This is a genomic window from Kitasatospora hibisci, assembly GCF_043950205.1.
GTDB lineage: Bacteria > Actinomycetota > Actinomycetes > Streptomycetales > Streptomycetaceae > Kitasatospora > Kitasatospora hibisci.
The window spans coordinates 3,609,913-3,665,440 of sequence record NZ_CP171642.1; the positions used below are offsets into that span (position 1 = coordinate 3,609,913).

Consider the following 55,528-nt stretch of genomic DNA (forward strand, 5'->3'; position numbering starts at 1 on the left):
CCAGGGTGCCGTGCTCCGGCCCGCCGAGGGCGTCGAGCAGCGCCTCGACCACCCCGGTGCCGCGGCCGTCGACCGGGCCGAGGGCGCGCAGGGAGGCGTGGACGAGCAGTACCTGCCCGGGCCGGACTCCGAGCTCGGCCAACCGGGTGGCCAGCTCGGCACGGCCGAGCGGAGCCGTGACCGACGGGGTGGGCGCGGCGGTGCACGGCGAGAGGTCGGTGAACATGGGGGGATCCCGGGGGGTAGCGGAGGGGGAGGAAGCAGGGTCAGCCGGAGACGACCGGGGTCGTCCGGCTGCGGATCCGTTCGGCGGCCGTCTCGGCGGCGCGCGGCAGCGGGACGGCCAGCCAGGGGGCAACAGTGTCCCGCATCCCGTCGACGAAGCGCAGACCGACCGGCGTCAACGAGCCCGAATCGGCCAGTCGCTCCACGGCCTCGGCGGTGTACCGGCGCCAGAGCGCGAACCGGGCCCGGGCGTGGTCGGCGGCCGCGCCGGGCAGGCCGTCGTAGGCGCGGGCCCGGCTGCCCCAGAACGCGGTCACCGCGAGGTGGGCGTAGGCGCCCTGGAGCAGGCCCTCGATCGGCCGCGGGTCGGGCCGCCAGGGTACGACGTAGCGCGCGGTGTCGGCCGGGTCGTAGAGGTCCAGCCCGTCGAGCACGGCACCCATCTTGACATGCTGGAACTCGTGCGCCAGCAGCAGTGCGAGGGTGGGCGCGGTGACCGGCCGGGCGATCCCGACCGCGCCGAAGGCCTGCCGGGCGGCGGCGCTGACCTCCCGGCCGGGCGGGCCGGGGCGCAGCGGGGTGACCGTGGTCAGACCCGCCCGCAGGCCGGCCGCGTACTCCGGCAGGTCGCGGTCGAGCAGTTCGGCGGCCTCGCGCAGTCCCCAGCTCCAGGAGGCGAGTTCGGAGTCCGTCAGGCGGTCGGCGACCGGCCGCTGGTGGCTGTCGCGCTGCGGGTCGACGTCCTCCAGCGCGAGCGTCCAGTCGCCGCCCAGCACGACACGCCGGACCCGGTGCCAGTGCGGGCCGTCGACCGGGACGGCGGTGCCGTCCTCGGTCCGCACGGTGAACCCGTCGGCCGTGCCGGTGACCAGCGCCTTTCGGGCCCCGCCGGCGAGATCGAGCCGGCCGAGCGTGGGCAGGTGCAGCACACCGCCCCGGAGCGGCACCGCGACCGTGTCGCCACGGCCGGCCCGGACCGCCGCGGCGGCGGCCAGCCCGGCCAGCGGACCGAGGCCTGCCGCCGGATCGCCCCCCAGCTGGCGGGCCGCCCAGGCGCGGGCGTACGGGTGGCCGAGCACGGCGTCCACGGCGGCGGGCGCGACTGCGTCGAGCTCGGCGAGCACGTCCCAGGCGGGCGAGCGGGTGAGCCCGGAGGTGGTCCGGACGGCGGCCAGCATGGCACGGGTGAGGGCGAGTTGGGCGCGGGCCAGGGCTCGGACGGTGTCGGCGCCGCCGTGACCGGAGGCGAGCTCGTCGAGCTGCCGTTCGGTGAGGCCGGCCGGGACGGGAGGCGCGGCGGGCTGCGCCGGGACGGCGGACGCGGCGGGCGGGACGGTGGACTGCTTACCGGACCGGTCGGCGATGCCGTTGATGAGGTTCATGAGGTCCCCGCAGTACACGGAGGGGTGGTCGAAGCCGCCGTCCCGGTACCGGTGGGCGTACAGCCCGCCTCCGCAGGAACGGACCACCGGGCAGCTCCGGCAGTCGGCGCTGAGCCCGGCCAGGCCGCTCTGCCGCGCGGCCATACCGGGGTGGCGGGCCACGTCGTCGAGGCTGTGCGTGAAGACGTCCAGGCCGGTGGCGGGGGCGCCGTCGTACGCGGTCTTCAGGCTGTCGGCCTGCTCGAAGCTGCCGTCGGTCTCCAGCACCACCAGCGAGGCGGGCTCCAGGCCGAGCGACTCGGTGAGGCTGGAGAGGCCGTGCCGGGTGCGGTGGACCGAGTCGAAGGTGCGGACCGCGAACGGGCGGCCGTCCGCCTCCCAGAGGTCGTAGACCGTGAGCAGCCAGTCCGCGTACGGGTGCGGGCCCTGCCCGGCGGGACGCTTCGGCGGCTGTTCCCAGGTCGCGTGCGGGAGGAGGAAGTCGACCGCGGGGGGTTCGAGTTCGGCGAGCGCCCGGTAGACCGCCACCGGGTCGTTCTCGACGTCGATCGTGCAGAGCAGGCCTGCGAAGAGGTGGCAGTACTCGGGCCGGCGGAGCAGGTCGACCGCGCGGAGCACCTGGGGGTGGCTGGAGCGGCCGTCGGCGTACCGGCGGTGGCGGTCGTTCGCGGCGCGGTCGCCGTCCAGCGAGACGCCGACCCGGACGTCCAACTCGGCGAAGAGGTCGAGGAAGGCGGGGCCGAGCAGCACGCCGTTGGTGTGGATCCGCAGGTCGAGTGCGCAGCCGGGCGGGAGGGCGGCGCGGAACGCCTCGGCGGCGCGGCGCAGCCGTTCCGGGCCGGCCAGCAGGGGTTCGCCCCCGTGCAGGACGACCCGGACGCCGGTCAGGCCGTGGGCGGCGGCGTGCTCGCCGATCCGCTCGGCGGCCCTGGTCAGGACGGTGTCGACGATCGTCTTCGGCCTGGACTGCCAGCTGGTGTCGGCGTGTTCGTAGACATAGCAGTGGTCGCAGGCGAGATCGCACCGGCTGTGCACCTTCACCACGAACTGCGTGAAGGGCAGCAGATTACGCGTCATGGCCATTCGGTCTCAGCTCGGTTCGGCTCGGGCTCGCTCGGGTGCGGTCGGATTCGGCCTGGCCGGCACGTGGCCGGGCCCGGACCGGCCGGTCAGATGGAGGAGTTGAAGGCGGCGACCGGCACCGGGCCGGAGTCGGCCGCGGGCAGCACGCGAGAAAGCCGCTTGGTCAGCTCCTCCGCACCGAGCTCGGCGAGATCAGCCAGGCCGGGCCGGCGCGAAACTGTCTGATTGTCCATCAGTTCCTCGACGGGACGGGTGTCCAGTGCGGATGTCATGTTCGATTCTCTTCCGTGAAGGGGATTAGAGAGTGCTGAGGCCGGGTACAGAACTCGGCTTCACCGCCCAATGTAGTGCTCCGGCCGCGGCAACGCCGTACAGTCCCGCCCACCGCCGGTGCCACCACCCCGCGGGGCTGCGGCGTCCGGTCCAAAGTTCACCCGCTCGGCGGTCGCGTCGCGGCACCTGCCCGGCTCACGACGGCCCGGTCAGGCGGGCGGCGGCTCGACCTCCCGGCCGATCCGCCGCCCGGCCCGGATGGCCGCGGTGACCGGATGATCCTGACCGAGCGTCTCCCGGGCCAGGGACAGGGCGCGTTCGGAGAGGTCGGCGGCCCGCTCCCGGTCCCCGACCGCGGCCAGGCCGAGCGCGGTGCTCGCCTCTGCCACGAGCGTGTCCGGATGGTCGGGGCCGACGGCTTCGGCCAGCAGCGCGGCGGCGGACTCGGAGAGGGCGAGCGCGGCCCGCTCCTCCCCCGTCTCGGCCAGGTCGTCGGCGTGGTTCAGCATCGCCAGGCCGAGGTGCGGGTGGCCCGGCCGGAGCACCGCGCGCAGGCCGGTCAGCGCCTCCTCGGAGAGCCGCCGGGCCTCCCCGGTCCGGCCGGCCCGGCGGAGGAGTACGGCGAGGTTGCCGGCCGTGAGGAGTGTGGCGGGGTGGGCCTCGCCGAGGCCGTCGCGGTGGCAGCGGTGGGCCTCCTCGGCGAGCGGGACGGCCCGGTCGAGGTCGCCGATCGCACCGAGCACCGCCGCCAGGTTGCCCGCGGCGACCGCCGTGTCCGGGTGGTCGGCGCCGTGTCGGTCGAGCAGCCGGCGGTGCACGTCCTCGGCGTTGGTGAGCGCCTCCCGGTACCGGCCGACCTGGCGGAGGGTGACGCCGAGGTTGCGGCTGGCGCGCAGGGTGGTGTCGTGGTTCTCGCCGAGGGCCTCCCCGCTCTCCCGGACGACCGTCTCCAGCAGGGTCAGCGCCTCGGTGAACCGGCCGGCTTCGCGCAGCATCCGCGCGTACAGGTCGGCCCCACCGAGCGTGTACTGGCTGCGCGGGCCGAATTCCTCGTACTGCCGCCGGTAGGCCTCCTCCTGGTGCCGGAGCGCCTCGGCGAGATCGCCGTCGAGGAAGGTGGCGAGGGCCAGGTTGTGGGCGGCCAACAGGGTGCGCGGGTGGTCCGGGCCGAGTGCCCGCAGGGCGGTGGCCAGGGTCTCCCGGTCCAGCTCGCGGGCCTCGGAGTACCGGCCGAGGTGCCGCAGGTCGCCGCCGAGGCTGCTGGCGGCGGCGACGGTGCGCGCATCGTCGCCGCCCAGGACGGTGCGCAACCGTTCCAGCACCGCCCGGTCCGTCGCGTACGCCTCCCGGACGTCGCCGAGCGAGCGCTGGAGGTTGCCGAGCTGGACCCGCAGCAGCAGGGTGGCCGGGTCGTTCTCGGCGGCCGGGCCGTCCACCTCCAGCCATCGGGCCAGCACCCGCTCGGCGAGGTCGCGGCCGGCCGTGTGCAGGCTGCGGTGCCAGAGGTAGCGGACGGTGTGGACGATCCACTGCCGGACCGCCGGGTCGGTCGAGTCCGGCGCGCCGGACGGCCACAGATGGGGCAGGAGTTCGGCGTACCGGGACCAGTGCTCCCGGGCGTCCGGGTCGCCCGGGTCGGCGAGGGCCAGCGCGGCGCGCGCGGCGGTCCGGACCCGGTCCCGATCGGCCTCGGCGACCTGGTCGCGCAGCAGCGCCTGGGTGATCCGGTGCACGCTCAGCGTGCCGCCGGCCTGGTCGTACCGGGCGAGGTTGAACTGGTTGACGGTGCGCAGGATCTCGCCCATCGCGAGCCGGCCGTCCGGGGTGCCCGGGGGCAGCCCGACGGCCTCGATCACCGGCGCGCTGTAGAGCAGCCGGATCGGGATCGCGTCCGGGCCCAGGAAGCCGCAGACCTCCAGCAGCCGGGCGGCCGGGGCGTTGATCCGGCGCAGGTCGGCCCCGGCGATCCGCCAGGTGGCCGCGGTGACGGTGGAGTACTCGGCGTCCGCCCGGACCGACCGGTCGAGGATGTCGGTCAGCGTCTCGTCGAGCAGCTCGGCGTAGGTGGCGGCCGGCATCGGGGTCTCGTGCAGCCAGGCGGCGGCCTGGCCGACGGCGAGCGGCAGGTCCCCCAGGAGCTCGGCGATCCGGTCGGCTTCGGCGGCCGGGACGCCGGCGTTGAAGCGGCGGACCAGCTCGACGCTCTCCGCCCGGTCGAAGACCTCGACCTCGGTCCGGCCGCGGTGCCGGGCCCAGCGCCGGTCGCGCGAGGTGACCAGCACGTGGCCGTCGACGGATCCGGCCGGGAGCCAGGGGGCGAGGTGCTCCGGGTCCTCCGCGTTGTCGAGGACCAGGAGCCAGCGCAGGTACGGCCGGCCCCGGCCGAGCGCGTCCAGCACGGCCCGGGCGGTACGGGCCACGTCACCGCCGTTCTCCAGGCCGAGTTCGGCGGCGAGTTCGGCGAGCCGCTGCGGCACGCCGGCCGGATCCTCGGCTGGGACCCACCAGAGCACGTCGTAGGAGGGCGCGAAGCGGTGGGCGTACTCGACCGCCGCCTGCGACTTGCCGACCCCGCCCATGCCGTACAGGACCTGCACGGGTTCGGCCGCCGGGCCGAGGGTGAAACCGTCCCGCAGGGTCTCCAGCAGTCGGCCCCGGCCGGTGAAGGAGGGCAGCCGGGGCGGGAGACCCTGCACGGCGGGCCGGCCGGCCGGGAACCGGGCGGGCGGCGGCGCGGCTTCCTCCTCCGCCTCCAGCCACCGCCCGGCGCCGGGCGGCGGGCCGAGCAGTTCGAACAACTGTGTCTCGGCCTGCTCGGCCGAGCCGCGGGCGAGGGCGCGCACCGGGTGGCCGGCGAACGGCTCGGGCAGCGGTCCGTCGCCGGGGTCCGCGGTCGAGAGCGCCAACAGGCCCGCCGCGCCGCCGTCCTGCTCGGCCGAGGTGAGCCGGCGCCAGATCTCCCGGCCGCGGGGCAGCGCCGCGTACTCGGGCGAGAGCAGCACCAGCACCCGGCCGTCGCCGTCCAGCGGGCCGGCAGCCTCCGGCAGCGCGCTGTCGCCGGGCGGGCCCGGGTCCAGCGGCGCGGCGGCGCCGTGCAGCGAGGTGAGGTAGCCGAAGCCGGCCATGGCGGCGGCGGCCCACTCGGCCCAGACCCGGTCCCCCGGCGCGTAGCTGATGTGCACCTGGCGGGAGCGCGTACGGCCGGTGCGCAGGTACGCCGCGTACAGCCGGCGGCGGGCCCGGTCCGGGACCGGGCGCAGCGTCCGCACCCGGCCGTCGGTCAGCCAGTCCGCCAGCCGCTCGAACGCGCCGAGCAGGCTGCGGCCCTGCTGCGGCCGGTCGACGATGGTGGCCGGCACCTCCTCGTAGGCGTAGAAGGGCTTGTAGGGCACCTCGACGTCACGCCAGTAGTCGGCCCGGCGGTCGGCGCTGAGCCAGCGGTCCAGGTAGGGCGCGAAGGCGTCGTGGGCGAGGTCGCGCCCGGCCGCCAGCCCGGCCCGCTCGGCGTCCTCGACGCGCATCGGGACGGGCAGCACCCGGATCTCGCGCTCGTCGGCGTCCACGATGGCCCGGGCCGCGTCGACGCCGCCGCGGATGCTCTGGGCGCCGAGGGTGAAGCAGTCCACCACGGTGTCGGGCATCAGCACGGTGCAGATGCCGGAGGTGTCGCTGACGCCGGTGCGGCTGTCGATCAGCACGTAGTCGTAGCTGCCGGTCCACCGCTCGCGCAGGGCGAGCAGGAACTCGGCGCCCCGGACGTCGGCGCGGGTGTAGAAGCTGCGCCAGTTGAAGCTGGTGACGGCGGCCGAGTAGGCGGCGTTCTGCCGGCCCGCCGGCATCAGGTCGAGCCGGCCGCCGGCCGGCAGGTCGAGGGCGAGGCCGCACAGGTAGCGGTCCATCCGGCCGGGCTCGGCCAGCCACTGCGCGGGGGCGGTGGCGGCGGCGTCACCGGGGCCGGGCAGGGCCTGGTCGACGTAGGCCCGGAGCAGGTCGATCAGGCCGTCGGTGGCGTGGAGTTCGGGGTCGATCAGCAGCGGATGGTAGTACCGGTGCAGGCCCGGGGCCTCCAGGTCCCAGTCCACGACCAGGACCTTGAGGCCCTGGCTGGCCAGGATCCAGCCGAGGTTGGCCAGGGCCATGGTGCGGCCGGTCCCGCCCTTGTAGGAGTAGAAGGTGACGACGGAACCGGTCCCGGGAGCCGACAGGGCGGCGGACCCGTCCGCGAGGGCGACCTGGTCGGCGGTCATCGTTCGGCTTCTCCTTCACGGGGCTCCCGGGGCGCCGGGGGCGTGGGCGCTGGCGGCCACGAGGGGATCGTGAGACCGGGCATCGTCCCGACCCCCGGTGCGAGCCCGAACCGGGCCCGCACCGAAGCCGGGTCGGGGTCGTCCGCCTCGTCCAACAGTCGGTTCTGCGCGACGGTCACGGTGCTGAGGAGTTCCGCCTCGAAGCGTTCCCGGGCGACCCGCACCCGGAACAGCGGTTCCGGCCCGGAGCGGTGCAGCCAGTTGCGCGGGAAGACCTCGCGCACCCCGCCCCAGAGCCGGGCGCGCGCCGGGCCGTCCGCCGGGTCGTCGGTCCCGGCCGGTACCAGCACGGCGGTCACCGGGTGGTTTCCGTCGTCGAACTCGCGCAGCGCCGCCCGGTACGGCTCCGTGCCGGCCGTCCACGGGTCCACCAGCAGGACGCTGACCTGGTTGCCCTCCCGGGCCCGGTCCAGGCTGGCGGACAGGCCGGGGCCGATCTCGTCCAGCGTGGTGCTGTGCCCGGCCCGGGTGATCACCTGCTGGGCCTGCACCACCAGCGAGGGCAGCCGCGGCGGGTGGTAGGGCGCCCAGTCCCAGGGCTGCGCCCCGTACCAGCCGCCCCGGTGGCCGCACCCGGCCGGCGTCCGCTGCTCCGGGCCGGTGCCGGCCTGCGCGGGCACGGCGGCGCCGGCCGGACGGCCCGCGTCGGGGCGGCGGGCCGCGGCGTGCCCGGCGGCGACGAAGATCCGGACCAGGCTGCTGCGGGTCTGCGGCGCCACCGCGGCCGGCACCGGGAAGCAGCCCTCCACCAGCCCGAGGTCGAGGCCGTCCAGCTCGGCCACCGACCGCAGGGCGGCCTCCCGCACCCGCTCGGCGATGGCCCGCACCACCCGCCGGTAGTCGGGGCCGTGCGGGTCGGCCCGCAGCAGGTCGCGCAGGCCGAGGGCGGCGTAGGCCGGCCCCAGGTGGTACTCCAGGTACTGGATCCGCCGGACCTCGGCCGGCAGCTCGGCCGGCGGCGGCTCCCAGACCACCGGGATCAGCGCCGGCACCGACTCCCCGGTCAGCTTCCGGTGCCGGCGGACCCTGTCGTCGAAGGCCGTCCACTCCTTGCCGCAGTACGAACTGGCGAAGTAGGCCGGGGAGTAGAGCGCCACCATGGTCCGGCTGACCGCGAGCATCCGGGAGAGCTGCTGCTCCCAGTCGTCGCCGACGCGCAGCCGTTCGGTGTCCCGGTAGGCGAGTTCGCCGGGGCCGGCCGCCGGCTCGATCCGGGCGAGCTCGTCCCGCAGGTCGCTGAAGAACTGGTCGACGAAGGCCCCGCCGGCCACGTGGTCCTGCCGCGCGTAGCTGAAGAAGAAGTACGGCCGCACTGCACCCCCCGGAGCCCGATCCGCCAACCCGGCCCAAGATACCGGGCAGTTGACGCGCAGAGAGCCGGGATCCGGGAAGATCCCGGCCCGCCCGGTCAGACCTCGCAGGAGGGACCCGGCCACCGGCGCGGCCCCGCCGCCCTCACGGGCAGAGGCGCTCCACCCGCCAGCCGCCCGGCACCGACGGGTCCGCGAGGTAGCGCAGCCGGTCGTGCAGCCGGTTCTCCCGCCCCTGCCAGAACTCCACGGTCTCCGGGACCACCCGGTAGCCGCCCCAGAACGGCGGCACCGGCACTCCCTCGCCCTCCGGGTACCGGCGCTCCAGCTCCGCGTACCGCTGCTCCAGCACCTCCCGGCCGTCCACCGGACTGGACTGCTCGCTGGCCCAGGCACCGAGCTGGGAGCCGTGCGGGCGGGTGCGGAAGTAGGCGGCGGTCTCGTCCCGGCCGACCTTCTCCACCCGGCCCTGCACGATCACCTGGCGGGCCAGGGCGATCCACGGGAACAGCAGCCCCGCGTACGGGTTGGCGGCCAGCTCGGCGCCCTTGCGCGAGCCGTAGTTGGTGAAGAAGACGAAGCCGCGGGTGTCGAAGCCCTTCAGCAGCACGGTGCGCGAGCTGGGCCGGCCCTCGGCGTCCGCGGTCGAGAGCACCATCGCGTTCGGCTCCACCACCCCGGCGTCGTCGGCCTCGTGGAACCAGCGGGTGAACTGGGCGATCGGATCGGCGGCGAGGTGCTCCTCGACCAGGCCCTCGTGGGTGTAGTGCTTGCGCATCACGGTGAGGTCCGGCCCGGGCCGGGCCTCCTCGGCCAGGATCCGGGTGGCGGGCTGCGAGGGCGTCGACTGGGCGCGTTCCGGGGTCTGCACATCAACATCATCCCGTACGACAAGCAACCGGCACCGCTACCTGTGGACAAACCCCGGTGGGAGATAAGGTGACTCGCCACCGCTCGATCGCCCGACCTACGGTGAATTGTCCGGTACCTGGCGTTTGGTTCCGGAGATTTCCCGGGCACGACCGGCCATCGGGCGAAAGTCAAGCGGCCCCAGGGGAAACATCACCACGGTGGTGTATGGCGCAATGCACCCCGTGCCTGTCAGGCTGGCACCGAGTGCCAACCACCATCGGTCACTGGTGTGCCGCCCCACCATGGCGGCCCGCCGATCGCAGAACTGAAGGAGCCGTCCATGTCCGACTTCGTACCCGGGCTTGAGGGAGTCGTCGCGTTCGAGAGCGAGATCGCCGAACCCGACCGTGAAGGCGGCGCCCTGCGGTACCGCGGTGTCGACATCGACGACCTGGTCGGCCACGTCTCCTTCGGTCACGTCTGGGGCCTGCTGGTGGACGGCAAGTTCAACCCGGGCCTGCCGGCCGCCGAGCCCTTCCCGATCCCGGTCCACTCCGGCGACATCCGCGTCGACGTGCAGTCCGCGCTCGCCATGCTCGCCCCGGTCTGGGGCCTGCGGCCGCTGCTGGACATCTCCGCCGAGCAGGCCCGCGACGACCTCGCCCGCGCCGCCGTCATGGCCCTCTCCTACGTCGCCCAGTCGGCCCGCGGCCAGGGCCTGCCGATGGTCCCGCAGAGCGAGATCGACAAGGCCGAGACCGTCGTCGAGCGCTTCATGATCCGCTGGCGCGGCGAGCCGGACCCCAAGCACGTCAAGGCCATCGACGCCTACTGGACCTCCGCCGCCGAGCACGGCATGAACGCCTCCACCTTCACCGCCCGCGTCATCGCCTCCACCGGCGCCGACGTCGCGGCCGCGCTCTCCGGCGCCGTCGGCGCGATGTCCGGCCCGCTGCACGGCGGTGCGCCGTCCCGCGTGCTCGGCATGATCGAGGAGATCGAGCGCACCGGCGACGCCGCCACCTGGGTCAAGAACGCGCTGGACAAGGGCGAGCGCCTGATGGGCTTCGGCCACCGCGTCTACCGCGCCGAGGACCCGCGCGCCCGCGTGCTGCGCCGCACCGCCAAGGAGCTCGGCGCGCCGCGCTTCGAGGTCGCCGAGGCGCTGGAGAAGGCCGCGCTGGAGGAGCTGCACAACCGCCGCCCCGACCGCGTGCTGGCCACCAACGTCGAGTTCTGGGCCGCCATCATGCTGGACTTCGCCGAGGTCCCGGCGCACATGTTCACCTCGATGTTCACCTGCGCCCGCACCGCCGGCTGGTCGGCCCACATCCTGGAGCAGAAGCGCACCGGCCGCCTGGTCCGCCCGGCCGCCCGCTACATCGGCCCCGGCCCGCGCAGCCCGCGCGACATCGAGGGTTACGACGCGATCGCGCACTGACCCGAAAGAGCTGCGGAAACAGCGGGTCCGGCACCGGCCGGGCCCGCCGTTTCCGCAGCTCGCAGCCAGGTTGGCGACATCTCAGCGATCGGACGGCGGTCACGGTGGACGACCGGTGACCGGTAGGCTGCGCCCCGTGGCTCAGATCCAGATCCCCGCTGACATCAAGCCCGCCGACGGCCGATTCGGCTGCGGCCCGTCCAAGGTGCGCCCCGAGGCCCTGAGTGCCCTCGCCGCGACCGAGACCTCCCTGCTCGGCACCTCCCACCGCCAGGCCCCGGTGAAGAACCTGGTCAAGCGCGTGCGCGAGGGCGTGAGCAGCCTCTTCTCCCTCCCCGAGGGGTACGAGGTCGTGCTCGGCAACGGCGGCTCCACCGCCTTCTGGGACATCGCGGCCTTCGGCCTGGTGCGGGAGAAGTCCCAGCACCTCGACTTCGGCGAGTTCTCGTCCAAGTTCGCCTCCTCGGTCAAGGCCGCCCCGTGGCTGGCCGAGCCGAGCGTGATCAAGACCGCGCCGGGCACCCACCCGCTGCCGGTCGCCGAGGCCGGCGTGGACGCCTACGCCCTCACCCACAACGAGACCTCGACCGGTGTCGCGATGCCGATCGCCCGGCCGGCCGGCGCCGACCAGGGCTCGCTGGTCCTGGTGGACGCCACCTCCGGCGCCGGCGGCCTGCCGGTGGACATCGCCGAGACCGACGTCTACTACTTCGCCCCGCAGAAGTCCTTCGCCGCCGAGGGCGGCCTCTGGCTGGCGACCTTCTCCCCGGCCGCCCTGGAGCGCGCCGCCGAGATCGCCGGCTCCGGCCGCTACATCCCGCCGTTCTTCGACCTGCCGACGGCCATCGACAACTCGTCGAAGGACCAGACGTACAACACCCCGTCGATCTCCACCCTGTTCCTCCTCGCCGACCAGCTCGACTGGCTGAACGGCAACGGCGGGCTGGACTGGGCCGTCGCCCGTACGGCTGATTCCTCGTCCCGGCTGTACGGCTGGGCGGAGAAGTCCGCGTTCGCCAACCCGTTCGTGGCGAACCCCGCCGAGCGCTCGCAGGTGGTCGGCACGATCGACTTCGACGCCTCGGTGGACGCGGCCGCCGTCGCCAAGGCACTGCGTGCCAACGGCATCGTCGACACCGAGCCGTACCGCAAGCTCGGCCGCAACCAGCTGCGCATCGCGATGTTCCCGGCCGTCGACCCGGCGGACGTCGAGGCGCTGACCGCCTGCGTCGACTACGTGGTCGAGCAGCTCTGACGCGTCGCGGGCAACACGCGAGGGCCACCGCCTGCGGGCGGTGGCCCTTCCGCGTCCACGCCGCCGCACCGGCGGCCGGCAGGACAGAAACTAGCGGTCGACCAGCGAGCTGATCAGCACGACGACGAGCAGCAGCACCAGGGCGCCGGTGACGATACGCATACGAGTCTTGGGATCCACGGTCAACGAGGGTACCTCCGGCCGGTCGGAGCTCGGACGCCGAGGCTGGATCCCCCGCCGGCGTCCACGTTCGGCCCGGTGACCCGGCGCGCGTCGTCCGGGCCGGGACGGCCACGGTGTCCGCCACGTCGGACGCCTCGCCGACCCGGTCGAAGGACGGGTCGGCGAGGCGTCCGGGCCCGCTCCCGCGGATCCGCCGGCCAGGGGCTGACGTCGGTGGCGACGACTCCCGGCGGCACGGAGTCGACCGTGGTCCCGCGCGCGCCGGGCTCGTCCGCCGGGGTCAGTGTGAGGGCGTTCAGGGCACCCTTCGTCATCGCGTACGAAACGGCGCCCGGGAAGGCCAGCCGGGTGACGCCGGACGACACGTTGACGATGCGGCCACCGCAGTGGCCGGCGACCAGCGCGCCGTCCCGCCCCGGCCGCTCGGCGATGCCCCGCCCGATCCCCCGGCTGCCGCCCGTCACCAGTGCCGTCCCGGCCGACGCGCTGCGGATCCGGCCGTGACGCCGGCGGGCGTCCGGTCTCCTGGACCGCCCCCGAACCGCTCCCGGACCCTCTGCGCGCAGGGCCGGGGCCGGGGCTTCAGTTCCAGTCGGCGAGCGGCCAGGCCCGGACCGTCCGGTAGTGCGGGGCGCCGCCGCCCGACTCGCTCTGCATCAGGCGCAGCTCGGCGGCCTCCCACTCCGGCCCCCGGTAGTCGGCCAGCGACGCCGCCAGGCGGTCCAGCTCTGCCGCCGCCACCCGCTGCACCGCCCGCCGGTGGCCCCGGTGGGAGCCGGCCCGGGCCAGGGTCAGGTGCGGGTGGAAGCCGTACGCGTCCGTCTCGCCGACCACGTCCGCGGTGGCCTCGCCGACCGCCTCGGCGAGCCGGCGCAGCGCCCAGGTCTGGCCGTCCACCCCGGCCCAGAGCACCCGGTCGCCGAACCTGCCCGCCCCGGAGATCCGCAGCCGGTGCACCGGGTGCACCTCGGCCACCCCGGCCAGCCCGGCCTCCAGCTCCGGCAGCCGCTCGGGCGGCACCTCGCCCAGGAAGGCCAGTGTCAGGTGCCAGCCCTCGACCGTCGTCCAGCGCAGCCGGTCCGCCCCCGGCAGTCCGCGCACCGGCGCGACCGCGTCGGAGAGCCCCTGCAACGCCTCGACCGGCGGGACCACCGCAACGAAGAGCCTCATGCCGCCATCCTCCATCCCCGCGCGCCCACGGGCGGCTACCCGAACCGAGCCGTTTGGGCTAGAACGGTGTTCCATGAAGATCCGCAACGGGGGTCCCGAGTCCGTCCCCGACATCCTCGCCCTGCTCGACGGCGCCGTCACCTGGCTGGCCTCCCAGGGCCGCACCGGCCAGTGGGGTGACCAGTCCTTCAGCGGCAACCCGGCCCGTGTCGAGCACATCACCAAGTACGCCGCCGCGCCGTTCCTGATCCGGCTCGCGGTCGACGACGAGGGCCGCACGATCGGCTCCTGCGTCCTCTCCGAGGAGCGCGGCCCGTACATCCCGGCGGTGGACGAGCGCGAGCTGTACATCCGCAACCTGGTCACCGACCGGTCCCGCAAGGGTTCGGGCATCGGTGCCGCGCTGATCGCCGACGCGCTCGACGAGGCCCGCCGGCGCGGCATCGGCCTGGTCCGGGTCGACTGCTACGCGGGCGCCGACCGCAAGCTGGTCGGCCGGTACCGCGCGCTCGGCTTCACCGAGACCGAGTCGTTCGAGGTCGAGCAGCCGGGCGGGGTCTGGCGGGGCCAGGTGCTGGAGATCAGGCTCTGACCGGGCGCCCCGGGGGCGGACGATTCCGCCCCCGGGGCCGGCGAACCGTCAGCAGGCCGGGGCCAGATCCGACTTGGCCGGGACGGTGGTGCGCGGCACGAAGGCCACCACCCGGCCGCCGCGGCCCGGGTGCAGGTCGAACCGAACCCGCAGGTCCGCGCTGCGGGCCAGCACCAGGCCGACCACGGCGGCGGCCGCAGCCGACACCAACCCGCAGGCCAGCAGGCCGAGTCGGGGGCCGTACGAGGCGGTCACCCAGCCGACGACCGGGGCGCCGATCGGCGTGCCGCCGGTGAAGACCAGCACCAGCAGGCCCATCACCCGACCGCGCATCTCGGGGTCGGTGCCCAGCTGCAGCGCCGAGTTGACCGAGGTGTTGAAGCTCAGCCCGAACACCCCGATCAGCGTCAGCAGCACCGCGAAGGTCCAGTAGCCGGGCGCGAACGCGGCCACGACCTCCAGCGCGCCGAACGCCAGCGCCGCCCCCACCAGCCGGCGCAACCGGGGCGCGCCCCGGCGGGCCGCGAGCAGCGCACCGGCCAGCGAACCGACCGCCATCGCGGTGTTCAGCAGGCCGTACTGCCCCGCGCCCACGTGGAAGGTGTCGTGGGCGAAGCCGGAGAGCAGGGTCGGGAAGTTGAAGCCGAAGGTGCCGATGAACCCGGCCAGCACCATCGGCCAGAGCAGTTCGGGCCGCTCTTTCACGTACCGCAGTCCCTCGCGCAACTGCCCCTTCTCGCGGGCGATCGGCGCGGTCGGCCGCAGCTCGCTCTCCCGCATCGCGAGCAGACCGCCGATCACGGCGGCGAAGGAGAGCGCGTTCACGGCGAACGCCCAGCCGCTGCCGACCGCCGCGATCAGCAGACCCGCCACGGCGGGGCCGACCAGGCGCGCGGTCTGGAAGTTGGCGGCGTTCAGACTGACCGCGTTGGCGAGGTCCTTCGGCCCGACCATCTCGGAGACGAAGGCCTGCCGGGTCGGGTTGTCCACCACCGTGACCAGCCCCAGCAGCAGCGCGAACGCGTACACGTAGTACGGCGTCACGACGCCGCCGACAGTGAGCACGGCGAGGCCGGCGGCGAGCAGGCCCATCGCGCCCTGCGTGTAGACCAGCAGCCGGCGTTTGGGCATCCGGTCGGCGAGCACCCCGCCGAACAGGCCGAGCAGCAGCATCGGCAGGAACTGCATCGCCGTGGTGATGCCGACGGCGAGCGGGCTGCCGGTGAGGCTGAGGACCAGCCAGTCCTGGGCGATCCGCTGCATCCAGGTACCGGTGTTGGACACCACCTGGCCGGCGAAGTAGTAGCGGTAGTTGCGCACGCGCAGGGAGGAGAACATCCCCCCGGGCCTGGTGAAGCGGTTCCCCGTGGCGGTCGGGAGGGGTCGTGCCGGCGAAGGGCCGTCGACGGGCGACGGGCGGGCCGCGCGGGGGCGGCCTGGAGCGGCGGGGTCGTCCGCCGCGGTGCGTTCGTCGGGGTCGTCGTCGCCGCTGCCGGGCAGCCCCGTCGGGGCGGGTGCCTGGCTCTCGGCGGCCGCGGCGCTCGCCGCGGCGGGGTCGGTGGTCGGGTCGTCGGTACGGAAAGCGGCGGCGCTGGCTGCGGCCGGCGGTGTCACGGTGGTCTCCCCTCGCGGCGCGACGACCCGTCGGGGGGCCGTCGCGCTCCTGGTGTCAGTGGTCGGTCCTGCGGTGATGCGGTTCTCCTTCGTCTTCCGGCGGCTGACCGGAACGGCGTGCCTAGAGGTGTGCGAGCTTGTAGAGCACCGGCGCGGCCTCCCTCAGGACGGCCCACTCCTCCTCGTCGAGACCCTCGGCGAGTTCGGCGAGCCAGGCGTTGCGCCGGCGGCGGCTCTCCGTGAGGATCTCCTCCGCCTGCTCGGTACTGCTGACGACCACCTGCCGGCGGTCCTCCGGGTGCGGCTCCCGCCGCACCAGGCCCTTCTCCTCCAGCATCGCGACGATCCTGGTCATCGAGGGCGGCTGTACGTGCTCCTTCCGGGCGAGCTCACCCGGCGTGGCCTTCCCGCACCGTGCGAGGGTGCCCAGCACCCCCATCTCGGTGGGGCTGAGCGACTCCTCGACCCGCTGGTGGCGCAGGCGTCGGGAGAGGCGCATGGTGGACGACCGCAGCTGATTGACGGCTGCGAGGTCCTGCTCGGACATCTCGGGCATGTTCTTTAGCCTACGTCATTACCCTCGCTAAAGAACAATCGGTTTCCCGACCGCCCCGGCCCGCCGGTCCGTGTCCGCCCCCAGCAGAACCGACCGAGTCCCGGCCCACCAGCGACTGCTTGCGCTCGATCCCGCCGGATCTGCACCGGGATGCCGAGGTTCCGCCCACGGGGCGAGCGGCCGCTTCCCGCACAACGGCCCACCCTTCCCCGGCAGAGCCCACGCCGCCCACCCCCGTTGTGTCCATCCGGCCGCCGGAGTCCGGGCAGCGCAGGGCGGGCGACGCGACCTGGAAGAGGTGGTACAGGCGGGCTCTGGCGCCCCCGGCAGACAGGCCCTGCCGCCTGGAGACCTTGTGACCATGCGTCAGGAGAAGGGCCTGGCCGGACTGATGATCGTTCTGATAGCTTCCCTTCGGCCGTGATCCAGTCCAAGGAGGTGACACCCGTGACCGCAGTACCCGTGCGGGTGCTCCCTCCTGCCGCCACGGTCGGGCGATCTGTGTAAGTGCCGCCGGGAGCGCCTCGAGAACCAGGCACTCCCGAAAGGCAACACGCCATGAACACTCTGCACTTCACCGCCGAAGCGACCTCCAGCGGCATCGTCGAGCGCGACTTCACCGTCAACGGGGTCCCCGGCGTCCTCTGGTCCCCCGAATCTGGCGCGGACAGTGCGCCCCTGGTCCTGATGGGCCACGGCGGCGGCAACCACAAGAAGCACCCTGCGATGGCAGGCCGCGCCCGCTTGCTCGTGAACGGCTGCGGTCTTCGGCCAGCACTGGCCCGACGTGCTGGCCGGTTACGCGCAGCAGATCACCATTCCCGTCGAATTCGACCTGCAGTGGGACGACGAGCACATCTCGCGCGAGGAGGGTCTCGCACTGTTCGACGCCTTCGCCTCGGCGGAGAAGTCCCTGCACGTGAACTCCGGCAAGCACAAGGAGCTGCCCCGCTTCGAGGCCGACAGCGCGGTCCGGTTCTTCGCCCGGCACCTCGGCAGTGCGGTCACGCCGGCCTGACGCGGATGGTTGCGGTGTCCGGCCGGCCGGACACCGCAACCGGCTCGGGTTGAAGCCGACCGCGCTGATCACGACTCCGTCCATGCCGAGTCGCGGCTCCCGGGAACTGACGCCGCGCGCATCCCCGCCCCCCTCGCAAGGTGACGCGGGTCACATCGGACCCATGTCACGAACCGAGCGGGAGCTTGCGTCTGGTGGTCGTCCGCACGGCGGGAACGACCGACACGAAAGAGGCAGCAGAGCGATGAACGCCACAGCAGAGCAGCGGCACGAGGTCCTGGTCCTGGGCGCCGGCTACGCCGGCCTTTCCGCCGCGATCCAGCTGGCAGCCCGCACCAGGAAGCGTGGGAACCTGCGGGTGACGCTGGTCAATCCGTACGACACCTTCACCGAGCGGCTCCGGCTGCACATGACCGCCACCGGCCAGGAGACGGCCGAGATGAGCATCCCGGAGCTGCTGGACGGCACCGGCGCCGTCTTCGTCCGCGGCTGGGTCACCGCCGTGGACGCCGCGGCGAAGACCGTCAGGATCGACGACGACCGCATCCTGCGCTACGACACCCTGGTCTACGGCCTGGGCAGCGTCGCGGACACGATCGCCGTCCCCGGCGTGGACGACCACGCCTACACCCTCAACAGCCCGCAGGACGCGGCCCTCCTCGCCGACCGGCTGACCCGGCTCGACGGCGGGACCGTCGTGGTCGGCGGCAACGGCCTCACCGGCATCGAGGCCGCCGCGGAGATCGCCGAGCGGCACCCCGGGCTCCAGGTGGTGCTGCTGGGCCGTGCGGAGCCGGGCGCGAGCATGCACCCGAAGGCCAAGGCACACCTGGACGCGGCGCTGGCCCGGCTCGGCGTGCGAGTGCGCAGCGGCGTTGAGGTGGTCAAGGTCCTGCCGGACGTCGTCGAGCTCGCGGACGGCTCCACCGTCCCGGCGGATGCGGTGCTGTGGACCAGCGGCACCCGCGTCTCGCCGCTGGCCGCCGCCGCTGGCCTGACCGTCGACGAGCGCGGCCGGGTCGTCACCGACAACGCACTGCGCTCGGTCTCCCACCCGGACGTCTACGCCGTGGGCGACGCTGCGGCGATCCGTCAGGGCTACGGCGTGATGCACGGGACCTGCCAGGGCGGCATGCCCACCGGCGTGCACGCGGCCCTGTCGATCCTGCGGGTGCTGGCCGGCAAGGAGCCCAAGCCGTTCCGCTTCGGCTACTACCACACCCCCGTCAGCCTGGGCCGGAGTGACGCCGTCGTGCAGTTCACCCGCCCGGACGACAGCCCGCGCCGGATCGTGCTGACCGGCAAGCGGGCCGCGAAGTACAAGGAGACGGTCACCGCCGCGCCGTGGCCGACCTTCGCCCGCATGAAGAAGATGCCCGCCTCGGGCGCCCTCTGGCCGCACGGCGGCCGCTACACCCGGATCCGGAGCGCCAAGTGACCCAGCCGCAGCAGGCCGACCCCGACCAGCTCGCCTTCCAGCAGTACCGCACCCTGCTCTTCTCCGTGGCCTACCGCCTCCTCGGCTCCGCCGCCGATGCCGAGGACGTGGTCCAGGACGCCTGGCTCAAGTGGTCGGCGGCCGACCGATCCCAGGTCGCCGACCCCAAGGCCTACCTGACCAGGATCATCTCCAACCTGGCTATGGAGCGGCTCCGTTCGACCCGCCACCAGCGCGAGACCTACGTCGGGCCGTGGCTGCCCGAGCCGATCCTCACCAGCCCCGACACCGCCGACGGCATCGCCGCGGCGGACTCGGTCTCCATGGCCCTGCTCGTCGTCCTGGAGACGCTGAGCCCCCTGGAGCGGGCGGTCTTCGTGCTGAAGGAGGTCTTCGCGTTCAGCCATGCGGAGATCGCGCAGGCGGTGGAACGCTCCGAGGCGGCGGTCCGGCAGGCCGCGCACCGCGCCCGCGAGCACGTCCAGGCCCGCCGGCCCCGTTTCTCCGCGGACCGCGCCCACCAGCGCGACGTCACCGAGCGCTTCTTCGCCGCTGCGACGGGCGGCGACATCAACACCCTCATGGAACTGCTCTCCCCGGACGTGACGCTGTGGACCGATGGCGGCGGCAAGGTCCGCCAGGCCCTCAAGCCGGTCATCGGCCTTCAGACCGTGGCCGGTTGGTTCGCCGCGCTCGGCACCGCGACCTACCAGGGCATCAAGCCCGGGCAGATGCAAGCGGAGCTCACTTGGATCAACGGCGGCCCGGGCGTGGTCTTCCGCGGCCCGGACCGGGTGGTCGCCACGATGACCTTCGTCTTCGACCCGGAGGGCCGGATCTCGGCCATCCACAACGTGGCCAACCCGGACAAGCTGCACGCCATCGCCGACGGCACCCGCCACGAACTCACCTGAACCAGAACATCGTTGTGGACCCCATCCGAATCCTTGGCGCGAACGTGAGGACTGCTGTGAGCAACCCGATCATCGTCGTAGGTGCGGGCCCCGTGGGGCTGACCACCGCGTTGGAACCGGCCAGGCGCGGGGTGCCGGTGCGGATCGTGGACCGGTTGGCCGAGCCTACGGCGGAGTCGCGCGCCATCATCGTGCACGCCCGCAGCCTGGAGATGTTCGAGCGGCTGGGGTTGGTGGACGAGTTGATCCGGGCCGGCGTCCGAACCACGGCGATGGAGATGCACTCGGACGGCGACGTGGTGGCCAGGATCCCCCTCGATCTGGTGGACAGCCCGTTCCCGTACTCGGTGACCATCGCGCAGACCGAGACCGAGCGCATCCTCACCAAGGCGCTCGCCGAGTAAGGCGTCACCGTCGAGCGCGGGGTGACCCTCACTGGCCGGGCGGCAGGCGGCAGACGGGCTGAATGCCCCGGGAGGCCGCCGGGCTTGTGAGCGACGTGAGGTGGCAGAGCCTGTGCAGCCCTTCGGGTCCCTGCGCGAACTCCTCCACGTGCGCGCCGAATTCGCGGACCTTGTCCTCGTCGATCGCCGACCGGCGCATGCCCGTGGACTCAAGGGGCGTCACCACTACGCCCGACGGGTCGACGGCTCGACGGGTCGACGGGTCGCGGGTCGACGGCCACGGACGGCCTCCGGCGCACGACGGCCCCCCGATGTGATCAGAAGTCCGTACGTCCAGTCGAAGGCCACCGGTCCGGGGGCCGTGCCGATTCCGCGGTGATCCGGCGCGATCCGGCCCGATCCGCGCCCGCCGGCTCCGATCCGCGCCGAATCCGTACCGATCCGCGCAGACCGGAACCCCGGCACCATCGGCCGTGCCCTCCATGACTCCCGGTGCGATGCTGGTCGTGGGACCCGATCCACGCGGGCCCCGGCGCCGCGCCACCCCTCAGTAGAAGGGCCGACCAGAAATGACCGACGTCGCCGCCGAACAGGCCGAGCAGGCCGACACCGGCTTCGCCCGCCTCGCCATGGTCACCATCGACTGCGCCGACCCGGTCGCACTGGCCGCCTTCTACGGCGAGCTGCTCGGGTGGGAGACCAGGCACGTGGACGAGCACTTCGCCATCCTCGACAACCCGGAGGGCGGCAGCCCGCTCGGCTTCGGGCGGGTCAACGGCTACCGGCCCGAGCCGTGGACCGAGCCGGACGGCGGCAAGCACTTCCACCTGGACTTCTACGTCGACGACCTGGAGGAGGCCACCGCCAAGGCGCTCACGCTCGGCGCCACCGAGCCGCAGTACCAGCACGGCCGCACGCTCAAGGTGCTGATCGACCCGGCCGGCCACCCGTTCGGTCTAGCCCCCTTGGAATGACCCACGAACGCCCGCGCCGGAAGCGGGCGCGCCGTGGACAGGCAGCCGCGGGGGTTGGTGCCAGAATCCTGCCGGCCATGTGAAGACCTGGCCTGACCTGCGGTTCCACCTCCCGAACCTGCGGTTCCACCTCCCGACCCGCCGACCGGCCACACGCAGCGCCGCGCGGACGCCGCGGCGCCGCGGTGTCCGCGCGGCATCGGCCGCGTCCACGTGCCGCCCGTGCGGGCGCCGGTCAGCGCGGGAACGCGCGCCGGGCCCGCCAGGTGGTGTGCTCGCGCGAGACCGCGTCCTCCGCCTCGGCGGCCAGTCGGGCCCAGCGCTGCTCGGCGTCCGGGGCCCTGAGGTCCAGGTCGGAGAGCTGGTTGCCGACGTTCTCCAGCTCGCGCGCGGCCAGCTGGTACGCGGCGGCGAGCGGGCGAAGCTGCTTGAGCTGGGTCCAGGCGATCACCGCGGCGGCCGCCGCCGAGCTGGCGCCGAAGATGTGCACCGGCAGCGCGCCGACCGCCTGTGCGATCGCCGCCGCCGCGCCGAGGATGATCAGCGCCGCGACCCCCAGCCCCCAGGAGACCGCCTGCGTCTCACAGGCCTCGGCCCGCGAGCGGTACCAGGTCCGCTGCCCCTCCACCCGGGTGCGCAGGTAGAGCGTGCGGCGCTCGGTCAGGCTGCCGGACCGGGCCCGGCGCATCTCCGCCGTGATCTCCGGGACGGTGCCGGGCGGCACGATCTCCGGATCCTCGAAGGCCCGCAGCACGTCCTCCAGCTGGAGCAGGTAGCCGCGGTCCACCTCGGCCGACTCCGCCCCGCCGTCGAACGGGCGAGCGCGCACGGCGTACTTCCAGGCCAGCGTCTTCACCGACTCGGCCGCCGCCCGGGCCTCGTACCAGCGCCCCTGTGGGTTGCCGCGTCGCAGCCGGGACCAGAAGTAGCCGGCGATCAGGAACGCCACCACCGAGAAGAGCGGCGTGATGTCGCCGTCGCCGCGGTGCTCGGGCCCGGGCAGCGAGCCCACCACCGCCGCGACCACCAGCATCGAGATCAGGCCCCGGTACCAGCGCAGCGTCTCGCGCTGCCCGTCCAGCGAGGCCTTGTCCGCCGTCCAGAACAGCTCCGGCAGCAGCTTCGCCTCGACCCCTCCGGGCGGATCCTGTTGCACCATCGGTAGAGCCCCCTCCCCGTGTCCGGCCCAGGCAGTATGCCCACCACCGACTGGGCTACACAGTCCCCTTCTCGCCTCACGAAGGGGGACGTGATTGCCCGTCAGGTCCGTAACCGGTATAAACAGTTACATGATCTCCCCCGTGCACTGGAAAGTCGTCGTCGACTGCGCCGACCCGCACCGCCAGGCCGCCTTCTGGGCCGAGGCGCTCGGCTACACCGTCGAGGACCACAGCGTCCTCATCGAGCAGTTGCTCACCGCCGGCCGGATCACCCCCGACCTCCTCACCGAGGTCGACGGCCGCCGGGCCTGGCGCACCCTGGCCGCCGTCCGCCACCCCGAGGACCCGCACGACCCCACCTCCGACACCGGGCTCGGCCGCCGCCTGCTCTTCCAGCAGGTCCCCGAGCCGAAGACGGTGAAGAACCGCCTCCACCTCGACCTCCACCCCGGTCCCGACGCCCGCGACGCCGCCGTGGCCCGCCTCGGCGGCCTCGGCGCCACCGTCCTGCGCCACGTCCAGGAGCCGGGCACCGACCACGTCGTCATGGCCGACCCCGAGGGCAACGAGTTCTGCGTGCAGTGAGAACGCGCCGGCCACGCACGGCAGCGGGTGGCAGAAGGCGACCTCGCGGGCGGTCAGAAGCGCGCCGGGGTCTTCCTCGCCCCGGGGCACCCGGCAGGACCGGAGGCTGGTGAGCAGGCAGAGGGTCAAGGCGGGAAGGAGGAGAGGGGGCGCCCCATGAGGCCGCTCCGGTTGTGCCCGCCGGGGCGGCCAAGGCCGTGGCGGCACTCCGGTCGATGCGCCCCGTACTGCAAAGCGAGTGCGGGGCGCATCAGGGGCCGGGGCTCCGGTCAGAGCAGACCGAGCGCGGGCATCAGGTAGTAGAAGGCGAAGACCGCGGACACCGCGTACATCGCGGCCGGGACCTCGCGGCCGCGGCCCGCGGCGAGGCGCAGGACGCAGAAGGCGACGAAGCCGAAGCCGATGCCGTTGGTGATGGAGTAGGTGAACGGCATCATCACCATGGTCAGGAAGGCCGGGATCGCGATCGTGTGGTCGGCCCAGTCGATGTCCTTGACCGAGTTGGCCAGGATCAGGAAACCGACGGCCACCAGTGCGGGGGTGGCGGCCTGGGCGGGGACCATGCCGGCGAGCGGGGCGAAGAAGAGTGCCACCACGAAGAGCAGGCCGGTGACGATCGAGGCGATGCCGGTCCGGGCGCCCTCGCCGACGCCCGCCGTGGACTCGACGTAGCAGGTGTTGGCGGAGCAGGAGGTGGCGCCGCCGGCCGCGGTGGCGATGCCGTCGACCATCAGGATCCGGTTGATCCCGGGCAGGTCGCCCTTCTCGTCCAGCAGGTGGGCCTCGTCGGCGACGCCGAGGATGGTGCCCATCGCGTCGAAGAAGCAGGACATCAGGACGGTGAAGACGAAGAGGGCGCCGGTGAGCACGCCGACCTTCTCGAAGCCGCCGAACAGGCTGACGTGGCCGACCAGGCCGAAGTCCGGGGCGGCGACCGGGTTGCCGGGCCAGGCCGGGACGGTCAGACCCCAGCCGGCGTCGGGGACGCCGGCGAGCTTGTCGATCACGACGGCGACGACGGTCGTCACGGCGATGGAGACCAGGATCGCGCCCGGGACCTTGCGGATGATCAGCACCAGGGTCAGCAGCAGGCCGAGCACGAAGACCAGCACCGGCCAGCCGAGCAGGTGGCCGTTGCCGCCGAGCTGGAGGGGGACGGCGGTGTGGGCGATGTCCGGGATGCGGCTGACGAAGCCGGCGTCGACCAGACCGACCAGGCTGATGAAGAGGCCGATGCCGATGGCGATCGCCTTGCGCAGACCGAGCGGGACCGCGTTCATGACCCGCTCGCGCAGACCGGTGGCGACCAGGAGCATGATCGCGAAGCCCGCCAGCACCACCATGCCCATGGCGTCCGGCCAGGTCATCTTGGGAGCGAGCTGGAGGGCGACGATGGTGTTGACACCGAGGCCGGCGGCCAGGCCGATCGGGACGTTGCCGATCACGCCCATCAGCAGGGTGGTGAGCCCGGCGGTGAGGGCGGTCGCGGTGACCAGCTGCGCGTTGTCCAGGTGGGCCCCCGTCATGTCCGTGGCGTTGGCCAGGATGATCGGGTTGAGCACCAGGATGTACGCCATGGTGAAGAAGGTGGCGATGCCACCGCGGACCTCGCGCGGGACGGTGGAGCCGCGCTCTGAGATCCGGAAGTAGCGGTCCAGGGCGCCGGCGGGGGGCTTCGGCGCCGTGGCGACGGGCTCGGGCGACTCGGTGGTCGGCTGGGCCACAGGCATGCGTGCGTCCTCTGGTGGGGGCTGAGGAGAGGGTCCGCGCCCGGGGCGACGATGGCCGGGCGGGCCCGGCGGCACGGCGTCGGCCCAGGCGTCCTGGGCATGGCACAGCCAACCGGAAGGCCCCAGTATGGGTGCCCCGATCGCACACACGCTATCTTCGCGCGTAGAACGATCAATGCGAGGAGAGGCCCGATCAGGAGCGGCCGAAAGTCGGGCGAGCGGCCGTCGCCCCGTACTCTAGAGCCCATGCCGAAGACCCCGCTGCACGCCTCGCCCCCGCCGTTGGAGGCCAACGACGTCGCCATCGTCGGCGGCGGCACGGTGCTGTGGTTCGTCGCCTTCCTGGCCCTGCTCCCGTTCCGGGGGTCGCTCGCCGACCACGGCCACGGGAACTGGCCGTGGATCTGCCTGGCCGGGGCCGGCCTCGGCCTGATCGGCCTCTGGTACTGCCGCGCCCGCCGGGACGCGATCGCCCGCAGCCGCGCCGCCGAGGCCGCGACCGCCGAGCGGTCGGCCGGCGAGCGCTCGACCGGCGACAACGGCGCGGACCCGGCCGCCCGGGACTGACGGAACCCGGCCACCCGGTCGGACCGATTAGGTCTTTGGTCGCACGGCACCGGACATAGGGCGCCCGTAGAGTCGGTGCCATGACGCAGCCTGCCCAGCAACCGGACCAGGCGCCCGGCGACGGTCACGACGGCGCCCGCCCGCTCGGCCTGCTGCCCGGACGGCGCCGCGGCCTCACCGCCGCGGAGGTCGCCGAGCGGGTCTCCCGGGGAGACGTCAACGACGTCCCGGTGCGGTCCAGCCGCTCCACCCGGGAGATCGTCCGGGCCAACGTCTTCACCCGCTTCAACGCGATCATCGGCGTGATGTTCGGGATCATCCTGGTCGTCGGACCGATCCAGGACGGCCTGTTCGGCCTGGTCATCGTCGCCAACACGGCGATCGGCATCGTCCAGGAGCTGCGCGCCAAGAAGACCCTGGACAGCCTGGCGCTGATCGGCGAGGCCAAGCCCCAGGTCCGCCGGGACGGCACCGTCCAGCAGATCGCCACCGGCGAGATCGTCCTCGACGACACCGTGCTGCTCGGCATCGGCGACAAGGTGATCGTCGACGGCGAGGTGACCGAGGCCGACGGGCTGGAGATCGACGAGTCGCTGCTCACCGGCGAGCCCGACCCCGTCCTCAAGCAGCCCGGCGACCAGGTGATGTCCGGCAGCTTCGTGGTGGCCGGCGCGGGCGCGTTCACCGCCGCCAAGGTCGGCCGCGAGGCGTACGCGGCCCAGCTCGCCGAGGAGGCCAGCCGGTTCACCCTGGTCCGGTCCGAGCTGCGCAGCGGCATCGACAGCATCCTGCGGTTCATCACCTGGCTGCTGGTGCCCACCGCCGTCGGACTGGTGATCAGCCAGCTCGCGGTGGAGGGGCGGGACTGGGAGGAGGCCGTCCGCCGGATGGTGGCCGGCATCGTGCCGATGGTCCCCGAGGGCCTGGTGCTGCTGACCTCGGTCGCCTTCGCTATCGGCGTGATCCGGCTCGGCCGCAAACAGTGCCTGGTGCAGGAGCTGCCCGCGATCGAGGGGCTGGCCCGGGTGGACACCGTCTGCCTGGACAAGACCGGCACGCTCACCGAGGGCGGCATGGACGTCGTCGAGCTGCGCACCCTGGCCCCGGCCGACGGCCACCCGCGCCCGGACGCCCCGCCGGCCCGGCACGCGCCCGCCGACCCGGAGGTCGTCAAGCAGGCGCTCGGCGTGATGGCCGGCGCCGACGCCCGCCCCAACCCCTCGATGCAGGCGGTGATCGAGGCCTACGGGCGCAACGAGGGCAACGGCGACGGCGCGAGCGGCGGCTGGCGGGTGATCGAGGCGATGCCGTTCTCCTCCGCCCGCAAGTGGAGCGGGGTGCAGTTGCTGGAGCCGCAGGGCGGCGAGGCCAGCTGGCTGCTCGGCGCGCCGGACGTGCTGCTGCCGGCCGGACACCCGGCGCTCGCCGACGTGGACGAACTCGGCACCAAGGGCCTGCGGGTGCTGCTGCTGGGCCGCACCCCCGTCCCGCTCGACGCCCCGGACCCGGCCGCGGACCTGCAGCCGCTCGCCCTGGTCGTGCTCCAGCAGCGGCTGCGCGAGGACGCCGCCGACACCCTGCGCTACTTCGAGGGGCAGCGCGTCCAGGCCAAGGTGATCTCCGGCGACGCCGCCGTCTCGGTCGGCGCCGTCGCCGCGCACCTCGGCCTGCCCGGCGCCGACCGGCCGCTGGACGCGCGCAGCCTCTCCGCCGAGCCCGCGGAGTTCGCCGACGCTGCCGAGCGGACCACCGTCTTCGGCCGGGTCACCCCGCAGCAGAAGCGGGAGCTGGTCGGCGCGCTGCAGTCCCGCGGGCACACCGTGGCGATGACCGGCGACGGCGTCAACGACGTGCTGGCGCTCAAGGACGCCGACATCGGCGTGGCGATGGGCACCGGCAGCGACGCGACCAAGGCCGTCGCACAGATCGTGCTGCTGAACGACTCCTTCGCCACCCTCCCCTCGGTGGTCGCCGAGGGCCGCCGGGTGATCGGCAACATCGAGCGGGTGGCCGGGCTCTTCCTGGTGAAGACGGTCTACTCGGTGCTGCTCGCGCTGCTGGTGATCTTCACGCACTCGCCGTACCCGTTCCTGCCCCGGCACTCCACGGTGCTCTCCACCCTCACCATCGGCGTCCCGGCCTTCTTCCTCGCCCTGGCGCCCAACAACGAGCGGGCCCGCACCGGCTTCGTCCGACGGGTGCTGCGGCTGGCCGTCCCCGGCGGCATTATCGCCGGGACCGCCACCTTCACCGCGTACGCGCTGGCCCGGGCGAACCACGCGACCGACCTGGAGTCCGACACCAGCGTGGCCACGCTGACGCTGTTCATCGTGGCGATCTGGGTGCTGGCGATCGTGGCCCGGCCGTACAACTGGTGGCGGCTGCTGCTGATCGGGGCGATGTGCGGGGCGTTCGCGCTGGTGCTGACGGTGCCCTGGCTGTCGGACTTCTTCGAGCTCTCGCTCGCCGGAGTCCGTGACCCGTGGGTGGGCGTCGCCATCGCCCTGGTCGCCGGGGTGCTGCTGGAGATCGTCTGGCGGGTCATGCGCCGCGCCTCGGACTGAGCCGTGCGGTGCCGGGTGCACCCGCTCCCGTGGTGGGGCGGGTGCACCCGGCCGGCCGGGCCGCCGGGGTGGACGGGCCTGGTGGCCGGGCCGCCGGGGTGGCGGATGATCTTCCGGACGTCAGCCCTCGAAGTCGCGGGCGGCGGAGAGCTCGTAGGCGCGGTCCGGCTCGGTGAGCGCGGCCAGCACCTCGAACCGGCGGTGCCACTGGCCGACCGACCAGGCCAGCCCTGCCGCCAGCCCCTCCGGGGTCGCGGCGTGCAGCAGCCCGGGGGCCGGCGGCACCTCGAACTCGTCGTCCTCGTCGGCCGCCTCGGCCGCGTCCGGGTCGTACGGCGCCTCCGGGGTGTCCGCTGCGGTGTCCCAACGCCAGTCCACCGCGGCCTCGTCGCCGTCCGGGCCGACCACCAGCAGCTCCTCGTGCTCCTCGTACGCCACCGGGCAGCCGGGGAGCAGTTCCCGCACCACCGCGGGGACCCGGTGCAGTCGGCCCTCGGAGAGCACCCGCCCGCCGGCCACCTCGCTGGCCAGCGAGACGTGCAGCCGCTCGGCGAGGTCGGCCGCCAGTGCCGGGGCGACCGGCAGCAACGGGTACGGGTGCAGCAGCTGGACGAGGTCCGGCGCGTCGGCGACGACCGCCTCGGCGGCGTCCACGATCACCGTGTGCGCCGGGCGGCGACCGGTCTCCGGGTCCAGCGGCGGCAGCGCCCGCACCACGTCCACCGGCTCGATCCGCTCGACCTCGACCCGGGCCAACGCGCTGTGGATGCCGTGCAGTTGGCGGTGACCGACCTCGGAGGCCGGGTCGGTGAGCCGGTCCAGCACCTCGTCCGGGCCGTGCGGCTCGGCGAGCAGCGCGGACAGCGTGGTGCGCACCCCGAGCGCGTGCAGGAACTGCTCGTCCAGCGTGGTCCGGGCCTCGTCGTAGAGACCGCGCAGCAGCGGGTCGGCGCCGGCCGCGCGCAGGCCGGCCGGCTCGCGGCCGTCCAGCACCGGGTGGTCGCGCAGCCACCAGGCGGTGTACGGGGGCAGGTCGGCGTAGGAACCGTCGGGCAGCAGGGTGCGGACGGGGTTGACCACGGCGTCCCGGTACGGCGGGCGGGCCAGCGCGGCCAGCGCCTCCGGCCAGGCGTCGTCGTCCACCAGGTCGAGGTCGCGCACGGCCAGCAGCTCGGCGGCGACGGGCGGCACGCCCACCGGGTCTCCGTCATCGGCGTGCAGCGCCTCCAGGGCGTCCTCGGCCCACTCCGCGAGGCCGTCCGGGGCCTCGTCCAGCAGCCCGGTCGGGTGGCCACCGGCCGCGCGGTCGGCGGGGGCGGTCGGGTCGAGCCGCTCCAGGTCGTCCGGGTCGAGCACCACGTCCTCGGCGCGGACCAGCACGAACTCGGCCGGCACGCCCGCGGCGGCGAGCACCCCGGGGCCCCAGCGCTCCATCAGCTCGTCGTCCACCCAGCCCGCGTCGTCCTCCCGGGCGACGGCGGCGAGCGGGCTGCCGGGCAGGATCAGCTCGCCCGCCCGGGCCGGCTCGCCCTCGTCGTCCAGCAGCGCCAGCCGGGCCAGCCAGGGGTGCTCGCCGACCGCCGGGGCGGCCGCCTTGACCAGGGCGAGCACCGAGTCGGCGAGGTCGGCCGCGGCGTCCAGGTCCTCCTCGGCCAGCTCGTAGGAGCGGGCGACGGCGGCCCGTACCTCGGGCGTGTCCAGCACCCCGGCCGGGGTGGCGGTGCCGGCGCCGAGCTTGGCCAGCAGCGGGTGCGCGGCCTCGGGGTGGGCGAGGCGCAGGTCGAGCAGGGCCAGCGCGCCGGCCAGCGCCTCGGGGTAGCCGGGGTAGGCCGCCCAGTCGGCGGCGTCGGAGGGCAGCAGGACCCGGCGCGGGCCGGTGACGGTACGGCCGTCGGCCAGCGGGACGGGCAGCGCGCCGAGCGCCTCCGGGTCGGCCGCGCCGAGCGCCGCGTAGAGGTTGCGCCACCAGGCCGGCTCGCGGTCGAGCCCGCCGAGCTGGTCGACCACCTCGGCCAGCGGCACCCGGCGCACCTTCAGTACCCGCAGCTCGGTCCGGCGCTCCAGGCCGGCCGGCAGCAGCCCGGGGAAGATCGGCGCCAACGCCTCGACCACCGACTCGTCCGCGCCCTCCAGCAGCGTGGCGTCCCGGGGCCGCAGTGCCGGCGTGCCCTCCTCGACCGGCGCCGGGTGCGGCAGGAACGGCGTGCCGGGGAGCCGGGAGAGGATCGCGGCGCGCAGCGCGTTGTCCAGCGCGCCCTCGCCGAGCGGTCCGGGGACCAGGCCGAGCGAGCCGAGGTCGCCGCCGCGGGCGCGCAGCAGGTCGGCGTAGGCCTCGGCGGCACGTTCGGTGAGGAAGTCGGCCAGCGGGCCCGGCGCGACGTGCCGGCGGGTGGAGTCCAGCGGGTACGAGGCGATCAGCAGCGCGGGCAGGCCGATCGGCTCGTCGCTGGGCGTGGGGGCGTGCAGCACGGGCACGATGCCGGGCGCCTGCGGGGCGCCGTCCGGGCCGACCGGGACGGCCCAGGTCACCGTCCAGTACGGGCGGGCGCGCTCCTCGGTGGGCCGGTCCGTGAGCAGCGCGGCGTCCAGGGTGCCGGATGCCCCGGCGGTCTGCCAGACGGTCCGGCGCAGCCGCCCGCCCGCGTCGTCGGTGACGGTGATCGCGGTGACGCCGTCCGGCCGCGGCGCGGCGGCCGACCGGGTGAGCGTGCGGGTGCCCTCCGGGGTCTCCACCACGACCTCGGCCAGGCCGGGCAGGGTCAGCAGCAGGGCGTCGTCGACACCGGCCAGCAGCCGGCGGGTGAGGTCCTCGGCGGCGGCGTCCCGCAGCGGCAGCACGACCACCGTGTCGTATCCGTCGGGGGCGGGGCCCTCGGCGGCGAACGGCAGCCGCAGCAGCGGCACATGGCCGTCACGGCGGCGCAGCTCGTCGGCGAGCGCGGGCTGCGCCTCGGCCAGCGAGCGGGCCTCGCCGAGCGACCAGCGCACGCCGCCGGCCGCGCCGAGCACGGCGGGCTCGTCGGTGACCGCGAGGACGGCGGCGAAGCCCACGCCGAACCGCCCCACGGTGGGCCGGCCTGCGGCCGCGTCCCGCTTGGAGGACGCACGCAGCGTGGAGAGCGATTCGACGGCGGCCGCGTCCAGCGGTGCGCCGGTGTTGGCGGCGGCCAGGACGCCGTCCGCCAGGGTGAGCCGGAGCCGGCCGGGGGCACCGCCCGCGCGGACCGCCGCGTCGGCCGCGTTCTGCGCCAACTCGACCACCAGGCGGTCCCGGTAACCGCCGAGCGCGAGCTCCTCCTCGGCGTTGGCGTCCTCCCGGAACCGGGCCGGGGAGGCGGCCCAGGCGTCCAGCACCCGGCCGCGCAGCGCGGCGCTGCCGAAGGGGTCCGCGCGGTGCTCGTCCGTTCCGCTGCCGATGATCCGAGGTTCCACTGGACCTGCCGCCTTCCGCCGCCCTGTACTTCGTACGGGGGGCATTCTCCCTCGGACGGGCACCCCCGGCGGACCGGGGTGGGGCCGCGGGTGCGTCCGGACCGGCCGGAATCGGTCCGCCGGGACCGCCGTGGTCGGTCGACCGGGCAAGGTCGGCCGGGGAGGGTCGGCCGGGAGCCCGGGATCAGGCGTGGCCGAGCTCCTCGGCGGGGGCGTCGGGCTCGACCGAGCCCGTGGTGCGGTCGGGGTGCAGCTGCATCGGCTCGACCACCAGCTCGTCCAGGATCAGCTCGGACGGCGCCGGCGGGGCCGGGATCACGGCCGCCTCGGAGTGGCCGCCGCAGCCGTAGGCGAAGGAGACGATCTGCCCGTCGGCCGGGCCGAACTCGTTGCCGCAGACGCCGAAGGCCTGGCCGAGCGAGCCGCCGATCGGGATCAGGAAGCCGCAGCTGACGCAGGAGGCCGGGGCGGCCTGCGCCATCGGGGTCTGCGGGCCGTGGGCCTTCTCCCAGCGGTCGGCGGCGAGGTGCAGGCCCAGGCGGGAGAGCACCCGGCTGCGGCCCATGCCGAGCTCCGCGGCGACGGCGCCGATCTCGGCGCGGGCCGGGGCCTGCTGGACGTCCGGGTCGCTGACGACCACGTCCTCCGGGGCGGCCAGCGCCATCGCGGAGTTCGGAGCCGGCTCGTCCTCGCCGGTCCAGCCGGGCTCCAGACGCAGGTCGTCCGCGTCGGTGGGCAGCAGGTCACCCGGGCCCATGTCGCCGGGGCGCAGCCGCTCGCTCCACGGCACCCACTGCGGGGCGAGGACGGCGTCGGCGCCGGGCAGCAGCACGACCTCGTCCAGGGTGACGTTCTTGGCGCGCGGTGCGCGCGCGACGGTCACGGCCCAGTGCCAGCCGCGGTAGGCGGCGTCCAGGCACTCGAAGGTGTGGGTGACGACGCGGTCGGCATCCGCCAGGGCACCGAGGTGGGCCCCGACGGCTTCGGCTCCGACGGCTTCGTTCGCTGCCTGTCGGGCGAGTTCGACGGCCTCGGCACAGAGCCGATCGGGGGTACGGCTTCGCATCGCAGCACTCACGGCGTCGATTCTCTCCCAGTTCTTCTGTTGCCTGCGGCGTGTTGCCTGTTCCGTCGCGGCTCGGTGTCCCTCGTCCATTCTGCGCGACCACGGGCCGCCAGGGGTACCGGCCGCGCCGCTCTTCCGGTCAGGCCGGCCGCGGCCGCTGGTGGGTCGGACCTGGGCAGGCTACCCGCCGGTCGGCCACCCGGCACAGTCCGGGGCGGACGCCACCGCCGCGACGGCCGCGCCGCGCGGACCGGAATCCCGCGTCGCGGTACCGATTCTGGGGCAGGATGGGCATGTGGCGGACGAGAACCCGTCGCAGCACGCACTGCACGCTTCGCAGGCCGGCAGTCCCGACGACGAGGCGGGCGCCGTGCCGCGGCAGCAGCCTCCGGTCCTCGCTGCGGGCGAACCGCAGCCGGTGGACGCCTCGTCGACGCCCCCCGATCCCGCCGGGCACCCGGCGCACCCGGGCGGATCGGCCGGCCCCCACGACCCCGGCCCGGCCGGCGCGACCGCGGTGTCCGGCGGGCACGCCGCGCCGGACGCACACCCCGCCCCGGACGGACACCCGGACCCGCACGGAGACCCCGCCTCCGGCGGTCCGGCCGACCTCGACGACGAGGAGGGCGAGGAGGACGAGGAACCGGAGGAGCCCCGCCGGCACTTCCTGATCCGCACCGCCTCCGCCGCCGGCTCACGCACCGGCAAGGTCGTGCACGGCACCGGCCGGCGGATCCGCAGGGCCACCTCCGCCGAGGGCGCCGGCGAGTCCGGCCTCGCCAAGCTGATCGAGCTGCACGCGCTGAACTCCTTCGGCGACATGCTGATCACCGTCGCGCTCGCCTCCACCATCTTCTTCTCCGTCCCCACCGGCGAGGCCCGCGGCCGGGTGGCGCTCTACCTGCTGATCACCATGGCGCCGTTCGCCGTCCTCGCCCCGGTGATCGGCCCGCTCCTGGACCGTCTGCCGCACGGCCGCCGGGCCGCGATGGCGATGTCCATGCTGGCGCGCGCGGTGCTGGCCTGGACGATGGCGAGCACCGTGGCCGGCGGCGGACTGGCGCTCTATCCGGAGGCACTCGGCGTCCTGGTGGCGTCCAAGGCCTACGGCGTGGTGCGCAGCGTGGTGGTGCCCCGGCTGCTGCCCAGCCGGCTGTCCCTCGTGAAGGCGAATTCCCGGGTCACCCTGGCCGGCCTGCTGGCCACCATGGTGGCGGCCGGCGTCGGCGGGCTGCTGCACCTGATCGGGCCCGGCTGGCCGCTGCGCGGCGCCTTCCTGGTCTTCGTGGTCGGCACGCTGATGGCCTTCCACCTGCCGCACAAGGTGGACTCGGCCAAGGGCGAGCAGCGCGCCGTGCTGCACGCGGAGGTGCACGGCCAGACCGCGGGCGCCGTCGGACCCCCCGGGCAGGCCGCCCGGCCCCCCACCCCGAAGGCGTCGCTGCGCACCGTCGGCCCCTCGGTGATCCTGGCGCTGCGGGCGATGTCGGCGCTGCGCTGGCTGGTCGGCTTCCTGGTGATGTTCCTGGCCTTCCTGCTGCGCACCGAGCCGATCGGCGGGCTGCAGCCGACCCTGGCGCTCGGCCTGGTGGCGCTGGCCGCCGGCACCGGGAACGCGCTCGGCTCGGTGCTCGGCTCCTGGCTGCGCACCCGCGGCTCGGAGGCGACGGTCACCGCGATGCTGCTGCTGGCCACCTGCGCCACGGCCGCCGCCGCGCTCTGGTACGGCGTGGTGACGGTGATCGCGGTCGCCGGGGTCGCCGGGGTGGCGGCCTCGATGGGCAAGCTGGCGCTGGACGCGCTGATCCAGCGCGACGTCCCCGAGGCGGTCCGGACCTCGGCCTTCGCCCGTTCGGAGACCGTGCTCCAGCTCTCCTGGGTGGCCGGCGGCACGGTCGGCATCCTGCTGCCGCTGAACGGTGTGCTGGGCCTCTCCGTGGCGGCCGCGGTGGTCGGCGTGGTGCTGCTCCTGACGGTCCGCTCGCTCTTCCGGATCGGTCTGCGCCACCGCGCCGCCGCTCCCCGGGTCGCGTGACCGGCCGAGCGCAACACGCGGCTGCCGACCCCCGCGTAGCGTGATCGGCAAAGCCCGGTAGCCTCTGACGCATGAGCCTCAACACCCGTGTCATCGCCGCCCTCGGCGCCGTCGTCGTGATCGGCGTCGGCACGGTCGTCGGGTCGGTCGCCTACGCGAGCGACCAGCCCGAGCCGAGCGACCACCGCGCCACCCTCACCGTCGGTACCTCCTCGATGGAGGAGAGCCCCTTCTGCTTCAACGACGGCAAGCCGCTGACCGACCAGCAGCAGGAGGATTGCCAGGAGAAGGCCGGCAAGGCTCTGGACGAGGGCAAGCTGCCCAAGTCCGACGTGGTCGCGAGCGACCGGATCGGCATCGGCGTGACCCCGGACGTGGCCGACCGCGGCTGGTGGGCCAACTCCAACGGCGGCCAGGGCCAGGGCGGCCGCTTCGTGCTCGCCTCCGCGGCCCAGGGCTCCACCTACTCCGGCTCGGTGTCGGCCTCCAAGGCGCTCAACTCCTCCGGCAAGACCCTGATCACCGTGGTCGAGTCCGACCCGAAGCAGCCGGACGCGATCTACGGCGTCTGGTACTTCCAGCTGAACACCCAGGACGACTGACGGCCGTCCCGGTGACCGTACGACTTCCCGGCGAGCAGTCGGCCCCCGAGCGGGGCCGGCTGCTCGTCGTCGTCGCGGTGCCCGCCGAAGCGGAGGCGGTCCTGCGCGGTCTGCCCGGCTCCGCCGAGCCGGTGCCGCTGCCCGGCGGCGGGCTGCACCGTACTCGCCGTGCGGACGGTCCGGAGGTGGACGTGCTGGCCGCCGGGGTCGGCCCGGCCGCCGCCGCCGCGGGCGCGTCCGCCGCGCTCGCCGCCCACCGGTACGACGCGGTCGTCTCGGCCGGGATCGCCGGCGGCTTCGCCCCGCGGGCACCGATCGGCGCGACCGTGCTCGCCGGGGCGATCGTCGCCGCCGACCTCGGCGCGGAGACCCCGGATGGTTTCGCCGACGTCACCGAGCTGGGCTTCGGCACCGTCCGGCACACCCCGCCGCCGACCGCCGTGGCACTGGCCGCCGGGGCGCTGGCCGGCCGGACCGCCGGGCCGGTGGTCACCGGCACCGTGCTCACCGTCTCCACGGTCACCGGCAGCGCCGAGCGCGCCGCCGCCCTGACCGCCCGCCACCCCGGCGTCGCGGCGGAGGCCATGGAGGGGTTCGGGGTCGCCGAGGCCGCCGCCCGGCACGGCCTACCGGCCTTCGAACTGCGCACCGTCTCCAATCCGGTGGGCCCGCGCGACCGGGCCGCCTGGCGGATCGGCGAGGCGCTGGCCGCGCTGGAAGGGGCCTTCGCCGCGCTGCCCTGTCCGGAGTTCCTGAAGGAGGCCCGCCGTGGCTGAACCGCTGAGCATCGCCTACTCGCCCTGCCCGAACGACACCTTCGTCTTCCACGCCTGGGCGCACGGCCTGGTGCCCGGCGCGGACGCCCCCGAGGTCACCTTCGCGGACATCGACGTCACCAACGGACTGGCCGAGCGCGGCGAGCTGGACGTCCTCAAGGTCAGCTACGCCGCACTGCCCTGGGTGCTGGACGAGTACGCGCTGCTGCCCTGCGGCGGCGCGCTCGGCCGCGGCTGCGGCCCGCTGGTGCTGACCCGTCCGGAACTCGCCGCGGGCCCGGGCGGCGCCGACCTGACCGGCCGGACCGTCGCGGTGCCCTCCGAGCGCTCCACCGCCTACCTGCTGTTCCGGCTCTGGGCGGCCAAGGCGGTGCCCGGCGGCTTCGGCGAGATCGTCGTCCTGCCGTTCCACGAGATCATGCCCGCCGTCCGGGACGGCCGGGTCGACGCCGGCCTGGTGATCCACGAGGCCCGCTTCACCTACCGGCAGTACGGGCTGCACCGCCTCGCCGACATGGGCGAGGCCTGGGAGCAGGAGACCGGCCTGCCGATCCCGCTCGGGGCGATCATCGCCAGGCGCTCGCTCGGGGCCGAGCGGCTGCAGGCCCTCGCCGGGACGATCCGCGACTCGGTCCGGCAGGCCTGGGCGGACCCGTCGGCCAGCCGCGCGTACGTGCTGGCGCACGCCCAGGAGATGGACCCGGCCGTCGCCGACCAGCACATCGGCCTGTACGTGAACGAGTTCACCGCGGACCTCGGCGAGGAGGGCTACGGCGCCGTCCGGGCGCTGCTCACCCGGGCCGCCGAGGAGGGGCTGGTGCCCCCGCTCGCCCCGGGCGCGCTGGACCTCTGAGCCGTCCGCCTCCGGGCGGCCCCCGCAGACAGCACGACGCGCCTCGGACGGCGCGCACCGCCCGACGGCGGGTGCGCACGTCCGGGGCGCGTCGGCACGCTCCGGTCAGATGTCGAACTGGTCGGCCACCGCACGCAGCACCCCGGCCAGCTTCTGACCGGTCGGCTTGGCCGGGTAGCGGCCGTGCTGCAGGCCCGGCAGTACCGCGTCCATCATCGTGATGAGGTCCTGCACCAGCGCCGCCATGTCGTCCGGGCTCTTGCGCTGGGCCGCGGCCACCGACGGCAGCGCGTCCAGCAGCTGCACGCCCATCGCCTGGTCGCCGCGGTGGCCCGCCACCACGCCGAACTCGACCCGCTGGCCCGGCTTCAGCGCGGTGACACCGGCGGGCAGCGCCTTGGTGTGGACGAAGACGTCGCCGCCGTCGTCGCGCGACAGGAAGCCGAAGCCCTTCGTCTCGTTGAACCACTTGACCTGGCCGGTGGGCATCTCGAACAGTCCTCGTTGTGGGTGTGAGGGATCCCGGACCAGGCCGGGGATCACTGGGTGATGGGGTGGCGGGCCGACCTCGGGCGGGCGCCCGGCAAGACGCTCATGGTCGGTACGCGCAGGGAGCAGACTAACGGTCCGTTACTGCCTCATCCGCGTTCCGCGAAGATTCCGCGCGGGGCTCTCGCGGCCACGGGCGACCCGGTACTGGCACGGCCGGGGCGCGACTCGGCGCTTTCCACTGGCTCACACCCCCGGGTCTGAGGAGACGGGGCGCACCTGTCGCACCCCTCGGCACAGCCTGCATACCCCCGCTCAGCAGGGATCAAAACTCCCAGCTCCCGGGAAACTGCGCAACGTGACCGACCGGACCGCCTGCGGAGCGGTCCGGCCCGGAGCCCGCACCGGGCCTCTGCCAGACTGGTCCGGCAGCCCGACCCGCAGAGGAGCACCCCAGTGAGCAGCAAGAGCGCCGACCGCGGCGACCTTTACGTCAGGTCCGGAGCGATCGTCTTCGGGCTCGGCGCGCTCGCCACGCTCGCCACCTTCGTGCCGCTGTTCCTGCACCTGACGCCGCTGCCGACGGCCGCGTACTGGCTGAGCATGCTGATGCCGCTGGGGTTCCTGCTGGCCCTGACCGGGATGGTGCTCTCCGCCCGCGCCCAGCGCCGCCGGGTCCGCGCCGGGGGCTGAGCCGCCGCGGGTCCCGCGGCGCGGCGGCCGCCGGGCGCTTCGGCCCGCCGGGACGCCGCGGCCCTCAGGACACCGCGGCGAGGTGGCCGGTCAGCCAGGCCGGGAACTCCGTGAGGTCGGCCAGCACCACGTCCGCGCCGGCCGCGAGCAGTTCCTCGGCCCGGTACGGGCCGGTGGCCACGCCGACCGCGACGGCGTCCGCGTGCCGGGCGCCCCGCACGTCGCCGAGGTGGTCGCCGACGTAGACGCTCGCGCCGTGCTCGCGCAGCGCGGCGCCCTTGGTCTCCGCCCAGAGGTCGCCGACCAGCGCGTCCGCGTGCAGGCCCGCGTGGTCCAGGTGCAGCCGGGCGTTCGGCTCGTACTTGCCGGTGATCACCGCGACCCGGCCGCCGTGCGCGCGGACCGCCTCGACGGCGGCGTGCGCGCCGGGCAGCGCGACGGTGGGCTCGAAGGCGTGCTCACGGTAGAGCGTGCGGTAGCGGTCGGCGATCTCCGGCAGGTGCTCGGCCGGGAACCAGTTGCCCAGCTCGTCCAGGAGCGGTGGCCCGAGCCGGGAGACCGCCAGGTCCGCGTCGATGAACGTGCCGGTCTCGGCGGAGAGCGCCAGGTAGGTCGCCTTGACGCCGGGCCGGGTGTCCAACAGGGTCATGTCGAGGTCGAAGCCGACGGTGAGCGAGGGCGGGACGTCCGGGTTCGCGGGCATGCCGCCAGGCTATCCGACGGCCGCCCGGCGGCCCGGGGACGGCCGCGGGAACGGTTGCCCGGGCTTCTCCGCGGAACCCGGGTCCGCCTCGGCCCCCGGTCGCGGTGCTGCACGGCCTCGCCCGGCCCGCCCGCCGCACCGACCCGCCCGGTGGTCAGCGGAGCCGGTGCGCGAGGTGTTCGGCCCGGAGCCGGCGGTCGTGTCGGGCCCGGCGACCGGCACGACGCGGGTCGTCCCGGGCGCGCCGTGGGCGGTGAAGGCGGGCACCCAACGGGCAATTCGGACATAATCGACGCGCCGCCACCGCGTTCGACCCGCCCGAGGACCGCCGATGCCCCCGATCACCCGCCGCACGCTGCTCGCGGCACTCGGCTCCGCCGCCCTCACCGGGTGCAGCTCACGGCACGGAACCCCACCGCTGGACGGCGCCGCCGCCTCGGCCACCGCCGCGTCCCCGCCGAGTCCGAGCCCGCTGCCGCCGGTCACCGTCAACACCGCCAACGGACCGGTGACGGTGCCGGGCGCCCCGATGCGCGTCGTCACGCTGGACACCGCCGAGCTCGACTCGGCGCTCACCCTGGGCATCACCCCGGTCGGTGCGGCCCTCGCGGCGGCCGACGCGGGCTTCCCCGACTACTGGCCGGCCTCCCGGCTGAGCGGGACCGCCCGGGTCGGGGCGATCGGCACGCCGGACCTCTCCGCGATCCGGGCCCTGCGGCCGGACCTCATCCTCACCAACCAGGCCCGCGACGGCGCCCGGTACGACCAGCTGCGCGAGATCGCCCCCACGGTCATGACCCAGACCGCCGGCGCACCGTGGAAGGCGGACTTCCAGGTGCACGCCCAGGCGCTGAGCCGGCAGGCCGCGGCGGCGGCGTTCGTCTCCTCCTACCAGCGACACGTCGCGCAGGTGGTGCAGGCCCTGTCGAACGCCAGGGCCTCGGGGCGGCGGGTCAGCCTGGTGCGGTTCGTCGAGGGGGGCGGGATCCGGATGTACGGGAAGCAGAACTTCCCGGGCACGGTGCTGGCCGATGTCCAGCTGGGCCGGCCGGACGCCCAGAACGTCGACCAGTTCGACGCGGAGGTCCCGGAGGACCAGCTCGCCAGGGCCGACGGCGACCTGCTGCTGTACGCCTCCTACGGCGACCCCGCGCGGTCGGGCGCGACGGCGGTCCTGGCGGGCCCGGCCTGGCAGGCACTGGGCGCCGTGAAGGCCCACCGGGCCTTCGAGGTGGACGACCAGCTCTGGTTCCAGGGCACCGGGTACACCGGGGCCAACTTCGTCCTGGACGAGCTGCAACGCTTCCTGGGCGCGTGACGGCCGCAGCCGCGGCCGTCGCCCGAGCCGGACCGCGACCCGGACCGGGATCACCGGTCCGCACGGAACCCGGAACCCGGGACGGCCGGCCCCCTCCTCCCCCGAGCGAGGGGCCCGGCCGGACGCCCGCCGGTTCAGGCCGGCGGGCCGCCCAGGGCCGCCCGGGCCAGCCGGGTGACGGCGGGGACCGCCGCCCGGAGGTCGCCGTCGGGGCCGACCTCCTCCCCGGCGAGGGCGTCGAAGGTCTCGAAACCGGTGAGCACGAAGAGCACCGCCGCCGCGTCCCGCGGCCCGCCGTCGATCCGGGCGGCGAGCACCCGGGTGCCCTCGCGCCGCCGGGCGTCGCGCTCGGCGACGACCCGGCCCACCTCCTCGTCGAGCGCCGCCAGCGCGCGCAACCGCCGGGTGCAGACCCGGTCCACCGCCCAGAAGCCGCCCATCACCTCGACGAAGCCGTCCACCGCCGCCCACGGGTCCGGTCGGGTGAACGCCTCGGCCAGGCGTGCCATCCCGCCCTGCTCGGCCAGGGCGTCGCAGACCGCCTCCAGCAGGCCGGTCTTGGAGCCGAACTGGTAGTAGACGGTGGCCCGGGCGACGTCGGCCCGCTTGGCCACCGCGTCGAGCGAGAGCGCACCCGTCGCGGTCAGCTGGGCCCGCGCGGCCTCGACGATCCGCGCGCGCGTACCGTCGACGTCCGCCTGCCGCTGTCCCATCCGGTAGGACCTGGGGCTCATCGCGCTCGCCTCCACTGGCTCGACCCGCCGCCGCTGCCACGGCCGCCGTGAACAGGCAGTATCCCCGATCGCCCGGCGCCCGGGCGGTGCACGGACGCGGGCGGCTTCCGGCTCCGCCCCGCCTCAGACGATGACCCGCCCGCCGCTGACGTCCAGCGTCTGGCCGGTGATCCACGAGGACGCCGAGGAGGCCAGGAAGAGCGTGGCCGCCGCGATGTCCTCCGGCTCACCCAGCCGCCCGAGCGGGTGGGCGGCCGCGACCGCCGCCTGGATCGGCGCCGGCATGACGGTGTCGGTCCGCTCGGTCCGGACCGCGCCGGGCGCGATCGCGTTGACCCGCACGCCCTCGCCCGCGAGCTCCAGGGCGAGGTGGCGGGAGTACATCAGGACGCCCGCCTTCGCGGCGGCGTACGCGGCGGACGATCCGCTCGGCAGCCGCCCGGCGGTGGACGCCATGGTGACCACCGAGCCGCTGCGGCGCTCCAGCAGGCCCGGCAGGAAGGCCTGGACGGTGAGGAAGGTGGCCGTGAGGTTGCCCTCCAGGACCGACCGCCAGTGCTCCTCGGTCTCCCGGGCGGTCGGCACGGGGTAGCCGTCGCCGCCGGCGAACGCCGCGAGGACGTCCACCGGGCCGAGCTCCGCCTCGATCCGGGCGGCGGCGGGCCCGAGCGCGGCGGCGTCGGTGCAGTCGGCGACCAGGCCGACCGCCTTCGCGCCGAGGTCGCGCAGCTGCTCCGCGACGGCCGCGAGGGCGGCCTCGTCGCGGCCGAGGACGGCGACGGCGGCCCCCTGCCGGGCGAACGCGAGGGCGGTCCCGGCGCCGATGCCGCGGCTGCCTCCGGTGATCACGACGACCTTCCCGGCCAGGTCGGGGTAGCGAACTCCCATGTGCCATCGCTCCTTTGGGTCGGATGTGTGGTTCACCTGATTTCAGTCATACAGCCTGTCTGAATGAATCGCAAGGACCGACCCCCTGGGAGGACCTGATGAAGATCGCCGTCGTCGGCGCCGCCGGACGCACCGGCCGCCTCGTCGTCGACCTCGCCCTGGCCGCCGGACACACCGTCACCGCGGTGGCCCGCACCCCGGCCCGGCTGCCGGAGTTCACGCACGGCACCCCGCTCGCCGCACAGGCGGACGTCCACGAACCCGGATCGCTGCGGGAGCCGCTGGCGGGCCAGGACGCGGTGGTCTCGGCGCTCGGCACGTCCGGCCGGGCCGCCACCACCGTCTTCTCGGACGGCGCGCGGGAGCTCGTGGCCGCCGCGCGGGCGGGCGGGGCGCGGCACGTGGTGGTGATGTCCTCGGCCGGACTGGAGACCGACCACCTGCCGTTCGCCCAGCGGGTGGTCACCAGGCTGGTGGTCGACCGGCTCTACCGGGAGATCCATCGGGACCTGGCCCGGATGGAGGAGGTGCTGACCGGGTCCGACACGACCTGGACGGTGGTCCGGGCGCCGATGCTCAAGGACGGGCCGGCCTCCGCGAGCCCCCGGGTGTCCTACGGGCTCCCGCTCGCCCGGGCGGGCACCGCGAGCCGCGCGACGATCGCCGCGTGGATCGTCGACCACCTCGGCGCCCCGGAGACCTTCCGCCGCCGGGTGACCATCGCCGACGGGTGAGCCCGGGAGGCGCGTGCGGCCCGCGGGCGTGGCTCCGGCCTCCGGGGCTCCGGCGCGCGCGGGCCGTTCCCGGTGATGAGCCGGGCCCGGCCGGCCGGCTCACCCCTCCGGCTGCGCCCGCCGCTTCAGCGCCACGGCCAGCAGGAACAGCGCCGACAGCACCGCCGCCAGGCGCAGCACGCCCGGAGCCGCCGACCAGGCGACCTGCCCGACCTGCCGGCCCGGCTGGAGCGCCTCGCCCCAGCGGCCCTGCGCGCGGCCCCAGTACCAGAGCGTGGTCCCGCTCATCGTCGCCAGCGGGATGCCGAGGATGGCGAACTTGCGCGTGAGGTCGGAGAGTCGTCGGGACATCCAACCGAGGGCCCAGCCCACCAGCATCACCAGGAGCTGGCTGCTCACGGCACCACCGACCAGCACCACCGCGGCCAGCAGCAGGAGCGGGGACGGCCGGCGACCGGCCAGGGCGGAGGGTCTGCCCGGCCTGGCCGACGGGGCGGGCGGCGCGGTGCCGGAGGCCGGCTGCGGCGGGGCCGCCCCGGCCTGTTCCTTCGCCCGCGCCCGTGCCTTCCGTCCCCGGGGCTTCGCCGGGGCCTCCTCGGCTGCCGGCTGCTGCGCCGCAGCGTCCTCGGGCGAGCTGCGCTGCTCGGGGACGGGGGGCACCGGCCGGCCCGACCCGCCCGAGAAGTCGATCTCCACGTAGTCCCAGCCGTCGGCGTGCGCGGCCATGAACGACGGCGGAAGGGCGTCCTCGTCGGCCCCGGCCTCCGGGGAAAGCTGCGCCTCCCACCGCGGGCCCCCGTCGGCCGCGCGCGCCACCGGGCGCCGCACCGGCCCGGACGGCCCGGGCGACTCGGGCGACTCGGGCGACTCGGGCGACTCGCCCTCCGGCCGACCGGGCTTCCCGGAACCCGACGGTCCGGAATCCGACACCCCGGACCGCGGCGGCTCGGACGGCCGCGCCGGAATGCCCGGCGAGGCGGCCGACGGCTCCACGGCGTACACGCTCTCCTCGTCCGACGAGGCCGCGCCGCCGCCCCTGCCCGCACCGCCACCCGCACCTGCGCCGCCGCCCGTGACCGCCCCCGCGCCGCCGCCCGCCGAAGCACTCCACGGCCCCCGCTTGCGCCACCACTCGCCGCCGGCCGTCCCGCCGTCCGCCATCGCCCCACACCCCGCCTCGCCCGTGCCCGTCCCCGCCGGTCAGACGGTACCCAGCCGAACCGCGCCCACGCCGACCGGTCCCCACCGTCGCCCCACCCGACTAACCTAGGTCGAATGACCACACAGCAGGGCCCGCAACGCCCCGCGGCCCGACGCCCCGCCCCGCAACGCCCCGGCAAGGCCGCCGCCCCCCGCACCCTCGCGGAGGAGCTCCGCGGCCGCGCGGACGACGACCTCGCCACCCTGCTCCGGTCCCGCCCCGATCTGCTCAACCCCGTCCCCGGCGACCTCACCCAGCTCGCCGCCCGGCTCTCCTCCCGCGCCTCCGCACTGCGCGCGCTGGAGCGCCTCGACCGCTTCACCCTGCAGGTCGCCGAGGCGCTGGCGGCGGCCCCGGACGGCGCCTCGCCGGCCGCCGTCCGCACGCTGCTCACCGGCCCGGCCAAGGTCAAGCCGCACCCGGGCGCCACGCCGCTGACCACCGCCGACCGGGCCGCCGTCGCCGCGGCCCTCCCCCGGGCGCTCGCCACCCTGCGCGACCGCGCGCTGCTCTGGGGCCCGGAGAACGGGCTGCGCCTGGTCATCGCGGCCCGGGAGGCACTCGCGCCGACCGCCGCCAACCCCGGCCGCACCGGCCTCGGTCCGACGCTCGCCGACGCCACCCTCGGCATGTCCCCGGCCCGGCTGCAGCAGCTCCTCGCCTCCGCCGGACAGCCCGCCACTGCGGACCCGGTCACCGCAGTGGCCGCGCTCACCGCGCTGCTCGGCGACCGGGCGCGCTGCGACGCCCTGCTCGCCACCGCCCCGGAGCCGGCCCTGCGGTTGCTGGACCGGCTGGTCTGGGGCCCGCCCACCGGTACCGTCCCGGACGCCACCCGCCCGGTCACCGCCGAGGACGCCCAGAGCCCGGTGGAGTGGCTGCTCGCCCGCGGCCTCCTGCTGCCCAGCGGCCCCGGCAGCGTCGTGCTGCCCCGCGAGCTCGCCCTGCACCTGCGTGGCGGCCGCAGCCACCGTACGGTCGAGCCGGTCCAGCCCGAGCCCGCCCCGGCCGGCGCCCCGCGCGATCCGCAGACCGTGGACCGCGCCGCCGCCGGACAGGCCCACACCGCCGTACGCATCGTCGAGGAACTGCTCGACCTCTGGGGCCTCAACCCGCCGCCCACCCTCCGGGCCGGCGGGCTCGGCGTCCGCGACCTCAAGCGGACCGCACAGGCTCTTGAGACCACCGAGCAGCAGGCCGCCTTCTGGCTCGAACTCGCCTACACCGCGGGTCTGCTGGCGCCCGACACGGAAGCCGACGAGCGCTGGGCGCCGACCCCGGCGTACGACGGCTGGCTGCAGCAGGACACCGCCGACCGCTGGACACTGCTGGCCGAGAGCTGGCTCGCCGCCACCCGGGTGCCCGCGCTGACGGGCACCCCGGACGGCAGGGGCAGGCAGCGCGCCGCCCTGGGCCCCGAGCTGGACCGCACCCTGGCCCCGTCCGTCCGCCGAGCCGCCCTCGCGCTGCTCGCCGAGCTGCCGCCCGGTACCCCGGCCACCGCCGACGAGCTGCTGCCGACCCTGCGCTGGCAGCGCCCGCTGCGCGGCGGCCACGTCCCGGCCCAGCAGACCGCCGGCGATGCCCCCGGCCGCGAGCTCCGCGACGACCTCACCGTCTGGACGCTGGCCGAGGCCGAGCTGCTCGGCATCACCGGCCGCGGCGCCCTCGCCGCGCCCGCCCGGGCGCTGCTCACCGCCGAGGCCGACCCCGCCGAAGTGCTCGCCCCGCTGCTTCCGCAGCCGCTGGACCACGTCATCCTGCAGCCGGACCTCACCGCGATCGCCCCCGGCCCGCTGCTCACCCCGCTCGCCCAGGCGCTCGCGCTCTGCGCCGACGTCGAGTCCAAGGGCGGCGCCACCGTCTACCGGTTCACCGCGGAATCCGTCCGCCGCGCCCTCGACGCCGGTCGCACCGCCGCCGACCTCCAGGCCTTCCTGGAGCAGCACTCGCGGACGCCCGTCCCGCAGCCGCTCGCCTACCTGGTCGACGACGTCGCACGCCGGCACGGCATCCTGCGGGTCGGGGCCGCCTCCTCGTACCTGCGCTGCGACGACCCGGCGCTGCTCGGCGAGGTGCTGGCCGACCGCCGCGCCGCCGACCTGCGGCTACGGCTGCTCGCCCCCACCGTGCTGGCCGCCCAGGCCGCGCCCGACGCCCTGCTCGCCACACTGCGCACCATGGGCTACGCACCCGCGGCCGAGTCCGCCGAGGGCGACGTCCTGATCACCCGGCCGGACAGCCACCGGACCCCGCCCCGCGCGGCCCCGGTCCCGGTCCCGGACGGCCCGCCCACGCCGGACGACACCCTGCTCGCGGCCGCCATCAAGGCGATCCGGGCCGGCGACCGCGCCGCCACCGCCGTGCGCCGCGAGCCGGCCGGGGACGCCCAGCGGCTCCCGCGCACCCCGGCCGCCGAGACACTGGCGGCACTGCAGACGGCGGTGCTGCTCGGCGAGCGGATGTGGATCGGCTACCTCAACGCCGAGGGGCTGGCCAGCCAGCGGATCATCGACCCGGTCAAGGTGGAGGGCGGCTTCGTCACCGCGTTCGACCACCATGCCGACGAGGTCCGGACCTTCGCCCTGCACCGGATCACGGGCGTGGCCGAACTGGAGGAGTGACCACCACGGGTGCCTCCGACCGGTGGCCGCCCGAAGCCGCCGGCGGCCGGCTCAGTGGCCCCGGGCCTCCTTCATCTTCTCCTTGACCGCCTGGTCCGCCAGGGTGCCGATCTGGCCCTGGCCGACCGGCAGCTCGGGGGCGCCGGCCAGGTCGGCGAGCAGGAAGGCGGGGGCCGTCATCAGCCCACCCGGGCCCTCGCCGATGCCCGCGAGGGCGTGGGCGGAGCCGGCGGAAGCGGCGGTCGCGGCGAAGGCCGTACCGACGAGGGCGAGAGCGGTGAGGGCGCGCTTCGGCTTGTTCATGCCCGGCTCAACGACCGACCGGCCGGGCGGTCACCCGGTGCGGTCACCCGGCGCGGTCACCGGCTGTCGTCACCGGCTGTCGTCACCGGCTGTCGTCACCGGCGCGCCGGCCCGTCTCCGCCGCACAGGGCCGCGCTTGACGGCGGGTCGCTCCCGGCGTACTCCGGAAGAGGGGATCCCGAAAGGAGTCATCATGCTCGGCGATCTCATCGGCGAATTCCAGGGCCAGGACAGCGGCCGGCGCGTCATCGCCGCCGGCGACGGCCACGTGCTGGTCGAGGTCTCCTTCGCGGGCACCGGCAGCTACTACGGCACCGCGGTCAACGGCTTCGGCACCTACGAGTCCGAACTGCGCCCCGACGGCACGCTCCGCGGCGAGGGCCAGGGCGTCGACATGTCCGCCGACGGCGGCACCGTCAGCTGGCAGGGCGTCGGCATCGGCCACTTCACCGAGGGCGGCGGCACCAGCTGGCGCGGCTCGCTCTTCTTCTCCAGCGCCTCACCGCAGTTCGAGCGGCTCAACGACGTCGTCGGGCTGTTCGAGTACGAGGTCACCCCGGACGGGAAGTCCACCGGCAAGTTCTACGAGTGGAGGTAGCCCGCCCGCCCGCGCGGCGGATGCGGGACACTGGAGGGTCTGAGTCCCGACAGACCTGTCAGCCAGTGGAGGGCTTCCCCGCGTGAACGACGGACCGCTCATCGTCCAGAGCGACAAAACTCTTCTCCTGGAGATCGACCACCCCAAGGCCGCCGACTGCCGCCGTGTCATCGCGCCGTTCGCCGAGCTGGAGCGTGCGCCGGAGCACGTGCACACCTACCGGGTCACCCCGCTGGGGCTCTGGAACGCGCGCGCCGCGGGCCACGACGCCGAGCAGGTGGTCGACGCCCTGGTCACCTACTCCCGCTACCCCGTCCCGCACGCGCTGCTGGTCGACGTGGCCGACACCATGGGTCGCTACGGTCGCCTGCAGCTCACCAAGCACCCCACCCACGGTCTGGTGCTGAGCACCACCGACCGCCCGGTGCTGGAGGAGGTGCTGCGCTCCAAGAAGATCGCCCCGTTGGTCGGCGCGCGGGTGGATCCGGACACCGTGGTGGTCCACCCGTCCGAGCGCGGCCAGATCAAGCAGGTGCTGCTCAAACTCGGCTGGCCCGCCGAGGACCTCGCCGGCTACGTGGACGGCGAGGCGCACCCCATCCACCTGGAGCAGGACGGCTGGCAGCTGCGCCCGTACCAGGCCCAGGCCGTCGAGGGCTTCTGGCACGGCGGCTCCGGCGTCGTGGTGCTGCCCTGCGGCGCCGGGAAGACGCTGGTCGGCGCCGCCGCGATGGCCGAGGCCAAGTCGACCACGCTGATCCTGGTCACCAACACCGTCTCGGCGCGGCAGTGGAAGCACGAGCTGGTCAAGCGGACCTCGCTCACCGAGGACGAGATCGGCGAGTACAGCGGCACCCGGAAGGAGATCCGCCCGGTCACCATCGCCACCTACCAGGTGATGACGACCAAGCGGAAGGGCGTCTACGCCCACCTGGAGCTGTTCGACGCCCGCAACTGGGGCCTGGTGGTCTACGACGAGGTGCACCTGCTGCCCGCGCCGGTCTTCAAGTTCACCGCCGACCTGCAGGCCCGCCGCCGGCTCGGGCTGACCGCCACCCTGGTCCGTGAGGACGGCCGCGAGGGCGACGTCTTCTCCCTCATCGGCCCCAAGCGCTTCGACGCCCCGTGGAAGGAGATCGAGGCCCAGGGATACATCGCGCCAGCGGACTGTTGCGAGGTCCGGGTCACCCTGACCGACTCCGAGCGGCTCGCCTACGCGACCGCCGAACCCGAGGAGCGCTACCGCTTCTGCGCGACCACCGCCACCAAGCGGCGGGTGGTCGAGGCCCTGGTCAAGAAGCACGAGAACGACCAGACGCTGATCATCGGCCAGTACATCGACCAGCTGGACGAGCTCGGCGAGGCCCTGAACGCCCCGGTGATCAAGGGCGAGACCAGCAACGCCCAGCGCGAGAAGCTGTTCGACGCCTTCCGCAACAAGGAGATCGGCGTCCTGGTGGTCTCCAAGGTGGCCAACTTCTCGATCGACCTGCCGGAGGCCACCGTCGCCATCCAGGTCTCCGGGACCTTCGGCTCCCGGCAGGAGGAGGCCCAGCGCCTCGGACGCGTCCTGCGTCCCAAGGCGGACGGCCACGCGGCCCACTTCTACTCGGTGGTGGCCCGCGACACCGTCGACCAGGACTTCGCCGCCCACCGGCAGCGCTTCCTGGCGGAGCAGGGCTACGCCTACCGCATCATCGACGCGGACGACGTCCTGTAGCGATCAGGGCTTGTAGTCGAGGGCGTCCAGCAAACCACCCACCGAGGTGCAAGGATTGCTGACGCACCAGCACTCGATCTGCCTTCCCGGCTGCTCGTGCCGGTCGTGCAGATCGAGTGCTGCCCTGCGCGCCTTCGCGGTGTGGCTCCGGACGTCGTCGAAGTCGAACGCCTTCCCCCTCGGGTCGTACCCCTTGAGAACCTTCTCCAGTTCCCTGGCTGCCTGGTGGCTCGCTAAGTACGACCGGCCCCGATCGAAGTGCAGCAGAAGCCAGACCTCGAAGCACGGCGAGGAGAGCGCGCACTTGACGCCGCCCTTCCGGGCCAGTTTCAGCGCCCGTTCCAGGGACGGTGCCTGCTGGGGGGCCTCGACGTCGAGCACACACCACACCTCGTCGAAGGGCTCATCCGCACGTGCCGCGTGCGCGATCGCGGAGCTCACCAACAACCACGGTTCACCGTGGTTGTTGCCGATCTTCAACGAGATCGGCTTCTCCCGAAGGTCCCTGACCAGGCCCCGGAGGTAGATCTTCTCGGTGACCTCGCCCTCGCAGTAGACCAGGAAGCGCCGTTCCTGCTCACGCGTATTCGCGTTCTGCTTCTTCGTGCCGAGTGGCTTTGCCCGCCTCATCGACCCCACGCTTCGCCCCGATCCCCGCCAGAAGCTCTTCGTCGAAGAACGGTAGCGCACCGTAGCGGCCTGCCAGGTAGCGCTTCTCCAGATTCTCGACCCCGTCCCTGACCCTGAAGTCGACCAGGGCTGTGAGCTCGGTGGCCCCGGTACGGGGGTTCTTCGCTGCCAGGTACACCTGGTCCCGGTGCAGGTTCGCCTCGCTCTGCGGAGCCAGGAGCGTGGCGTCGTGGGTGTTGAACAGGAGCTGCGCTCCGTTGGCGTTCCGCTCCGGGTCTTGGAACAGTGCCACGAGCCTCGCAGCGAGGTGCGGGTGCAGGCGCGCGTCGAGTTCGTCCACCACCAGCAGCGACCCGTCCTGCAACGCGCCGATCACCGGCCCGAGGAGACCCGCCCACGTGCGGGTGCCGTTCGATTCATCCGCGAGGTCCAGCGTCAGCGGCCCGCCCTCCGCCGCGTGGACGAACCCGATGCGGGGCGCCGGCTTGACCTCGAACGGCTCGCCCTTCGGGATCTCCGGGACCAGGACGCGCATCGCCGACCTCACCTGGCGCACGCGCTCGTCGTCCCATTCCTCCTCCGTGACCGACAGGTCTGTGATGCCCAGGTCCGCGAACTGCAACAGACCTCGGAGCCTGTCGCGATGCACGTCCGATTCGTCCCACAACCTGCGGGTTTCCTGGATCCTCGCGGCGAAGTTCGCGTCCAGGGCGACCCTCAACCCCCGGTGGAACCACCGATGGATACGGCCCAGAACCTCGTGATTGTTCCCCGCACCGGCCGACAGGTAGAGGCTGTTGGGTCGCACGACGTCCTCGATCAGCCGCTTGCGCCCTCGGAAGCTCGGCCCGTACTCGTAGCGTGAGCCGCCGTCCTCCGCCACCGACCGTTCGAAGAGGCGCCGGGGCCGCCCTTCCGGGAAGCTCCTGAGCCACTCCTCACGCACCTGCTGGTCGTCCACCTCGAATCCGTACTCGTAGTGCACGCCGTCCACAGCGATGTCCACCGAGAACGCGGACGGTGAGGTCCGCCCGGCAGCGGCCAGCAGGAAGGGCATCCGTGAGGTTCCGCCGTCCGGCAGCCAACGGGCGTGCGATTCGAGCACGGCGCGGCGCATGTACGCGAGCGCCTTGAGCACGTTGGACTTACCCGAGGCATTGGCCCCCAGGATCGCCAGGGCGGGTAGCACCTGAACACCTGCCGAGGCGACCTCGGTCACCGCGATGTCCTTGTGCTCGTCGGTCGCGACGAGACTCAGCTCCTGCTCATCCAGGAGAGACGCGTGGTTGGCGACCCGGAATCGCATCAGCATGGCCGGTCCTCCTCATCTACCGATGGGAAGACTACCCAAATCAAACCGCGGAAATCCGCAAAGATTCGCGAGATTCAGCCTTTGATTGCACCTGCCTTACTGCCCGACACCGTCGCGCCCGAGGAGCACCACGCGCGCGGCGGTGTCGAGGGCGATGCCGAGGTTGCGGACGGCGGTCTTCAGCGGGCTGTGGCGCCGGCCGGGGACGGCCGCCGCCGTGGCGCCGGCGGGGCTGTCGGGGGTGGACTTCCGGTTCGGCACTCTCGGCGCCGTGACGTGTACGGTGCTCATGCTTCAACGGTAGGTTCCGGACGCGCCGGGCACATCACCCCAAAGGCCGTATCCGGCAGGACGCAGGTCGTCCTCCGGGTGTACGGCGCCCCTGAGGCCCCACGGGGCCGGAACGGGCTGGAACCCCGAGGCGCGCCGGTCTAAGATCGTTCGCCTGCCCCCTCCCGAACCGTGGTACCTGCTGAGTCGCGCAGGCAGCCGGGGGAGGCGCCGACCGCACGGCAACCGGCCGGCTGTTCCCACCGTGAGCTCCAACGATCCGCTGCGCCCGCTTCCGGCGCAGCCGGGAAGGTTCGCCGTGCCCGCCACCCCGACCACCGACCCCCTCCAGCGCGAGCGCGACCACCTCGCCGCCTCCCGGGCCGCGCTGCGCAGCATGCGCGAGGACGTGCAGTCGCTCGACATCCGCGACGTGACCGGCACCTGGGTCACCACCCTCGTCCTGCAGAACCAGATCGAGGCCCGGATCGCCGCCCTGGCCGACCTCTCGCACACCCCGCTGTTCTTCGGCCGCCTCGACTACCTGCACGCGATCAGCGAGCCGGGCCCCTCCTCGCCGAGGGCGGGCGGGGAGGGCCTGTCCGAGGGCTGCGGCGGCGAGAGCTTCTACATCGGCCGCCGGCACGTCCACGACGCCGACGGCGACCCGATGGTGATCGACTGGCGCGCACCGGTCTCCCAGCCGTTCTACCGGGCCAGCCGCACCGAGCCGATGGACGTCGAGCGCCGCCGCCGCTTCGGCTACACCGGCGGCGAACTCACCGCCTACGAGGACGAGCACCTCACCGACCCGGCGGAGTCGGACACCGCCTCCGCGCTGCTCGCCGCCGAGATCGAGAAGCCCCGCGTCGGCCCGATGCGCGACATCGTCGCCACCATCCAGCCCGAACAGGACGAGATCGTCCGCGCCGACATCGGCGGCACGGTCTGCGTCCAGGGCGCCCCCGGCACCGGGAAGACCGCCGTCGGCCTGCACCGCGTGGCGTACCTGCTGTACGCGCACCGCGAGCGGCTGGCGCGCACCGGCACGCTGGTGGTCGGCCCGAACAACGCCTTCCTCTCGTACATCGAGCAGGTGCTGCCCGCCCTCGGCGAGCTGGACGTGGCCCAGGCCACCGTGCAGCAGCTGGTCGCGCACGTCGAGGTGAGGGGCGAGGACACCGCCGAGGCGGCCCGGCTGAAGGGCGACGCCCGGATGGCCGAGGTGCTGCGCCGGGCGGTCCGGTCCGGCATCCGGCTGCCCACCGAGCCCTGCGTGGTGATCCGCGGCTCCCGGCGCTGGCGCGTCCCGGCCTACGAACTGGTCGGGATCATCGAGGAGCTGCAGGGGCGGGAGATCCGCTACGGGGCGGCCCGGGACGCCCTGCCGCAGCGGATCGCGCACGCCGTGCTGCTGAAGATGGAGCAGGGCGGCGAGGCCCCGGACGACCGGGTGCAGGACGCGGTGGCCCGCAACGCCGCGGTCAAGGCGGTGGTCAAGGAGTGCTGGCCGCTGGTCGAGCCGGCCAAGCTGGTGCTGCGGCTGCTCTCCGACCCGGAGTTCCTGGCCGCGTGCGCGGAGGGCGTCCTCACCCCCGAGGAGCAGGCCGTGGTGCTCTGGCCCAGGCCCGGCCGCTCGGTGAGGACCGCCCGCTGGACCCAGGCGGATGCCGTCCTCGTCGACGAGGCGACCGACCTGGTGCAGCGCACGCCCTCGCTCGGCCACGTGGTGCTGGACGAGGCACAGGACCTCTCCCCCATGCAGTACCGCGCGGTCGGCCGGCGCTGCACCACCGGCTCGGCGACCGTCCTCGGCGACCTCGCCCAGGGCACCACCCCGTGGGCGACGGCGAGTTGGCCGGACGCCCTGCACCACCTGGGCAAGCCCGCCGCCCACATCGAGGAGCTGACCAAGGGCTTCCGCGTCCCGGAGGAGGTCATCGCCTACGCCTCCCGCCTGCTGCCGGCGATCGCCCCCGGTCTCGCCCCGGCGAGCTCGGTCCGCGAGGCCCCCGGCTCGCTGACCGTGACCGCGGTCCCGGACGACGGGCTGGAGAAGGCGGTGGTCGAGGCCTGCCACCGGGCCCTGGAGCGCGAGGGCTCGACCGGCCTGATCGCCGCCGACGCCCGCATCCCGGTGCTGGCCGGGGCGCTGGCCGAGGCCGGCCTGCCGTACCTCGCCCCCGGCACCGAGACCAGCGCCGAGGCCCGGCTGACGCTCGTCCCGGCCTCGCTCGCCAAGGGTCTGGAGTACGACTACGTGGTGCTGGACGAGCCGGCCGCGGTGGTCGCCGGCGAGCCGGACGAGCGGACCGGACTGCGCCGGCTGTACGTGGCGCTCACCCGTGCGGTCTCCGGGCTCGCGGTGCTGCACGCCGAGCCGCTGCCCGCACAGCTGGCCTGACGCCGGACGCGCGGTTCCGACGCCGGACGCGGGAAGGGGACCGGCACCCGCCGGTCCCCTTCCCGCCGGGCCGCCGGCCACCGATCGCTCAGCCGTCGGCGCTCCCACGCTCAGCCATCGATCAGCGACCGCCACTCGGCGACCCTGCCGGCGTCCACCGGCGACCGCCACCCGTCGGAGCGCACCGCGCCGCCGACGTGGAAGGCGTCGAAGCCGACCGCCCGCAGACCCGGCACGTGCTCGGCCCGCAGCCCGCCGCCGATCAGGATGCGCTGGCCGTAGCCGGGCTCGCCGGCCCGCGCCAGCTCGGCCAGCAGGACGTCCCGGCCCGCGTCCACCCCGCCGGCCGCGCCGGAGGTGAGGAAGGTGTCGAGACCGGGCAGTGCGCCGACGGTGGCGCGGACGGCGGCTCGGTCGGCGCTGTGGTCGAGCGCCCGGTGAAAGGTCCAGCGGCAGCCGGCCACCGCCTCGGCGACGGCCGCCGTAGCGGCCAGGTCGACACCGCCGTCGGGGGCGAGGAAGCCGAAGACGAACTCGTCGGCGCCCTCGGCCCGCAGGGCGTCGGCGCGGGCGCAGAGCCCGTCCAGGTCGCCCGGGGTGAAGCCGTCCCGAAGACGGAGCATGACGCGGAGCGGGAGCTCCACCGCGGCGCGGATCCCGACGAAGTCCTCGACGGACGGGGTGAGCCCGTCGGCGGCCATGTCCGTGACCAGTTCGAGCCGGTCGGCGCCGCCCGACTCGGCGGCCTGGGCGTCCTGGGGCGTCAGCGCGATGACTTCGAAAATTGGTCTAGACATATCGGTAGACTGCCACACCCCGAAGCCCTCGGCGACACCCACCCCGCCGGTCCGCCGGGTTCACGCCGCCGGGTTCACGCCGCCGGGTTCACGCCGCCGGGTTCACGCCACGAGCCGACGGCCCCCGTCACCCGGAGCCGCCCCGCCGGTCGGCCGGCGCAGCATGAGCAGCCCGACCATCGCGGCCACCACCAGCGCGGCCATCGGCAACAGCCTGGTGATCCCGCCCGACTGCTGCCAGAGCGCATGGAGGTTGGCGCTGAACGTCCAGGGCAGCAGCGCCAGCCCGGGCACCGCGACCGCGTACCAGCGGCGCAGCACGGCCAGCGCCATGAACAGCGGCACACCGACCATCAGACCCCGCCACAGCGGGTCGATCGTGCTCCAGGAGGCGTAGGCGTCGAGCGAGAAGACCGCCACCGGGGCGGCAGCCGCCGACAGCAGCACCAGGCACCGCTCCCGCCAGGCCGGCGACGGCAGGGCGTCCTTGGGCGCGGCGAGCAGCACCAGGCCCCAGAGCAGGAACGCGCCGTCGAACTGGAAGGCGTACATGGCCACCCAGAGCCCGCCCCACGGCGCCGTGACCACTGCCAGCAGCGCCAGGTGCGCCAGTGCCGCGAGCACCGTTCCACCGGCCAGCATCCGCGCGACCGACCACCGCGCGAACAGGGCGGCCACCGCCCCGAGCACCGGCAGCACGAGCATCGCCGCCACGACCAGGCAGAACGGCACGTCCCCGGCCGCGGCGGGGAGTTCGAGGTGGAGCCACGTGTATTCGATGAGCTGGAAGGCGGCGGCCGCCCCGGCCGCCGCGCCGGCCGCGAGCGGCGCCGTCAGCGCCGCCAGCCGCCCGCCCGGTGCGGTGGACGTCAACCCGGTCCGGATGCGCAGGCCGTACGCCGCCAGGTCGAGGGCTTCCCGCGCGGTGGCAAGCCGACCGGCGTCCGCCGTGGTGTCGGCGAAGACGGCGGCGATCTCGTCGGCCCGCTCCCGGCGGTACCGGGCCGGGTAGAGCCGCAGGGCGGCCCTCAGGGTGAAATCGGTCATGCGAAGGCCCCCCTGACCCTCGGACGGACAACGGAAAGGGAGAGCCGGCGCTGCGCCTCCTCGGCGACGGCGCGCAGCCGCTCGGCCTCGGCGGCCAGCACCTCGCGCCCGCCACCGGTGAGCGCGTAGGTGCGGCGGGCCCGGCCGTCGACGACCTCCTCGGCGGCGACCTCGATCAGACCCTGCTGGAGCAGCCGGTCCAGGGCCCCGTAGAGCGTGCCGGTGCGCATCCTGACCCGGCCGTCGGAGATCGCGGCGACCTCCTGGATGAGCGCGTAGCCGTGCCTGGGCGCATCGGCCAGCGCAGTGAGCAGGAGCAGCGTCGGCTCCTGCATGGCTCGTTCTGTCATGGGACTATATATACCGGTCGCCGACATATACAGTCCAGGGGAATCGCCGGATCAACCGCCCGCACCCAGCAGAATGGCCTCCATGCCCGACCGAGACCTGCTCGCCGACTGGACCGGACTGCTCCGCCGTTGCGGCGCGAGCGTCGACCCCGAGCCCTACGGCCGCGAGCTGCTGCGGCGCTGGGCCGAGCCGCAGCGGCGCTACCACACCACCGACCACCTGCGGGCGGTGCTCGACCACGTGGACGCGCTGGCCGCGCACGCCGCGGATCCGGACACCGTCCGGCTGGCCGCCTGGTTCCACGACGCCGTCTACCGGCCGGACCGCTCCGAGAACGAGGAGCGCAGCGCC

The 55,528-nt window shown here is 74.5% G+C and carries 49 protein-coding genes and 1 pseudogene (2 of these 50 running past the window's edge); 24 read left to right on the forward strand and 26 right to left on the reverse strand.

The annotated features are described in order from the left end of the window. The 6 genes from ACF9IK_RS15330 to pdxH form a co-directional block, all read right to left on the reverse strand. Nucleotides 1-226, reverse strand: the start of a protein-coding gene (locus ACF9IK_RS15330; protein WP_395294766.1) for an aminoglycoside N(3)-acetyltransferase. It extends 623 nt beyond the left edge of the window; 226 of the gene's 849 nt are visible here — the first part of the coding sequence; the start codon lies at nt 224-226; its stop codon lies beyond the left edge, outside the window. Nucleotides 227-266: 40 nt separating this feature from the next. Then, a complete protein-coding gene (locus tag ACF9IK_RS15335) occupies nt 267-2,684 on the reverse strand; it encodes an FxsB family cyclophane-forming radical SAM/SPASM peptide maturase (RefSeq protein ID WP_395294767.1) in 2,418 nt (805 codons plus the stop codon). A gap of 92 nt (nt 2,685-2,776) precedes the next feature. After that, nucleotides 2,777-2,962: an FxSxx-COOH cyclophane-containing RiPP peptide gene (fxsA, locus tag ACF9IK_RS15340; protein ID WP_395294768.1), complete on the reverse strand. Its 186-nt coding sequence runs from the start codon at nt 2,960-2,962 to the stop codon at nt 2,777-2,779. Between the two features lie 210 nt (nt 2,963-3,172). Further along, on the reverse strand, nt 3,173-7,210 hold the full coding sequence (fxsT, locus tag ACF9IK_RS15345; RefSeq protein WP_395294769.1) for an FxSxx-COOH system tetratricopeptide repeat protein: 4,038 nt from the start codon (nt 7,208-7,210) through the stop codon (nt 3,173-3,175). After that, nucleotides 7,207-8,583: a TIR-like protein FxsC gene (locus ACF9IK_RS15350; protein ID WP_395294770.1), complete on the reverse strand. Its 1,377-nt coding sequence runs from the start codon at nt 8,581-8,583 to the stop codon at nt 7,207-7,209. Before ACF9IK_RS15350 ends, fxsT begins: the two co-directional genes overlap by 4 nt. A gap of 142 nt (nt 8,584-8,725) precedes the next feature. Next, a complete protein-coding gene (gene pdxH, locus ACF9IK_RS15355) occupies nt 8,726-9,358 on the reverse strand; it encodes a pyridoxamine 5'-phosphate oxidase (RefSeq protein WP_395298586.1) in 633 nt (210 codons plus the stop codon). Nucleotides 9,359-9,772: 414 nt separating this feature from the next. On the opposite strand from pdxH, the gene ACF9IK_RS15360 reads away from it, so the two are divergent. Together ACF9IK_RS15360 and serC are read left to right on the forward strand one after the other, a co-directional pair. Then, nucleotides 9,773-10,873, forward strand: coding sequence for a citrate synthase 2 (locus ACF9IK_RS15360; RefSeq protein ID WP_395294771.1), 1,101 nt, complete (start codon nt 9,773-9,775; stop codon nt 10,871-10,873). A gap of 136 nt (nt 10,874-11,009) precedes the next feature. Beyond that, entirely contained in the window at nt 11,010-12,128 is a 1,119-nt protein-coding gene (serC, locus tag ACF9IK_RS15365) for a phosphoserine transaminase (RefSeq protein ID WP_395294772.1), read from the forward strand. Nucleotides 12,129-12,310: 182 nt separating this feature from the next. On the opposite strand, the gene ACF9IK_RS15370 is transcribed toward serC, so the two are convergent. Next, entirely contained in the window at nt 12,311-12,676 is a 366-nt protein-coding gene (locus ACF9IK_RS15370; RefSeq protein WP_395298587.1) for a hypothetical protein, read from the reverse strand. Nucleotides 12,677-12,683: 7 nt separating this feature from the next. Between ACF9IK_RS15370 and ACF9IK_RS15375 the strand changes: the two genes are divergently transcribed. After that, nucleotides 12,684-12,815, forward strand: coding sequence for a hypothetical protein (locus ACF9IK_RS15375; RefSeq protein ID WP_395298797.1), 132 nt, complete (start codon nt 12,684-12,686; stop codon nt 12,813-12,815). Between the two features lie 78 nt (nt 12,816-12,893). Here ACF9IK_RS15375 and thpR read toward each other — a convergent pair whose 3' ends face one another. Beyond that, complete coding sequence (gene thpR, locus ACF9IK_RS15380) at nt 12,894-13,481, reverse strand: RNA 2',3'-cyclic phosphodiesterase (RefSeq protein ID WP_395294773.1); 588 nt, start codon at nt 13,479-13,481, stop codon at nt 12,894-12,896. 73 nt (nt 13,482-13,554) lie between these two features. Between thpR and ACF9IK_RS15385 the strand changes: the two genes are divergently transcribed. After that, complete coding sequence (locus ACF9IK_RS15385) at nt 13,555-14,073, forward strand: GNAT family N-acetyltransferase (RefSeq protein ID WP_395294774.1); 519 nt, start codon at nt 13,555-13,557, stop codon at nt 14,071-14,073. Between the two features lie 48 nt (nt 14,074-14,121). On the opposite strand, the gene ACF9IK_RS15390 is transcribed toward ACF9IK_RS15385, so the two are convergent. Together ACF9IK_RS15390 and ACF9IK_RS15395 are read right to left on the reverse strand one after the other, a co-directional pair. Next, entirely contained in the window at nt 14,122-15,687 is a 1,566-nt protein-coding gene (locus tag ACF9IK_RS15390) for an MFS transporter (RefSeq protein ID WP_395294775.1), read from the reverse strand. A gap of 121 nt (nt 15,688-15,808) precedes the next feature. Next, the gene (locus ACF9IK_RS15395; protein ID WP_313765121.1) at nt 15,809-16,243 is read right to left on the reverse strand and encodes a MarR family winged helix-turn-helix transcriptional regulator; all 435 of its coding nucleotides are present in this window, start codon (nt 16,241-16,243) and stop codon (nt 15,809-15,811) included. Nucleotides 16,244-16,801: 558 nt separating this feature from the next. Here ACF9IK_RS15395 and ACF9IK_RS15400 point away from each other — a divergent pair. From ACF9IK_RS15400 to ACF9IK_RS15420, 5 genes and pseudogenes are all read left to right on the forward strand, one after another. Further along, nucleotides 16,802-17,261 (forward strand): annotated as a pseudogene (locus ACF9IK_RS15400) (hypothetical protein). A 244-nt stretch (nt 17,262-17,505) separates the two neighbouring features. Continuing rightward, complete coding sequence (locus ACF9IK_RS15405; protein WP_395294776.1) at nt 17,506-18,699, forward strand: NAD(P)/FAD-dependent oxidoreductase; 1,194 nt, start codon at nt 17,506-17,508, stop codon at nt 18,697-18,699. Continuing rightward, a complete protein-coding gene (locus ACF9IK_RS15410; RefSeq protein ID WP_395294777.1) occupies nt 18,696-19,613 on the forward strand; it encodes an RNA polymerase sigma-70 factor in 918 nt (305 codons plus the stop codon). The genes ACF9IK_RS15405 and ACF9IK_RS15410 overlap by 4 nt, the downstream gene beginning before the upstream one ends. Nucleotides 19,614-19,669: 56 nt before the next feature. Beyond that, a complete protein-coding gene (locus ACF9IK_RS15415) occupies nt 19,670-20,017 on the forward strand; it encodes an FAD-dependent oxidoreductase (RefSeq protein WP_395294778.1) in 348 nt (115 codons plus the stop codon). A 569-nt stretch (nt 20,018-20,586) separates the two neighbouring features. Next, entirely contained in the window at nt 20,587-20,991 is a 405-nt protein-coding gene (locus tag ACF9IK_RS15420; protein ID WP_395294779.1) for a VOC family protein, read from the forward strand. Nucleotides 20,992-21,226: 235 nt separating this feature from the next. Here ACF9IK_RS15420 and ACF9IK_RS15425 read toward each other — a convergent pair whose 3' ends face one another. Further along, a complete protein-coding gene (locus ACF9IK_RS15425) occupies nt 21,227-22,150 on the reverse strand; it encodes a DUF4231 domain-containing protein (protein WP_395294780.1) in 924 nt (307 codons plus the stop codon). Between the two features lie 130 nt (nt 22,151-22,280). Between ACF9IK_RS15425 and ACF9IK_RS15430 the strand changes: the two genes are divergently transcribed. After that, the gene (locus ACF9IK_RS15430; RefSeq protein ID WP_395294781.1) at nt 22,281-22,736 is read left to right on the forward strand and encodes a VOC family protein; all 456 of its coding nucleotides are present in this window, start codon (nt 22,281-22,283) and stop codon (nt 22,734-22,736) included. A gap of 269 nt (nt 22,737-23,005) precedes the next feature. Here ACF9IK_RS15430 and ACF9IK_RS15435 read toward each other — a convergent pair whose 3' ends face one another. Then, nucleotides 23,006-24,466, reverse strand: coding sequence for an NCS2 family permease (locus ACF9IK_RS15435; protein WP_395294782.1), 1,461 nt, complete (start codon nt 24,464-24,466; stop codon nt 23,006-23,008). 246 nt (nt 24,467-24,712) lie between these two features. Here ACF9IK_RS15435 and ACF9IK_RS15440 point away from each other — a divergent pair, with 246 nt between their 5' ends. Together ACF9IK_RS15440 and ACF9IK_RS15445 are read left to right on the forward strand one after the other, a co-directional pair. After that, a complete protein-coding gene (locus ACF9IK_RS15440) occupies nt 24,713-25,033 on the forward strand; it encodes a DUF2530 domain-containing protein (RefSeq protein ID WP_395294783.1) in 321 nt (106 codons plus the stop codon). 80 nt (nt 25,034-25,113) lie between these two features. Continuing rightward, entirely contained in the window at nt 25,114-27,597 is a 2,484-nt protein-coding gene (locus ACF9IK_RS15445) for an HAD-IC family P-type ATPase (RefSeq protein ID WP_395294784.1), read from the forward strand. A 120-nt stretch (nt 27,598-27,717) separates the two neighbouring features. Here the strand turns inward: ACF9IK_RS15445 and ACF9IK_RS15450 are convergent, their stop codons facing one another. Both ACF9IK_RS15450 and ACF9IK_RS15455 read right to left on the reverse strand, forming a co-directional pair. Beyond that, nucleotides 27,718-31,029, reverse strand: a complete 3,312-nt coding sequence (locus ACF9IK_RS15450) for a sacsin N-terminal ATP-binding-like domain-containing protein (protein WP_395294785.1) — start codon at nt 31,027-31,029, stop codon at nt 27,718-27,720. 184 nt (nt 31,030-31,213) lie between these two features. Then, nucleotides 31,214-32,095: a DUF3027 domain-containing protein gene (locus ACF9IK_RS15455; RefSeq protein ID WP_395298588.1), complete on the reverse strand. Its 882-nt coding sequence runs from the start codon at nt 32,093-32,095 to the stop codon at nt 31,214-31,216. A 667-nt stretch (nt 32,096-32,762) separates the two neighbouring features. Here ACF9IK_RS15455 and ACF9IK_RS15460 point away from each other — a divergent pair. From ACF9IK_RS15460 to ACF9IK_RS15475, 4 genes are all read left to right on the forward strand, one after another. Further along, nucleotides 32,763-34,130, forward strand: a complete 1,368-nt coding sequence (locus ACF9IK_RS15460; RefSeq protein ID WP_395298589.1) for an MFS transporter — start codon at nt 32,763-32,765, stop codon at nt 34,128-34,130. Nucleotides 34,131-34,201: 71 nt separating this feature from the next. Further along, on the forward strand, nt 34,202-34,732 hold the full coding sequence (locus tag ACF9IK_RS15465; protein WP_395294786.1) for a hypothetical protein: 531 nt from the start codon (nt 34,202-34,204) through the stop codon (nt 34,730-34,732). Nucleotides 34,733-34,743: 11 nt separating this feature from the next. After that, complete coding sequence (locus ACF9IK_RS15470; protein WP_395294787.1) at nt 34,744-35,508, forward strand: futalosine hydrolase; 765 nt, start codon at nt 34,744-34,746, stop codon at nt 35,506-35,508. Beyond that, the gene (locus tag ACF9IK_RS15475; protein ID WP_395294788.1) at nt 35,501-36,361 is read left to right on the forward strand and encodes a 1,4-dihydroxy-6-naphthoate synthase; all 861 of its coding nucleotides are present in this window, start codon (nt 35,501-35,503) and stop codon (nt 36,359-36,361) included. Before ACF9IK_RS15470 ends, ACF9IK_RS15475 begins: the two co-directional genes overlap by 8 nt. Nucleotides 36,362-36,466: 105 nt before the next feature. Here the strand turns inward: ACF9IK_RS15475 and ACF9IK_RS15480 are convergent, their stop codons facing one another. After that, the gene (locus ACF9IK_RS15480) at nt 36,467-36,850 is read right to left on the reverse strand and encodes a cold-shock protein (protein WP_305067969.1); all 384 of its coding nucleotides are present in this window, start codon (nt 36,848-36,850) and stop codon (nt 36,467-36,469) included. Between the two features lie 456 nt (nt 36,851-37,306). On the opposite strand from ACF9IK_RS15480, the gene ACF9IK_RS15485 reads away from it, so the two are divergent. Continuing rightward, nucleotides 37,307-37,543, forward strand: coding sequence for a hypothetical protein (locus tag ACF9IK_RS15485; protein WP_395294789.1), 237 nt, complete (start codon nt 37,307-37,309; stop codon nt 37,541-37,543). Nucleotides 37,544-37,607: 64 nt separating this feature from the next. Here the strand turns inward: ACF9IK_RS15485 and ACF9IK_RS15490 are convergent, their stop codons facing one another. Beyond that, a complete protein-coding gene (locus ACF9IK_RS15490; protein ID WP_395294790.1) occupies nt 37,608-38,246 on the reverse strand; it encodes an HAD family hydrolase in 639 nt (212 codons plus the stop codon). Between the two features lie 331 nt (nt 38,247-38,577). Between ACF9IK_RS15490 and ACF9IK_RS15495 the strand changes: the two genes are divergently transcribed. After that, the gene (locus ACF9IK_RS15495; RefSeq protein ID WP_395294791.1) at nt 38,578-39,564 is read left to right on the forward strand and encodes an ABC transporter substrate-binding protein; all 987 of its coding nucleotides are present in this window, start codon (nt 38,578-38,580) and stop codon (nt 39,562-39,564) included. 134 nt (nt 39,565-39,698) lie between these two features. Here ACF9IK_RS15495 and ACF9IK_RS15500 read toward each other — a convergent pair whose 3' ends face one another. Both ACF9IK_RS15500 and ACF9IK_RS15505 read right to left on the reverse strand, forming a co-directional pair. Then, on the reverse strand, nt 39,699-40,298 hold the full coding sequence (locus ACF9IK_RS15500) for a TetR/AcrR family transcriptional regulator (RefSeq protein WP_395294792.1): 600 nt from the start codon (nt 40,296-40,298) through the stop codon (nt 39,699-39,701). Between the two features lie 123 nt (nt 40,299-40,421). Next, nucleotides 40,422-41,186, reverse strand: coding sequence for an SDR family NAD(P)-dependent oxidoreductase (locus ACF9IK_RS15505; RefSeq protein ID WP_395294793.1), 765 nt, complete (start codon nt 41,184-41,186; stop codon nt 40,422-40,424). Nucleotides 41,187-41,284: 98 nt separating this feature from the next. On the opposite strand from ACF9IK_RS15505, the gene ACF9IK_RS15510 reads away from it, so the two are divergent. Continuing rightward, nucleotides 41,285-41,920 carry an NAD(P)-dependent oxidoreductase gene (locus ACF9IK_RS15510; protein ID WP_395294794.1) on the forward strand — a complete coding sequence of 212 codons (636 nt, stop codon included), beginning with the start codon at nt 41,285-41,287 and terminating at the stop codon, nt 41,918-41,920. A 99-nt stretch (nt 41,921-42,019) separates the two neighbouring features. Here ACF9IK_RS15510 and ACF9IK_RS15515 read toward each other — a convergent pair whose 3' ends face one another. Continuing rightward, nucleotides 42,020-42,736 (reverse strand): hypothetical protein, encoded by a 717-nt coding sequence (locus tag ACF9IK_RS15515; RefSeq protein WP_395294795.1) that lies wholly within the window; start codon nt 42,734-42,736, stop codon nt 42,020-42,022. Nucleotides 42,737-43,195: 459 nt separating this feature from the next. Between ACF9IK_RS15515 and ACF9IK_RS15520 the strand changes: the two genes are divergently transcribed. Then, the gene (locus tag ACF9IK_RS15520) at nt 43,196-45,745 is read left to right on the forward strand and encodes a helicase-associated domain-containing protein (RefSeq protein WP_395294796.1); all 2,550 of its coding nucleotides are present in this window, start codon (nt 43,196-43,198) and stop codon (nt 45,743-45,745) included. Between the two features lie 51 nt (nt 45,746-45,796). Here the strand turns inward: ACF9IK_RS15520 and ACF9IK_RS15525 are convergent, their stop codons facing one another. After that, nucleotides 45,797-46,048 carry a hypothetical protein gene (locus ACF9IK_RS15525; protein ID WP_238861238.1) on the reverse strand — a complete coding sequence of 84 codons (252 nt, stop codon included), beginning with the start codon at nt 46,046-46,048 and terminating at the stop codon, nt 45,797-45,799. 193 nt (nt 46,049-46,241) lie between these two features. On the opposite strand from ACF9IK_RS15525, the gene ACF9IK_RS15530 reads away from it, so the two are divergent. Beyond that, nucleotides 46,242-46,646, forward strand: coding sequence for a hypothetical protein (locus ACF9IK_RS15530; RefSeq protein WP_395294797.1), 405 nt, complete (start codon nt 46,242-46,244; stop codon nt 46,644-46,646). Between the two features lie 82 nt (nt 46,647-46,728). Next, nucleotides 46,729-48,366 carry a DNA repair helicase XPB gene (locus tag ACF9IK_RS15535; RefSeq protein WP_395294798.1) on the forward strand — a complete coding sequence of 546 codons (1,638 nt, stop codon included), beginning with the start codon at nt 46,729-46,731 and terminating at the stop codon, nt 48,364-48,366. Between the two features lie 3 nt (nt 48,367-48,369). On the opposite strand, the gene ACF9IK_RS15540 is transcribed toward ACF9IK_RS15535, so the two are convergent. The 3 genes from ACF9IK_RS15540 to ACF9IK_RS15550 form a co-directional block, all read right to left on the reverse strand. Beyond that, nucleotides 48,370-48,996, reverse strand: a complete 627-nt coding sequence (locus tag ACF9IK_RS15540) for an RloB family protein (RefSeq protein WP_395294799.1) — start codon at nt 48,994-48,996, stop codon at nt 48,370-48,372. Further along, the gene (locus ACF9IK_RS15545) at nt 48,944-50,308 is read right to left on the reverse strand and encodes an AAA family ATPase (protein WP_395294800.1); all 1,365 of its coding nucleotides are present in this window, start codon (nt 50,306-50,308) and stop codon (nt 48,944-48,946) included. The genes ACF9IK_RS15540 and ACF9IK_RS15545 overlap by 53 nt, the downstream gene beginning before the upstream one ends. A 96-nt stretch (nt 50,309-50,404) precedes the next feature. Continuing rightward, nucleotides 50,405-50,599: a hypothetical protein gene (locus tag ACF9IK_RS15550; protein ID WP_395294801.1), complete on the reverse strand. Its 195-nt coding sequence runs from the start codon at nt 50,597-50,599 to the stop codon at nt 50,405-50,407. A gap of 376 nt (nt 50,600-50,975) precedes the next feature. Here ACF9IK_RS15550 and ACF9IK_RS15555 point away from each other — a divergent pair, with 376 nt between their 5' ends. Next, entirely contained in the window at nt 50,976-52,982 is a 2,007-nt protein-coding gene (locus ACF9IK_RS15555; RefSeq protein WP_395298590.1) for a HelD family protein, read from the forward strand. Between the two features lie 110 nt (nt 52,983-53,092). Here the strand turns inward: ACF9IK_RS15555 and ACF9IK_RS15560 are convergent, their stop codons facing one another. The 3 genes from ACF9IK_RS15560 to ACF9IK_RS15570 all read right to left on the reverse strand — a co-directional run bounded on the left by ACF9IK_RS15560 (nt 53,093) and on the right by ACF9IK_RS15570 (nt 55,176). Beyond that, a complete protein-coding gene (locus ACF9IK_RS15560; protein ID WP_395294802.1) occupies nt 53,093-53,779 on the reverse strand; it encodes a copper homeostasis protein CutC in 687 nt (228 codons plus the stop codon). 102 nt (nt 53,780-53,881) lie between these two features. Then, nucleotides 53,882-54,826 (reverse strand): hypothetical protein, encoded by a 945-nt coding sequence (locus ACF9IK_RS15565; RefSeq protein WP_395294803.1) that lies wholly within the window; start codon nt 54,824-54,826, stop codon nt 53,882-53,884. Then, the gene (locus ACF9IK_RS15570; RefSeq protein ID WP_395294804.1) at nt 54,823-55,176 is read right to left on the reverse strand and encodes a PadR family transcriptional regulator; all 354 of its coding nucleotides are present in this window, start codon (nt 55,174-55,176) and stop codon (nt 54,823-54,825) included. Before ACF9IK_RS15570 ends, ACF9IK_RS15565 begins: the two co-directional genes overlap by 4 nt. Before the next feature lie 82 nt (nt 55,177-55,258). Between ACF9IK_RS15570 and ACF9IK_RS15575 the strand changes: the two genes are divergently transcribed. Beyond that, nucleotides 55,259-55,528: the beginning of an HD domain-containing protein gene (locus ACF9IK_RS15575; RefSeq protein WP_395294805.1), read on the forward strand. It continues 363 nt past the right edge of the window; only the first 270 of its 633 coding nucleotides appear in the window; the start codon lies at nt 55,259-55,261; the stop codon falls past the right edge of the window.

What these genes read in the sequence shown, in the direction of transcription:
- ACF9IK_RS15335 (WP_395294767.1), bottom strand. Translation starts at nt 2,684, where the DNA reads ATGACGCGTAATCTGCTGCCCTTCACGCAGTTCGTGGTGAAGGTGCAC.
- fxsA (WP_395294768.1), bottom strand. Translation starts at nt 2,962, where the DNA reads ATGACATCCGCACTGGACACCCGTCCCGTCGAGGAACTGATGGACAAT.
- fxsT (WP_395294769.1), bottom strand. Translation starts at nt 7,210, where the DNA reads ATGACCGCCGACCAGGTCGCCCTCGCGGACGGGTCCGCCGCCCTGTCG.
- pdxH (WP_395298586.1), bottom strand. Translation starts at nt 9,358, where the DNA reads ATGCGCAAGCACTACACCCACGAGGGCCTGGTCGAGGAGCACCTCGCC.
- ACF9IK_RS15360 (WP_395294771.1), top strand. Translation starts at nt 9,773, where the DNA reads ATGTCCGACTTCGTACCCGGGCTTGAGGGAGTCGTCGCGTTCGAGAGC.
- ACF9IK_RS15375 (WP_395298797.1), top strand. Translation starts at nt 12,684, where the DNA reads ATGCGGCCACCGCAGTGGCCGGCGACCAGCGCGCCGTCCCGCCCCGGC.
- thpR (WP_395294773.1), bottom strand. Translation starts at nt 13,481, where the DNA reads ATGAGGCTCTTCGTTGCGGTGGTCCCGCCGGTCGAGGCGTTGCAGGGG.
- ACF9IK_RS15385 (WP_395294774.1), top strand. Translation starts at nt 13,555, where the DNA reads ATGAAGATCCGCAACGGGGGTCCCGAGTCCGTCCCCGACATCCTCGCC.
- ACF9IK_RS15395 (WP_313765121.1), bottom strand. Translation starts at nt 16,243, where the DNA reads ATGCCCGAGATGTCCGAGCAGGACCTCGCAGCCGTCAATCAGCTGCGG.
- ACF9IK_RS15405 (WP_395294776.1), top strand. Translation starts at nt 17,506, where the DNA reads ATGAACGCCACAGCAGAGCAGCGGCACGAGGTCCTGGTCCTGGGCGCC.
- ACF9IK_RS15420 (WP_395294779.1), top strand. Translation starts at nt 20,587, where the DNA reads ATGACCGACGTCGCCGCCGAACAGGCCGAGCAGGCCGACACCGGCTTC.
- ACF9IK_RS15425 (WP_395294780.1), bottom strand. Translation starts at nt 22,150, where the DNA reads ATGGTGCAACAGGATCCGCCCGGAGGGGTCGAGGCGAAGCTGCTGCCG.
- ACF9IK_RS15430 (WP_395294781.1), top strand. Translation starts at nt 22,281, where the DNA reads ATGATCTCCCCCGTGCACTGGAAAGTCGTCGTCGACTGCGCCGACCCG.
- ACF9IK_RS15435 (WP_395294782.1), bottom strand. Translation starts at nt 24,466, where the DNA reads ATGCCTGTGGCCCAGCCGACCACCGAGTCGCCCGAGCCCGTCGCCACG.
- ACF9IK_RS15440 (WP_395294783.1), top strand. Translation starts at nt 24,713, where the DNA reads ATGCCGAAGACCCCGCTGCACGCCTCGCCCCCGCCGTTGGAGGCCAAC.
- ACF9IK_RS15445 (WP_395294784.1), top strand. Translation starts at nt 25,114, where the DNA reads ATGACGCAGCCTGCCCAGCAACCGGACCAGGCGCCCGGCGACGGTCAC.
- ACF9IK_RS15455 (WP_395298588.1), bottom strand. Translation starts at nt 32,095, where the DNA reads ATGCGAAGCCGTACCCCCGATCGGCTCTGTGCCGAGGCCGTCGAACTC.
- ACF9IK_RS15465 (WP_395294786.1), top strand. Translation starts at nt 34,202, where the DNA reads ATGAGCCTCAACACCCGTGTCATCGCCGCCCTCGGCGCCGTCGTCGTG.
- ACF9IK_RS15480 (WP_305067969.1), bottom strand. Translation starts at nt 36,850, where the DNA reads ATGCCCACCGGCCAGGTCAAGTGGTTCAACGAGACGAAGGGCTTCGGC.
- ACF9IK_RS15490 (WP_395294790.1), bottom strand. Translation starts at nt 38,246, where the DNA reads ATGCCCGCGAACCCGGACGTCCCGCCCTCGCTCACCGTCGGCTTCGAC.
- ACF9IK_RS15495 (WP_395294791.1), top strand. Translation starts at nt 38,578, where the DNA reads ATGCCCCCGATCACCCGCCGCACGCTGCTCGCGGCACTCGGCTCCGCC.
- ACF9IK_RS15500 (WP_395294792.1), bottom strand. Translation starts at nt 40,298, where the DNA reads ATGAGCCCCAGGTCCTACCGGATGGGACAGCGGCAGGCGGACGTCGAC.
- ACF9IK_RS15505 (WP_395294793.1), bottom strand. Translation starts at nt 41,186, where the DNA reads ATGGGAGTTCGCTACCCCGACCTGGCCGGGAAGGTCGTCGTGATCACC.
- ACF9IK_RS15510 (WP_395294794.1), top strand. Translation starts at nt 41,285, where the DNA reads ATGAAGATCGCCGTCGTCGGCGCCGCCGGACGCACCGGCCGCCTCGTC.
- ACF9IK_RS15520 (WP_395294796.1), top strand. Translation starts at nt 43,196, where the DNA reads ATGACCACACAGCAGGGCCCGCAACGCCCCGCGGCCCGACGCCCCGCC.
- ACF9IK_RS15525 (WP_238861238.1), bottom strand. Translation starts at nt 46,048, where the DNA reads ATGAACAAGCCGAAGCGCGCCCTCACCGCTCTCGCCCTCGTCGGTACG.
- ACF9IK_RS15530 (WP_395294797.1), top strand. Translation starts at nt 46,242, where the DNA reads ATGCTCGGCGATCTCATCGGCGAATTCCAGGGCCAGGACAGCGGCCGG.
- ACF9IK_RS15540 (WP_395294799.1), bottom strand. Translation starts at nt 48,996, where the DNA reads ATGAGGCGGGCAAAGCCACTCGGCACGAAGAAGCAGAACGCGAATACG.
- ACF9IK_RS15545 (WP_395294800.1), bottom strand. Translation starts at nt 50,308, where the DNA reads ATGCTGATGCGATTCCGGGTCGCCAACCACGCGTCTCTCCTGGATGAG.
- ACF9IK_RS15550 (WP_395294801.1), bottom strand. Translation starts at nt 50,599, where the DNA reads ATGAGCACCGTACACGTCACGGCGCCGAGAGTGCCGAACCGGAAGTCC.
- ACF9IK_RS15555 (WP_395298590.1), top strand. Translation starts at nt 50,976, where the DNA reads ATGCGCGAGGACGTGCAGTCGCTCGACATCCGCGACGTGACCGGCACC.
- ACF9IK_RS15560 (WP_395294802.1), bottom strand. Translation starts at nt 53,779, where the DNA reads ATGTCTAGACCAATTTTCGAAGTCATCGCGCTGACGCCCCAGGACGCC.
- ACF9IK_RS15565 (WP_395294803.1), bottom strand. Translation starts at nt 54,826, where the DNA reads ATGACCGATTTCACCCTGAGGGCCGCCCTGCGGCTCTACCCGGCCCGG.
- ACF9IK_RS15570 (WP_395294804.1), bottom strand. Translation starts at nt 55,176, where the DNA reads ATGACAGAACGAGCCATGCAGGAGCCGACGCTGCTCCTGCTCACTGCG.